At 34.7% G+C, this 57,671-nt stretch carries 51 protein-coding genes (2 of these 51 running past the window's edge); 27 read left to right on the top strand and 24 right to left on the bottom strand.

What is annotated here, in order from left to right:
• The 3 genes from IEV50_RS12445 to IEV50_RS12435 all read right to left on the bottom strand — a co-directional run.
• Positions 1-492 carry the 5' end (the start) of a bifunctional UDP-3-O-[3-hydroxymyristoyl] N-acetylglucosamine deacetylase/3-hydroxyacyl-ACP dehydratase gene (locus IEV50_RS12445; protein WP_188414763.1) on the bottom strand. The gene continues 918 nt to the left of window position 1, outside the view, so 492 of the gene's 1,410 nt are visible here — the first part of the coding sequence; the start codon lies at positions 490-492; its stop codon lies off the left edge, out of view.
• Positions 482-1,558, bottom strand: coding sequence for a UDP-3-O-(3-hydroxymyristoyl)glucosamine N-acyltransferase (lpxD, locus tag IEV50_RS12440; protein ID WP_188414761.1), 1,077 nt, complete (start codon positions 1,556-1,558; stop codon positions 482-484). Before lpxD ends, IEV50_RS12445 begins: the two co-directional genes overlap by 11 nt.
• 122 nt (positions 1,559-1,680) lie before the next feature.
• A complete protein-coding gene (locus IEV50_RS12435; RefSeq protein WP_188414759.1) occupies positions 1,681-2,904 on the bottom strand; it encodes an HD domain-containing protein in 1,224 nt (407 codons plus the stop codon).
• Positions 2,905-3,015: 111 nt separating this feature from the next.
• Here IEV50_RS12435 and porX point away from each other — a divergent pair, with 111 nt between their 5' ends.
• The 4 genes from porX to IEV50_RS12415 all read left to right on the top strand — a co-directional run bounded on the left by porX (position 3,016) and on the right by IEV50_RS12415 (position 7,271).
• Positions 3,016-4,569, top strand: a complete 1,554-nt coding sequence (porX, locus tag IEV50_RS12430; RefSeq protein WP_188414757.1) for a T9SS response regulator signal transducer PorX — start codon at positions 3,016-3,018, stop codon at positions 4,567-4,569.
• Between the two features lie 172 nt (positions 4,570-4,741).
• A complete protein-coding gene (gene tsaE, locus IEV50_RS12425) occupies positions 4,742-5,158 on the top strand; it encodes a tRNA (adenosine(37)-N6)-threonylcarbamoyltransferase complex ATPase subunit type 1 TsaE (RefSeq protein ID WP_188414755.1) in 417 nt (138 codons plus the stop codon).
• An 85-nt stretch (positions 5,159-5,243) separates the two neighbouring features.
• Entirely contained in the window at positions 5,244-6,473 is a 1,230-nt protein-coding gene (locus IEV50_RS12420) for an alanine dehydrogenase (RefSeq protein WP_188414749.1), read from the top strand.
• Positions 6,474-6,587: 114 nt separating this feature from the next.
• The gene (locus IEV50_RS12415) at positions 6,588-7,271 is read left to right on the top strand and encodes a M15 family metallopeptidase (RefSeq protein WP_188414747.1); all 684 of its coding nucleotides are present in this window, start codon (positions 6,588-6,590) and stop codon (positions 7,269-7,271) included.
• A gap of 78 nt (positions 7,272-7,349) precedes the next feature.
• Here IEV50_RS12415 and IEV50_RS12410 read toward each other — a convergent pair whose 3' ends face one another.
• The 4 genes from IEV50_RS12410 to IEV50_RS12395 form a co-directional block, all read right to left on the bottom strand.
• On the bottom strand, positions 7,350-7,850 hold the full coding sequence (locus IEV50_RS12410; RefSeq protein WP_188414745.1) for a phosphoglycerate mutase family protein: 501 nt from the start codon (positions 7,848-7,850) through the stop codon (positions 7,350-7,352).
• Between the two features lie 119 nt (positions 7,851-7,969).
• Positions 7,970-9,010 carry an aminotransferase class I/II-fold pyridoxal phosphate-dependent enzyme gene (locus IEV50_RS12405; protein WP_188414742.1) on the bottom strand — a complete coding sequence of 347 codons (1,041 nt, stop codon included), beginning with the start codon at positions 9,008-9,010 and terminating at the stop codon, positions 7,970-7,972.
• Positions 9,011-9,018: 8 nt separating this feature from the next.
• Positions 9,019-9,810: an alpha/beta hydrolase gene (locus IEV50_RS12400; protein ID WP_188414740.1), complete on the bottom strand. Its 792-nt coding sequence runs from the start codon at positions 9,808-9,810 to the stop codon at positions 9,019-9,021.
• Positions 9,811-9,836: 26 nt separating this feature from the next.
• Positions 9,837-11,165 (bottom strand): D-alanyl-D-alanine carboxypeptidase/D-alanyl-D-alanine-endopeptidase, encoded by a 1,329-nt coding sequence (locus IEV50_RS12395; RefSeq protein ID WP_188414738.1) that lies wholly within the window; start codon positions 11,163-11,165, stop codon positions 9,837-9,839.
• Between the two features lie 197 nt (positions 11,166-11,362).
• Between IEV50_RS12395 and IEV50_RS12390 the strand changes: the two genes are divergently transcribed.
• The 4 genes from IEV50_RS12390 (at position 11,363) to IEV50_RS12375 (ending at position 14,680) form a co-directional block, all read left to right on the top strand.
• Complete coding sequence (locus tag IEV50_RS12390; RefSeq protein WP_188414736.1) at positions 11,363-12,466, top strand: aspartyl protease family protein; 1,104 nt, start codon at positions 11,363-11,365, stop codon at positions 12,464-12,466.
• A gap of 83 nt (positions 12,467-12,549) precedes the next feature.
• Entirely contained in the window at positions 12,550-13,416 is an 867-nt protein-coding gene (locus IEV50_RS12385) for a phosphodiester glycosidase family protein (RefSeq protein ID WP_188414734.1), read from the top strand.
• Positions 13,417-13,457: 41 nt separating this feature from the next.
• Positions 13,458-14,384, top strand: a complete 927-nt coding sequence (locus tag IEV50_RS12380) for a hypothetical protein (RefSeq protein WP_188414733.1) — start codon at positions 13,458-13,460, stop codon at positions 14,382-14,384.
• A gap of 104 nt (positions 14,385-14,488) precedes the next feature.
• The gene (locus tag IEV50_RS12375) at positions 14,489-14,680 is read left to right on the top strand and encodes a cold-shock protein (RefSeq protein WP_025141747.1); all 192 of its coding nucleotides are present in this window, start codon (positions 14,489-14,491) and stop codon (positions 14,678-14,680) included.
• Positions 14,681-14,797: 117 nt separating this feature from the next.
• Here the strand turns inward: IEV50_RS12375 and IEV50_RS12370 are convergent, their stop codons facing one another.
• From IEV50_RS12370 to IEV50_RS12360, 3 genes are all read right to left on the bottom strand, one after another.
• Entirely contained in the window at positions 14,798-15,283 is a 486-nt protein-coding gene (locus tag IEV50_RS12370; protein ID WP_188414730.1) for an anti-sigma factor family protein, read from the bottom strand.
• Positions 15,280-15,861 (bottom strand): RNA polymerase sigma factor, encoded by a 582-nt coding sequence (locus IEV50_RS12365; protein WP_188414728.1) that lies wholly within the window; start codon positions 15,859-15,861, stop codon positions 15,280-15,282. Before IEV50_RS12365 ends, IEV50_RS12370 begins: the two co-directional genes overlap by 4 nt.
• Positions 15,862-16,385: 524 nt before the next feature.
• Positions 16,386-16,706, bottom strand: coding sequence for a DMT family transporter (locus tag IEV50_RS12360; protein ID WP_188414726.1), 321 nt, complete (start codon positions 16,704-16,706; stop codon positions 16,386-16,388).
• 217 nt (positions 16,707-16,923) lie between these two features.
• On the opposite strand from IEV50_RS12360, the gene IEV50_RS12355 reads away from it, so the two are divergent.
• Complete coding sequence (locus IEV50_RS12355) at positions 16,924-17,277, top strand: DUF6249 domain-containing protein (protein ID WP_188414724.1); 354 nt, start codon at positions 16,924-16,926, stop codon at positions 17,275-17,277.
• A gap of 70 nt (positions 17,278-17,347) precedes the next feature.
• Here the strand turns inward: IEV50_RS12355 and IEV50_RS12350 are convergent, their stop codons facing one another.
• The 3 genes from IEV50_RS12350 to IEV50_RS12340 are packed head-to-tail and all read right to left on the bottom strand — an operon-like array spanning position 17,348 to position 19,455.
• Entirely contained in the window at positions 17,348-17,770 is a 423-nt protein-coding gene (locus tag IEV50_RS12350) for a hotdog fold thioesterase (protein ID WP_188414722.1), read from the bottom strand.
• Positions 17,760-18,269, bottom strand: a complete 510-nt coding sequence (locus IEV50_RS12345; RefSeq protein WP_188414721.1) for a DinB family protein — start codon at positions 18,267-18,269, stop codon at positions 17,760-17,762. The genes IEV50_RS12350 and IEV50_RS12345 overlap by 11 nt, the downstream gene beginning before the upstream one ends.
• Positions 18,250-19,455 (bottom strand): sensor histidine kinase, encoded by a 1,206-nt coding sequence (locus IEV50_RS12340; protein WP_188414720.1) that lies wholly within the window; start codon positions 19,453-19,455, stop codon positions 18,250-18,252. The genes IEV50_RS12345 and IEV50_RS12340 overlap by 20 nt, the downstream gene beginning before the upstream one ends.
• A 216-nt stretch (positions 19,456-19,671) precedes the next feature.
• On the opposite strand from IEV50_RS12340, the gene gltX reads away from it, so the two are divergent.
• The 9 genes from gltX to IEV50_RS12295 all read left to right on the top strand — a co-directional run bounded on the left by gltX (position 19,672) and on the right by IEV50_RS12295 (position 29,396).
• A complete protein-coding gene (gene gltX, locus IEV50_RS12335) occupies positions 19,672-21,180 on the top strand; it encodes a glutamate--tRNA ligase (RefSeq protein ID WP_188414719.1) in 1,509 nt (502 codons plus the stop codon).
• Between the two features lie 72 nt (positions 21,181-21,252).
• Entirely contained in the window at positions 21,253-21,432 is a 180-nt protein-coding gene (locus tag IEV50_RS12330) for a hypothetical protein (RefSeq protein WP_188414718.1), read from the top strand.
• A 114-nt stretch (positions 21,433-21,546) separates the two neighbouring features.
• The gene (ypfJ, locus tag IEV50_RS12325; protein ID WP_188414717.1) at positions 21,547-22,383 is read left to right on the top strand and encodes a KPN_02809 family neutral zinc metallopeptidase; all 837 of its coding nucleotides are present in this window, start codon (positions 21,547-21,549) and stop codon (positions 22,381-22,383) included.
• 113 nt (positions 22,384-22,496) lie between these two features.
• Positions 22,497-23,624, top strand: a complete 1,128-nt coding sequence (locus IEV50_RS12320; protein ID WP_188414716.1) for a sensor histidine kinase — start codon at positions 22,497-22,499, stop codon at positions 23,622-23,624.
• 26 nt (positions 23,625-23,650) lie between these two features.
• On the top strand, positions 23,651-27,229 hold the full coding sequence (locus tag IEV50_RS12315) for a response regulator (RefSeq protein WP_188414715.1): 3,579 nt from the start codon (positions 23,651-23,653) through the stop codon (positions 27,227-27,229).
• Positions 27,230-27,243: 14 nt separating this feature from the next.
• A complete protein-coding gene (locus tag IEV50_RS12310; RefSeq protein WP_188414714.1) occupies positions 27,244-27,615 on the top strand; it encodes a response regulator in 372 nt (123 codons plus the stop codon).
• 1 nt (position 27,616) lies between these two features.
• The gene (locus IEV50_RS12305; RefSeq protein ID WP_188414713.1) at positions 27,617-28,435 is read left to right on the top strand and encodes a CheR family methyltransferase; all 819 of its coding nucleotides are present in this window, start codon (positions 27,617-27,619) and stop codon (positions 28,433-28,435) included.
• Complete coding sequence (locus IEV50_RS12300) at positions 28,420-29,007, top strand: chemotaxis protein CheB (RefSeq protein ID WP_188414712.1); 588 nt, start codon at positions 28,420-28,422, stop codon at positions 29,005-29,007. The genes IEV50_RS12305 and IEV50_RS12300 overlap by 16 nt, the downstream gene beginning before the upstream one ends.
• A 23-nt stretch (positions 29,008-29,030) precedes the next feature.
• The gene (locus IEV50_RS12295; protein WP_188414711.1) at positions 29,031-29,396 is read left to right on the top strand and encodes a response regulator; all 366 of its coding nucleotides are present in this window, start codon (positions 29,031-29,033) and stop codon (positions 29,394-29,396) included.
• A gap of 296 nt (positions 29,397-29,692) precedes the next feature.
• On the opposite strand, the gene IEV50_RS12290 is transcribed toward IEV50_RS12295, so the two are convergent.
• Complete coding sequence (locus IEV50_RS12290) at positions 29,693-31,507, bottom strand: hypothetical protein (protein WP_188414709.1); 1,815 nt, start codon at positions 31,505-31,507, stop codon at positions 29,693-29,695.
• 61 nt (positions 31,508-31,568) lie between these two features.
• Positions 31,569-33,287: a hypothetical protein gene (locus IEV50_RS12285; RefSeq protein WP_229746721.1), complete on the bottom strand. Its 1,719-nt coding sequence runs from the start codon at positions 33,285-33,287 to the stop codon at positions 31,569-31,571.
• A 219-nt stretch (positions 33,288-33,506) separates the two neighbouring features.
• Between IEV50_RS12285 and IEV50_RS12280 the strand changes: the two genes are divergently transcribed.
• Positions 33,507-34,229 carry a heavy-metal-associated domain-containing protein gene (locus tag IEV50_RS12280; RefSeq protein ID WP_229746720.1) on the top strand — a complete coding sequence of 241 codons (723 nt, stop codon included), beginning with the start codon at positions 33,507-33,509 and terminating at the stop codon, positions 34,227-34,229.
• A 55-nt stretch (positions 34,230-34,284) separates the two neighbouring features.
• Here IEV50_RS12280 and IEV50_RS12275 read toward each other — a convergent pair whose 3' ends face one another.
• Together IEV50_RS12275 and IEV50_RS12270 are read right to left on the bottom strand one after the other, a co-directional pair.
• Positions 34,285-34,812, bottom strand: a complete 528-nt coding sequence (locus IEV50_RS12275; protein ID WP_188414705.1) for a YfiT family bacillithiol transferase — start codon at positions 34,810-34,812, stop codon at positions 34,285-34,287.
• 111 nt (positions 34,813-34,923) lie between these two features.
• On the bottom strand, positions 34,924-36,321 hold the full coding sequence (locus tag IEV50_RS12270) for an aldehyde dehydrogenase family protein (protein ID WP_188414704.1): 1,398 nt from the start codon (positions 36,319-36,321) through the stop codon (positions 34,924-34,926).
• A gap of 205 nt (positions 36,322-36,526) precedes the next feature.
• Here IEV50_RS12270 and IEV50_RS12265 point away from each other — a divergent pair, with 205 nt between their 5' ends.
• The 5 genes from IEV50_RS12265 (at position 36,527) to IEV50_RS12245 (ending at position 42,138) form a co-directional block, all read left to right on the top strand.
• Positions 36,527-37,711 (top strand): hypothetical protein, encoded by a 1,185-nt coding sequence (locus IEV50_RS12265; protein WP_188414702.1) that lies wholly within the window; start codon positions 36,527-36,529, stop codon positions 37,709-37,711.
• 182 nt (positions 37,712-37,893) lie between these two features.
• Positions 37,894-40,281: a S9 family peptidase gene (locus tag IEV50_RS12260; RefSeq protein ID WP_229746719.1), complete on the top strand. Its 2,388-nt coding sequence runs from the start codon at positions 37,894-37,896 to the stop codon at positions 40,279-40,281.
• A gap of 653 nt (positions 40,282-40,934) precedes the next feature.
• A complete protein-coding gene (locus IEV50_RS12255; protein ID WP_188414700.1) occupies positions 40,935-41,567 on the top strand; it encodes a peroxiredoxin in 633 nt (210 codons plus the stop codon).
• 14 nt (positions 41,568-41,581) lie between these two features.
• Positions 41,582-41,890 (top strand): thioredoxin family protein, encoded by a 309-nt coding sequence (locus tag IEV50_RS12250; protein WP_123207128.1) that lies wholly within the window; start codon positions 41,582-41,584, stop codon positions 41,888-41,890.
• Positions 41,890-42,138, top strand: a complete 249-nt coding sequence (locus IEV50_RS12245; protein ID WP_188414698.1) for a DUF6952 family protein — start codon at positions 41,890-41,892, stop codon at positions 42,136-42,138. The genes IEV50_RS12250 and IEV50_RS12245 overlap by 1 nt, the downstream gene beginning before the upstream one ends.
• Before the next feature lie 402 nt (positions 42,139-42,540).
• Here the strand turns inward: IEV50_RS12245 and IEV50_RS12240 are convergent, their stop codons facing one another.
• The 5 genes from IEV50_RS12240 to IEV50_RS12220 form a co-directional block, all read right to left on the bottom strand.
• The gene (locus tag IEV50_RS12240; protein WP_188414695.1) at positions 42,541-45,126 is read right to left on the bottom strand and encodes a phosphoenolpyruvate carboxylase; all 2,586 of its coding nucleotides are present in this window, start codon (positions 45,124-45,126) and stop codon (positions 42,541-42,543) included.
• Between the two features lie 617 nt (positions 45,127-45,743).
• Complete coding sequence (locus IEV50_RS12235; RefSeq protein ID WP_188414693.1) at positions 45,744-47,291, bottom strand: DHA2 family efflux MFS transporter permease subunit; 1,548 nt, start codon at positions 47,289-47,291, stop codon at positions 45,744-45,746.
• A gap of 7 nt (positions 47,292-47,298) precedes the next feature.
• On the bottom strand, positions 47,299-48,336 hold the full coding sequence (locus IEV50_RS12230; RefSeq protein ID WP_188414691.1) for an HlyD family secretion protein: 1,038 nt from the start codon (positions 48,334-48,336) through the stop codon (positions 47,299-47,301).
• Positions 48,337-48,344: 8 nt separating this feature from the next.
• On the bottom strand, positions 48,345-49,664 hold the full coding sequence (locus IEV50_RS12225; protein WP_188414689.1) for a TolC family protein: 1,320 nt from the start codon (positions 49,662-49,664) through the stop codon (positions 48,345-48,347).
• On the bottom strand, positions 49,661-50,287 hold the full coding sequence (locus tag IEV50_RS12220; RefSeq protein ID WP_188414687.1) for a TetR/AcrR family transcriptional regulator: 627 nt from the start codon (positions 50,285-50,287) through the stop codon (positions 49,661-49,663). Before IEV50_RS12220 ends, IEV50_RS12225 begins: the two co-directional genes overlap by 4 nt.
• 116 nt (positions 50,288-50,403) lie before the next feature.
• On the opposite strand from IEV50_RS12220, the gene IEV50_RS12215 reads away from it, so the two are divergent.
• From IEV50_RS12215 to IEV50_RS12205, 3 genes are read left to right on the top strand one after another with little or no spacing between them, the layout of a single operon-like run.
• Positions 50,404-52,941, top strand: a complete 2,538-nt coding sequence (locus IEV50_RS12215; protein WP_188414685.1) for a bifunctional glycoside hydrolase family 9 protein/polysaccharide deacetylase — start codon at positions 50,404-50,406, stop codon at positions 52,939-52,941.
• Between the two features lie 59 nt (positions 52,942-53,000).
• The gene (locus IEV50_RS12210; RefSeq protein WP_188414683.1) at positions 53,001-53,186 is read left to right on the top strand and encodes a hypothetical protein; all 186 of its coding nucleotides are present in this window, start codon (positions 53,001-53,003) and stop codon (positions 53,184-53,186) included.
• Positions 53,187-53,241: 55 nt separating this feature from the next.
• The gene (locus tag IEV50_RS12205; protein WP_188414681.1) at positions 53,242-53,811 is read left to right on the top strand and encodes a DUF2911 domain-containing protein; all 570 of its coding nucleotides are present in this window, start codon (positions 53,242-53,244) and stop codon (positions 53,809-53,811) included.
• Between the two features lie 59 nt (positions 53,812-53,870).
• Here IEV50_RS12205 and IEV50_RS12200 read toward each other — a convergent pair whose 3' ends face one another.
• Positions 53,871-56,243: a phosphocholine-specific phospholipase C gene (locus IEV50_RS12200; RefSeq protein ID WP_188414679.1), complete on the bottom strand. Its 2,373-nt coding sequence runs from the start codon at positions 56,241-56,243 to the stop codon at positions 53,871-53,873.
• Positions 56,244-56,261: 18 nt separating this feature from the next.
• A protein-coding gene (locus IEV50_RS12195) for a glycerophosphodiester phosphodiesterase family protein (protein WP_188414671.1) crosses the window boundary here: on the bottom strand, positions 56,262-57,671 show its 3' portion. Its footprint extends 93 nt past the window's final position; only the last 1,410 of its 1,503 coding nucleotides appear in the window; the start codon falls outside the window, past its right edge — the gene reads right to left on this strand; its stop codon occupies positions 56,262-56,264.

Here is a 57,671-nt window from a genome sequence, read left to right as displayed (position 1 = left end):
ATTATAATCAATCATACATGTGAAACGATAGTCATCCAATGGCATGGCTACAATTTCTACTTTTCTATCTGCTTCTGTGTAGGTAATATTATGAGGAATTGTAAAATATTCTCTATCTGCATTTTGCTCTATGGTACCGGTTTCTTCCAATAAATCGATAAATTGGATAGAACTTCCATCCATTATTGGTGTTTCAGGGCCGTCAAGCTTAATCAAAATATTATCCAAGTCCATGCCAACTAAGGATGCCATAACATGCTCAATGGTACTTACGCTTGCTCCGTTTTGAGTAATTGTAGTTCCTCTTGAAGTATCAGTTACATTATCTGCATCTGCATCGATAATTGGCATACCATCTAAATCAATACGCTGAAATTTAAAACCATGATTTTCCGGAGCTGGGCAAAAAGTTAAGGTAACATTAGCCCCAGTGTGTAAACCAACTCCCGATGCTGATATTTCTTTGTTAATCGTTCTTTGTCTAACGTTCATTATTTATTGTATTCTTTTCCAATTCAGATGTAAGTCTTTTCAATTCTTCTTCGAGTAAATGAATTCTTTTCTCAACTTCAGGAAGGTGTTTAAAAATTACGGAAGCACGCATCCAATTGCGTAGCGGTTGAGCCGGGCTGCCATGCCATTGTTTATTTTCTTCGGTAATATTAAAGTTTAATCCTGCCTGGGCACCAATTTGTGTTCCTTTTGCCAGTGTTAAGTGGCCAGCAATGCCCACCTGTCCGCCAATAACACTGTTCGCGCCAACTTTAGTGCTGCCAGAAATGCCTGATTGTGCTGCTAATACAGTGTTCTCACCAATCTCGACATTATGAGCGATTTGAATCAAATTATCAATTTTTGCACCTTTTTTTATAATTGTAGAACCCATCGTTGCCCTATCTACAGTTGTATTTGCGCCAATTTCTACATCATCTTCAATAATTACATTACCTATTTGAGGTATTTTATTATAAGTGCCATCTTTTTGAGGAGCAAATCCAAAGCCATCACTACCAATTACAGTATTTGAATGTACGGTTACTCTATCGCCAATAATAGAATTATGGTAAATTTTAACACCAGGGAAAAAGAGACAATTTTCGCCTATTTTAGAGTTTGCCCCAACAAAAACCTGAGTGTTTATTTTAGTGGCGGCAGCTATCTCTACGTTTTCTGCAATGTATGCAAAAGCACCAATAAATACGCCTTTACCAATTTTTGCTGATGGATGCACAAAAGCAAGCTTATCAATACCTGATTTTTCTGCTTGTGCATTTACGGCTTCATTATATTTATCCAATAAAACGGTAAAGGAGGTGTATGGATTTTCAACACGAATTAATGTACTTGTAAATTCCTGCGTTGGTTTAAAATCTTTAGAAACAATAACTACCGATGCCTGAGTGGAATATAAAAAGTTTTCGTACTTAGGGTTAGAAAGGAAAGACAATGAGCCTTCCTTACCATCTTCTATCTTAGAGAGTTCAGTTACGGCTACATCTGGGTTACCATCAATGGAACCGTTTAAAAACTCGCTGATCTGCTTAGCAGTAAATTGCATTGTACAAAGGTAAATGTTAAATTGACATGAACAAAAAAACCTGTTAGGGTTAAATCGTGTATTTTGTACACAATAATAAGACTTAAAACGGCACTGAAAGTTAAATATTTTGTTAAAAAAGCTTAAATTCCACGAGGATAGCAAAGAATGTATTTTTCGACCGTTTTTTGTAAAGATTCTAAGTTAGATAAATCTGATGCTTTCGCAATATCTACAATATCGTTATTTTTCATCAGTATTTTAATATTTCCCACACCCGCATTGTAAGCTCTGTTTTGAATGGAGTCTGTAAAAACAAAATATTTCGCATCTTCATGTTTAATTTCCAAGAGATCCACTGCCGCACTTTGCAAAAACTGAATACGTTCTTTATCTGCCATTTGGTTGCTCATCTCAACTTTATATAAATTTCTTGAAGTAAGCATTTTGCATAAAGCTGATAATATTTTATCTGGATGATTAACCCAAACTTTTACTGCTGCATAAATATCTTGATCATCAAGATTTGTAAAATGTTCTAAATTTTCATGCTGACGAAAAAAATTCTCCTCATTAATATCGTTTTTGAGGAAATAACTTAAAGATGGTGCTGCAAATAATTCTTCGCCCACTGCAGATAATTCTTTTGCCCGTTCTAATAATTTAACCAAAATCATTTCACCAGAAATTACTGTTTTGTGCAAATAAACCTGCCAATACATTAATCTGCGGGCTATAAGAAACTTTTCGATTGAATAAATTCCTTTCTCTTCGATAACCAAATCATCATCGAAAACATTAAACATTTTTATAATCCTATCGAAACTAATTACACCTTCGCTTACGCCGGTAAAAAAACTATCACGGTTTAAATAATCCATTCTATCTAAATCCAGCTGACCTGAAATTAACTGGTGTAAGAATCTTTTTGGATAAGTACCATTAAAAATTTCTATAGCATGAGTCAATTTTCCATCAAAATGCTGGTTTAATTTCTGCATCAGCTTTGCTGAAATATCCTCGTGCTTAATTCCGGTAACCAAAGAATGTTCGAGGGCATGAGAGAATGGCCCGTGGCCAATATCGTGTAGTAAAATAGCCAGTATCGCCGATTCTTCTTCGCCTTCGGTAATTACGTGACCTTTACTTCTTAATAACCCGATTGCCAAGCTCATCAAATGCATTGCACCCAAAGCGTGGTGAAAGCGTGTGTGCAATGCTCCCGGATAAACAAGATGCGTCATACCAAGTTGCTTGATGTAACGCAACCGCTGAAAATATGGATGTGAGATTACATCGTAAACTAATTCTGTAGGGATGCTGATGAATCCATAAACCGGATCATTTATTATTTTCTTCTTGTTCAATCGTTAAAAATAGTTAAATAGACAGATGCGGTACAAAAATTGCTATTTTTATTTATAGTTTGATTTACATGCCGAAATATAACGGCATTCCTTACTTATTTTTACAAAAACATGCAAGAAACTAGAATATTGTGGGCCGATGATGAAATCGACTTGCTAAAACCTCATATATTATTACTGAATGATAAAGGGTACAACGTAACTACTTTTACTAACGGTAACGACGCTCTGGAAGCCTTTGGTAAATCTCATTTCGACCTCGTTTTCTTAGATGAAAACATGCCGGGAATGAGTGGCATAGAAACGCTCTCGGCTATTAAAAATTTAAATCCAGATGTTCCGGTAGTGTTGATTACTAAAAGTGAGGAGGAAAACCTCATGGAAGATGCAATTGGAAGTAAGATAGACGATTATCTGATTAAACCAGTTAATCCGAAACAAGTGCTGCTTACCATTAAGAAACTGATTGATAAAAAACTTTTGGTAAGCGAAAAAACTTCAATGGCTTATCAGCAAGATTTTAGAAGATTAGGGATGACTTTGGGCGATCGCCTTAATTATGAAGAATGGGTTGATGTTTACAAAAAAATTGTTTTCTGGGAACTTGAATTGGAAAAACTTGATGACCCTCAAATGCATGAAATTTTAACCATGCAAAAACAGGAAGCTAACACACAATTTTCTAAATTTATAGAAGAGCATTATTTAAATTGGATTAAAGATAAAGACAAGGCTCCTTTGCTATCTAACGAATTATTAAAAAAGAAAGCTTTTCCACATATTAACGATACTACACCAGTATTCTTCATTTTAATTGATAATCTGCGTTACGATCAATGGAAAATTATTAATCCGCTTATTTCTGAATTTTTTAGAATTGATGAGGAAGATATGTACACAAGTATTTTACCTACAGCAACTCAATATGCCCGTAACGCAATATTTTCTGGTTTAATGCCTTTAGATATGGAAAAACGTTTTCCAAGCTTGTGGCAAAATGATGATGACGAAGGTGGAAAAAACATGCACGAAGAAGCATTCCTTGCTGATAATATAAAACGTAGTTTACGTAAAGATTGCAAATTCAGCTATAATAAAATTTTAACTTTTGAGCAGGGAAAAGAATTGGTTGAGCAAACCAATAATCTTTTAAAAAATGATTTTAATGCAATTGTTTTCAACTTTGTTGATATGTTAAGCCACGCCCGTACCGATATGCAAATGATTCGGGAGCTGGCTAATGATGATGCAGCTTATCGATCATTAACGTTATCATGGTTTGAACATTCACCACTTTGGGATTTATTGAAAAAAATATCGCAAAAAAAGGTTAAAGTTATCATCACAACAGATCATGGAACCATCCGAGTTAAAAAACCAGTTAAAGTAATTGGCGATAGAAGCACAAACACAAACTTACGCTATAAACAGGGCAGAAACCTGAACTTTAATGCGAAAGAGGTTTTTGCAATTAAAAACCCGCATGATGCGATGTTGCCCAAAATTAATATTAGCAGCAGTTATATTTTTGCTAAAGAAGACAGTTATTTTGTATACCCTAATAATTACAATCAGTTTGTAAATTACTACAACGAAACTTTTCAGCATGGCGGAATCTCTTTAGAAGAAATGATTATTCCGGTGGTTACGTATTCACCGAGATAGATTCCTTTCTAATCGGCATTTCGAGTGGAGCGCAGCGAAATCAAGAAATCTTTTAAACTAGATTCAATAATTTTTCCACTTCGGTCGTAATTACGACTTTTTTATACGATTAAAATCAAAGGCAAAAGCAATATAATTATGTATTACTTTTGCCTTTTATGTTTTTAAAGCCATGGTGATTGAAATTAATAGTGTAGCCGATTTGCCCGAAGTTGCAAGTAAACTTTTTGAGTTTGCGGGCGAACAAAAAATTTTTCTGTTTAATGGAGAAATGGGTGCAGGCAAAACAACTTTTATTAAAATATTTTGTAAAGTTTTGGGGGTTAAAGATACAGTCTCCAGCCCAACCTATTCCATCGTTAATGAATATGAAGGGACGAAAAATACCATTTACCATTTTGATTTTTACCGTATAAAAAATATTCAGGAAGCTTACGATTTAGGTTATGAGGAGTATTTTTACGGAGGAGAAATTTGCCTTATCGAATGGCCCGAAAAAGTTGAAGAACTGTTGCCTGAAAATTTTATTAAGGTGGAGATATTAATTTTAGATGAAACAAGAAGAACCTTTAGATTTACAAAAATCTAAACTTTCAATGTAATTTGTTATCAGTATTTTAACAGATTTTACGTACCTTCATATACCTAAAAACGAAAAACATTTTTAATAAATTATGGCTACAGTATTACGCGAAGGAATGGCCGATATCGCTCGTCAAGGTTTGCTGCAAACACAAGAGGCGACGCTCGAAACCAGGAATAGAAAGAATAATTTAAACATAGGAATTCCTAAAGAAATCTCTTTTCAGGAAAATAGAATTGCCTTAACGCCGCTTTCAGTTGCGTTGTTGGTTAACAACGGGCACCACGTAATATTAGAAAGTGGTGCAGGTATTGCGGCCAATTTTTCAGATTCTGAATATGCAGAACAAGGTGCTAAAATTGCATACGATAAAAGGGAAGTCTTTGATTGCGACATTCTGGTAAAGATTGCACCGCCGATGCTCGAAGAAATCGCAATGATGCATAAAGGACAAACATTGATCTCATCATTACAAACAGGTACCTTAAAACAAGAATACCTTAAAGCATTAATGCAAAAAAAAATAAATGCCTTGTGTTTTGAAAACCTTCGAGATGAAGGAAATGTTTTAAGTGTTGTGAGGGCAATGAGCGAAATTGTTGGGTCAACATCAATATTAATTGCTGCAGAATATCTTAGCAATGTTACTGGCGGGAAAGGGTTAATGTTAGGTGGCTTTACTGGTGTACCACCAACAGAAATTGTAATTTTAGGTGCAGGAACAGTAGGTGAGTATGCAGCAAGAACAGCTTTAGCATTAGGAGCCGAAGTAAAGGTTTTTGATAGTTCTATTTACCGTTTACGGAGACTTCAAAATAATTTAGGTAATAGCCGGGTTTTTACATCTGTTATGCAGCCAATCGTTTTAAATAAAGCAATTGTAACATGTGATGTAGTAATTGGAGCAATTCGTGCAAGCCATGGCCGTAGCCCTTGTATAGTAATGGAAGAAACCGTTGCACGCATGAAACCCCATTCCGTTGTGATTGATGTAAGTATTGACCAAGGCGGATGTTTTGAAACCTCAGAGGTTACAAATCATACAAATCCAGTTTTTAGAAAATATGATGTGATTCATTATTGCGTTCCTAATATTGCATCCCGTGTTCCCCGAACAGCATCGTATGCTTTAACTAATATTTTTGCACCAATTTTATTAGATATTGGTGAGTTTGGTGGATTGATGAATATGGTTTGGAATAATCCAGGAATCCGCGAAGCATTGTATATTTATCAGGGAAATGTAACCAATAAAGATTTGGCAGATATGTTTAATTTGCCTTTTAAAGATTTGGAACTGCTCGTTGTGTCTAATCAGTAAACCCCTTTTTCGTTATTGCGAGGAGGAACGATGAAGCAACTTATTTTGAGTAAAACATTGCTTTTTCAGCTGAAAAAGCTTTATCGCAATAACGATCTTATTAAAAAATGCGATATGAAATTAAGCTTCCTTATCCTTTTTCTGTTCACTTCTGCTTCTGCATTCACCCAGATTAAACCTGAAGCGACTAAAAAACTTGTTATCATAAATTCTTATAATCAATATTTATCTTCAGTAAAAAAGAATCCGAATAACCAGTTGATTGAAATAAAAAAGGCAATTCCAAATGTTAAGCTCGATATTCGCTATGCGACAAAAAATAACTTTATGAAACAGATTATGTACATACAGGCAAGGGCGTTTGCAAGAAAACCTGTAGTAGAATCGTTAAAAAAAGTGCAGGCAGAATTAAATAAAAAGGGATTGGGATTAAAGATTTTTGATGGTTATCGCCCTTACGCTATAACAGTTGCATTCTATAAAAAGGCGAGTGATAAAAACTTTGTAGCAAATCCTAATCAAGGCTCTAAGCATAACAGAGGTTGTGCAGTCGATTTAACCATAATTAATTTAAAAACAGGTAAAGAAATTGCAATGCCTACACCTTATGATAGCTTTTCGGCTGCAGCTGCGGCAAATTATTCAAACGTTTCGGCAGAGGTAAAAAAGAACCGTGATTTTTTTATTGTTTTGATGAGGAAATATAAACTAAATGTACTCGAAAATGAATGGTGGCATTACGATTTTCAAGGGTGGCAAAATTATGCTTTAATGGATATTCCTTTCGAGAAACTCTAAAGACGCTCGCCAGATCATTTTTACTTTTTCATTAATTTGGGAATATTAAATGTCAAGCTTTATTCATTCTTATTACAACTATAAATGATGCGGAACACCATATTGATCCATTTTAACTTTTGCTTTATCACCTTTAACGGATAGGCGAAAAATAAAATCGTAATCATCGTCAGTTAGTTCCTCCCGCGGACGCTTGCCGCCAAAAGCTTCAATAATTTCTAAAACTGTGTTTGAATGGCCTGCTATAATAATCTTCTTTCCGAGATAATTTGTTTTAATACTATCAACTAAAGATTTGATATCATTGTAAGTAATTACCTTTGAGATAATCAATGAATCTAATGTTTGATGGGTTCTTTTATAAGGAGTAGAAAAGGCAACATCAATTTTTTCTTTCTTCAAATAAGCAGCTAAATCTCTTGCCCTAACCTTTCCTTCTTCTGATAAATCGGGATTCTTTTCTTCTGGGTTTGATTTGTCTTTTTCAGCATGACGAACAACCCAAATTTCGGTTGTTTGAGCTTTAACGGAATGTAGAAACAGAAAAAATATGGAAAAGAATATCAAGAATTTTTTCATTGAAATTGGCTTTTATATTTTATAAATATTGAAAGAATTATCGGATTATAGAAATCTGTTTTAAAACAAAAACCTCAGCAACATGATAAAACATTTGTTGAAAAAATAAACAAACACTGTTATTCAATAGCAACGAGCAGTTTTAGAATAACACTATCCATATGCCAACTGCTCAGAACAATCCTATTTATTGGCGCATCGTTCACATTAGGATATGGGAATGATGAAATTAAAATTCTATGCTTCAAAAGCTTCTCTGCTAAGGAAATGTTGTTAATGTAAAAGGCAGGAAAACCGGGTACAAATTTGCTATTTATGTTAAGTTTGGAGGAGAATAATTTTATGTTTTCTTGCAACTTATACCATTCATTTGCATAAATTTTTTCAGCATTTATAAAAGCATAAAGGCCTGCTGCTGCGGGTGGAGATGCGCCTATGAAAGTTGATGTATTTTTGAGTTTTTTAATCATTTCTTTCGAGCCTAAAACCAGGCCTGCATCTAAACCTAGTGCTTTTGCCATTGAAGCCACAACAACACATTCGATGTTTTCTTTTTTGGGGAGATTGTTAAATGCACCCATGCCGTTGTTATTTATGCCAATTCCATGAGAATCATCAACGATAAGCGTTATTTTTTTACTGGGGTATATATTTTCCAGAAAACCGAAGTCATAGATTTCAGGGAAAAGATTATTCATTGAATTGCTTATCAAAACCCAGGATTGATCGGTAGAATTATTGATTAATTCAATCGTTTTAATTTCCCATTCAGTAAATGATTTTGCATTAAATGGTTGATTTTCTAACCAAAGTGCAGGGTGAGTTGCGGGTGCATAAATTACATTTTCAAAGCCAGATAACGCTTTAACCGTAAGCTGCGCAGCTAAATAGCCGCTCGAAGTAATTAGCGCGTCTTCAGCATTAAACCTTTTTGCAGCCACTTTTTCTGCATCATCATAAATGCCTAACTGAATATTGTTTGTTCTGCTTGTGCCGTTATTTAGTCCGAATTTTTTAATCCCTTCGATATATAAATCAATAAATTCTGCATTTCTAGGAATTCCTAAATAAGCAGTTCCGCCAAAATATAAATATTCAGTTTCACCAATTTCAATAGTGCTTGAAAATGGATGTGATATCGATTTAAATTCTGAATCCATCAATAAATTTATTTGGATACCTGCTTGCTAAAAAATTCAAATTGCTGTTTAATTGATTTTTTCCAGTAATCAGAGTTGTGATTTCCAGGCTGAGAAATGTAAGTAGCATTTATTTTTAAACTATCGCATTTCTTTTTCATTTGATTATTCGATTGGTAAAAGAAATCACTTGATCCACAATCGAAAATGATTTCCTTCTTACTCCCTACAAGCTTATCAATATTTTGAATAACAGAGTATTTCAACCAGATATCGCTGTCTTTGTCCGGATTTCCTAAAAGTTCCGGGACACCAAATTTTCCAATTGCATCTCGCAGATTTATACCTCCACTCGTGCTTCCAGCACTTTTAAACTCTTCCGGATGTTTTAAAAATAGCCACATTGCTCCATGGCCGCCCATGCTCAATCCTGTAATAAATAAATTTGCGGTATCAACAGGATAGTCGTTTTTTATTTTGGGTAAAAGGTCATTAAAAAAGAAATTTTCATACTGCCAGTCTGCTTTTGCTGGACTATTTAAGTACCACGATTTATATAGTCCATCCGGACAAACTAAAATATATCCATAATCATCGGCATATTTTTGAGCATCCATAATGCTATTCCATTGCTTATAATTTCCGCTCCAGCCATGAAGTAAGATTACCGTTGGCGCTTTATCCTTTTTACTTAGGTTTTTTGGTATGAAAACCCAAGTAGTATCTGCCTGCGGTAAATTTTTAGAAGTAAAAATTATTTGCTTTTGTGCATTGGCCGAAAAGAAATATAATGTTATTAGTGCAGTAAATAATACTTTCATGGTTTGTTTTCTATTGGAAAATTAAACTAAAAATTATCATGAATATAAGTTACAATTCTTACCATTTCATTTCTTACCGCTGCTGTAGGGTTTACAAAATTATTATTCATATAAGAGAAAATATACGTTTTGCCTTTTTTAGTTACTAAATAACCACTTTGATTATGAACACCAGTTAAAGAGCCTGTTTTGCCAAATACAAAAGGGCTATCGGTTTTTGGGTAAGCATTTTTCAAAGTTCCGTTTTTGCCGCCTGCTGGCAACATATCGAATAATTTTTCACGATTATTTAGCTCTTTGTAGATTAAATTCAGCACATCAATCATATCCTTTGGAGAAAATAAATTCATTCTTGATAAACCCGATCCATCAATCCATCGTGGTTTTTGCGGCAGTTCGGATAGATAATTCTTTAGCACATATTGAATTGTCTTTTCTGTACTTAAACTGTCACTAAGCTTATTTCCGCAAACAAGTAGCAACTGTTCGGCTATAAAATTATCACTAGGTAAAAGCATGGCTTTTAGAACGGAATCTCGCTTTGCGCCATACAAAGTTTTTGCGTCAGCGGGCATTTTCATGTCAATCAGCTCAACTATTTTATGTAGTGTATCAGCAAGTAGGCTTAAAGTAGTTCCGTTACTTACTTTGAAAGGAATTTGTTGATTATAATTTACTTTAGCTGCAACAGCATTATAATCAAATTCATTTATATTTAATTTACGCTTAACAAAAAAATCACCAGCAGTTCTCGTACTATCTTTTACAAAACAAGAAGTAAAGCTTTTTGGTGTGATTGAAAAATCACCATTTTGTTTTCCTTTTACCCAAACTGAATTATCTAACAAAGGTAGTTCATTAATTTCTGCCTGGTAATAATCATTGTAATCATCCCAGGCCCAGCCTGCACCAAAAAAATTGCCGGTATATCTGCCTGGGGCGAAAAATAATTTTTTATTGCTTGAGGATAAAAAATTATATGCTGATTTATCTTTTAGTTCAGATTGAAGAAATGAAGGGTCTCCTGTTCCCCAGAAAATTAAGGAATCGTTTTTTTCTACATAACGCAATGCAGGCATAGAATCAGGAATCATTTTTAATGCCGCATAAAAAGTATATAATTTAGTGTTTGATGCCGGCGTAAATTGTTTATTTGCATCCTGCTCAAAAATCATCTTCTTTCCTTCTAAATTATAGAGCGCAAAACCAACCTGATACTGTTTAATTACCTCAGAATTTTTGAACACTTTAGCGACTTTATTGGCTAACATTTTATCAGCAGAACAACCTAGAAATAGGCTGATTAATGCTAAAAAGGCAAGTAAAAAGTATTTTGGTTGTCGGGAATAAAACATGTTTTAAAGTTATGGTAATAATTACCAACTAAATTATTAAATTTAATTAAATGTTAACCAAATATAAGTTTGCAATGCGTTCTATGTTTCGCAAATTAATTATTTGTGTATGCATTTTATTGCTCTTAAGTAGGCTATCGCAAGGTCAGGATTTTCGATTTATTGACAATCAGAAGAGACAATCCTTACATTTCAAGTTGATAAAAAATTTAATTATTATTCCAGTTTATATTAATGAGAAAGGACCCTACGACTTCGTGTTAGATACAGGTGTTGGTCCAATGATAATTACAGAACCCTCTGTCATCGATTCTATTAATTTTAGTAAAATGCGTAAAATTAAAGTATCGGGTTTGGGACTCGAAGCTGTAGAAGCCTTTGTTTCTCAAAACATTACCGCAAGGGTAAGCAGAGCAGAAATGCAGCATATTCCAACCGCAATTTTAAAAGAAGACCTTTTTAATTTATCTGGCCATTTGGGAACAAAAATATATGGCTTAATTGGTTATAGCTTTTTCAGCAGTTTTATTGTGGATATCCGTTATGTTGAAAAGAGGATGATTTTTAGTAATACCAATGAAAAGGTAAAATGGAAAGGAAATAAAATTCCGATTATCATAGAAAATCTGAAGCCATACATTTATGCAAATGTAGAAGTGCCCGATAGCGGAATAATCAAGGCAAAATTGCTAATGGATACAGGCGCAAGTCATGCATTATCTATGGAAATGTTTAAGGGCGATATGTTCCCTTTACCTTATTCGAAAATAAAGGCCAGTTTAGGAATGAGTTTAAGCGGTCAGATTAAAGGATATTTAGGGCGAATAAAAAATTTCTCTTTTGGTGAATTTGACTTTAAGGATGTTATTTCTAGTTTTCCTGACTATAATGTTATTTCTCAAAAAATAGATTTGAAAAGCAGAAATGGTAACCTTGGTGCAGATTTACTACGGAAATTTAACATTCAATTTAATTATCGCGATGGCTTTATGTTTGTAAAGCCAAATAGCAATTTTAAAATGCCTTTCGAGCACGACATGATAGGTATGGTTATTTATTTAGACCAAAAAGACTATAAACGGTTTTTAATTGGTGAAATAGATGAAAATTCACCGGCAGAAAAATCAGGCTTATGCCCGGATGATGAAATTATAGGTGTTAATTTTAAACCTGTAGAAACCTATTCGCTAAGTGATTTGACCGATCTATTTAAATCAGGAGCAAATAAAAGTGTTATCCTCGAAATTCATCGTGAAAAAAAAACCTTCTTCAAGGTAATTCATCTTGAGCGAAGAATCTAAACTGTAAACGCGTAATTTTAAGGTTACAACCCTGAGAACAATATAATTGCTTTTAAATTAGCTAAAGCGATAAATTAAATTCTATGTTAAAAAAAGCGAAATTTCTGTTCTTTTTTATGTGCCTTACAACTTCTGCAATGGCACAAAATCAGGATTCATTAACATTGGTAAGAACTAAATGGCATAAAAACCGTGTGGCAAAAAAAGTGCGACTTTTTCGATACCATTTCAATGAGAATAATCTTTTTGCGGCGAATGAAAACATTTCTTTTTTAGAAATTAAAAATACGGGTAGGCGAGCAGTATTCGCTATTGGTGCAGAAGACAAGGAATTAATAGCTACCAGCGATTTCGGAAGAAGAGATACTGCATTAGCGGCGATAAATGGTAATTTTTTTGATGTAAAAAACGTTGGATCGGTTGACTTTGTTAAGGTAAATGGAAATACAATTAATACGAATAGGCTTGATAAAAATGGTAATCGTGCTTTTCATCAGCGGGCAGCAGCTGTAATTAATAATGGAAAAATTGGTATTAAAAAATGGGATGGAACTGCGAACTGGGAAACCAATTTGCTTGAAAAAAATGTTTTACTGAACGGGCCATTGTTGGCTTTTGATGGAATTAAAGAAAATATTGATACCGCAGCATTTAACAGGTTAAGGCATCCAAGAACCTGCTTGGGTTTAAAGCCGAATGGAAGAGTAATTATGCTTACCGTAGATGGACGAAATGATAATTCTGCAGGAATGAGTTTGTTTGAACTTACAAATATTATGACCTGGCTAGGTTGTACAACAATAATAAATTTCGATGGTGGTGGTTCTACAACTTTGTGGGTAAGTGGCTTTCCTGATAATGGTATTATTAATTACCCAACAGATAATAAAAAATGGGACCATGCTGGGCAACGAAAAGTGGCCAATGTAATTCTGATTAAGAAAAAATAAATTATTTTAGTTCAAAATTGTGCTTGTTGCGTTATATAAATATGATTAAGAATTTTTGCTGCTTTTTATTTGTTTTCACTTTATGGTCATCCTGCGAATCTGGAACGAAATCTATTAACACCAGCTCGCGTGAATTTGTATTTGAGTCTGTAAAGGGTATTCGCTATGAGGAAGTTAAACGCAGGTTTAAAAATAGGCTGTCTTTTAATGAGGAAGGTTTTATGCAGAAACCTTCTTGGATAATTGAAGTTGCAGCAGAAGATACCATGATGGCTTGGAGCCCTCAAAAACATAGAATGCAAAAATTTTATTTACAGTATGATCATGGCAATCTGTATAATTTTGCAGCTGAATTTTTTAAGGTAAAACACATTAGTAATGATAGTCTGGTTTTTCAACGCGTTCAGGTCGATGGACGGCTTGTTGCTTCTGATGTTCGTTCGGATGTTAACATGACTTTTTATGCTCAAAATTACATCAAAAACAAGCTTAAAACCACGGCAAAACAATTGCAAAAACCAACAAAGGCAGATACGAATTTTATATATAAACGAGCCGCAGCAGTTAACCAAAAAGTAGATGATGGCTTTGCCGCTACTGAACCCGTTCAGTTTATACCAAAAAGTAAAATTGTAGCCATAAAAAAAATCAGTACGATAGATAAAGTTGCCAACAGAACCGAATCATACGATTACATGTTTCCACAATATAAAATAACCATAAATAGAGCATATAAAGATTTTGCATATCAGGCTACGGCAATTGTAGATTTTCAGGGCGGAATTCATATTCAGCGTGTAGATGGTGTTTTGCCCGAAGATGCGGCAAACAAGAAAAAAACAGTGCAGGCCATAGCCGATATTTACATCAGAAACTTGTTTAATATATTGCCCGGAACAACCTTAGGCATTCCGCATAATAGTCAAATTACTTTAATGATATTAGGTAAGGCTATTAAAAGGCCTTAGTAATCTGATATTTACAAAATTTTAACGTTAAAAAAATGTTAAAATTTATTTTGATTTTAAAAATTAAAACTTACCTTGCAGACTTAATTTTAATATTTAATACAATGCAAGAAGGCACAGTAAAATTCTTCAATGTAACTAAAGGTTTTGGCTTTATCGTCCCTGCAAACGGAGACAGCGAAATTTTTGTTCATTCAACAGGTCTTATCGACGAAATCCGTGAAAACGACAAAGTACAGTACGAAGTTGCTAACGGTAAAAAAGGCTTAAATGCCGTTAATGTGAAAGTAATTTAATTAACTATCATATTTACAACAAAGCCCCGGTCGAACATCGGGGCTTTTTTATGTCTAAAATTTTTAAAACTATCCACATCGAACAGATAGTATAGTCTTAAAATGCCAAACCTTTTGTTATTTATTATGATTGAGTTTTTTTCGCAGGAAATAATCTATATAAATCAATCCCAAAACCAAATCTATTCCTAAAAAGATATACAAACTGGTTGGTGTTATAACCTTATCAATCTCAAAGCTAACCGACATATATCTGCTAAAATCTGGCATAATAAAAGTAGAATTATAAAACACATAGCTCAAAAGTGCCAGTAAAGAAGCTACGAAAAAACCACCAATACCATAAATAATTCGGTTATCAACTTTGGTTTTTAACGAAACTGGTGCCGGCTCTAATGTAACGCTATCCATTACATTTCTGGTGAAAGACATTGAAGGTTCATCAATTTCCATCTCGCTAAACACAGAATTTAAATTTAACAATTCTTCATATTGCAATTTAACTTCAGCATCTTTTTCAATTTTTTCTTCGATGTTTTTTCTTTGGGTTTCATTTAAATTTCCATCAATATAATCCCAAAGTTGTTGCTCTATTGTATTCATAGTAAATCCTTTACTTCATCTTTTAACAAATATTGTAATTTTTCTTTAAGCCTTTGTCGGGCACGATGCAATTTTACTTTTATCGTATTCGGCTCCATATTTAATGCAACACCAATTTCTTCTAAACTTTGCTCGCCTTTATAAAACATGGTTATAATAGCAGCATCGTCAGGCATTAAATGGGTAATGGCTTCATTTAAAAAAGAATGACCATTTTGTTGCTCATAAATATTTGCATTGAAAGCCGATGTATGATTTTCCAATTGTAAAAATGTTTCTTCATCACTAATTGATGAAGTATCTAAACGCTTTTTACGCAAGAAAGTCATTGCCGTTGTATAAGTAATCGTGTATAACCAAGTGCTAAATTTTGCAGTTTGTTTAAAAGTTCCTAGTGCCTTATATGCTTTAACAAAACAATCTTGTGCAATTTCTTCTGCGTCTTCCCGGTTTTTGGCAAACCTTAAAGCAAGTGTAAAAACAAAGCGCTGATGGCGTTTTACCAGCAAAGCATATTGCCCGGTATCGCCGGTTAATACATTTTGGATCAGCTCTAAATCTGGTAATTCTTGCTTCATACTTAATGCTAAGACTACCTTAAAGAGATATAGGTTACAATCAATTTTAAATTAAGCGAATTTACCTAAACGGCAATATAAAAATTGATAGTCATTTTAGGCGTAGCCGAAAATCTTTGTCGCTAGTTGAGAAGATTTAATTTTAATCTATATAATTTATAATTGTTTGAATTATTTGGAAATTAATGGGCAGTGCTTTTAGCGGTCTGCAGCCCTGCTTTTCGTTTCAAGCCCAATGAAAAATTGGGGCTTTCCACTTCAATCAGGTTTACAAATAAAGGATTGTGCACCATGCAAACCGTTAAAATGGAACACGACACTTGCAAATTAGCCCCGGTTGAAGCGAACACGGAGCAGCAGCCTTTTCGGCTGCTAGCGGAGTAAAGGGCAAAACGGGAACAAAATTCATTTTCTTGCACAAGCCTTGCGCTGCTGAAAAAAAATTTATAAACCTCTTAGCGTATTTTAAGCCAATTTGAAATTATTTTTTACGCTTCAAAATAAATTTGCTTAAAACTTTAATGCTAATGCGATGCGAAAAATTTTAACCCAGCAATAGAACCAATCAGGGTGCAAATAAAAAATATGCGCCAAAATGTGGCAGGTTCGTTGAAATATACAATACCTATAATTACGGTTCCAACGGCACCAATGCCGGTCCACACGGCATAAGCTGTACCCATTGGCAAGATTTGCGTAGCTTTATTTAGTAACGAAAAGCTTAAAGTAATGCAAATAAAGAAAGCCACGCTCCATTTTAAGTTGCTAAAGTTATTAGAAAGTTTCAGGCAAGTGGTAAAGCCAACCTCAAAAAGCCCTGCTATAATTAATATAATCCAACTCATGCGGTAAAGTTAAAAAAGGTTCGCCTATAAAATTCACCACAGCCATTTATAAAATTATCGAAATTGCTTTAAAAGCCTCAGATTTCTTAAATCTACATAAAGCCCGATTTAAAATTATTTCTACATGTGCTGTAACCTGATTTAAAATCAGGTAGTCATAATACACAGAACACGGTTCAACACAATTAAAAAATTTAAATATTAAAAAATTATAATCATGGAAGCAATATTAGTCCCAATCTCTATCTTCTTGGGCACATTCGCAATGGTATTTGGAATACGCTATTTATCAAATAAAGAAAAAATGGCAATGATAGAACGCGGTATAGATCCGGGTATCGGTAAATCGGCACCAAGGCCATATTTAAGTTTAAAATTCGGCTTACTATTGGTAGGTTTAGGTATTGGTTTGCTGGTTGCTTTGTTTACCGTTAGAGGTGTTTTCGGACAAAATATGACACACTCAGAAGAAGGCCAGGCAGCTGCGGTTTATTTTGGTTGTCTTGGCATTTTTGGCGGATTGGGTTTAATCACCTCATTCATAATCGAAAAGAAAGCAATTGATAAGTAGAGATTTAACAACTTGCGAAATCTTTAAATGATTATCTATTTAAAGATTTCGCAAGCTTTTACCTATAATATTATTGTGGTTTGTTGATAACAGCAACCGTTAGCCGACTAATACAACTCATTTTGCCACGTTCATCGTAAATTTTTATATCCCAAATATGGGTTTTGGCACCACGATGAATTACTTGGCAAATGCCTTTAACCAAACCGCTTTTTACCGGGCGAAGGTGATTTGCATTTACCTCTAAACCAACGGCAACGTATTTTTCAGGGTCGATGCACATATATGAAGCTATACTACCCAATGTCTCGGCTAGTACAACCGAAGCACCGCCATGTAGTATGCCTGCAGGCTGGTGCGTTCGTTCATCAACTGGCATGGTGCCGATAATAAAATCTTCACCAATTTCCGTAAATTTTATGTCCAGCAATGCACCAATATGGTTTTTAGGGCGATTGTTTAACTCCTCTACAGTAAAATTTTTAAACCACATAATAACGCTCTTTAAGTACCCCAACATGGTGGGCAATGTGTCCTGCTGCAATAAATAAAATAGATTTAACGGTTATCGCTCTACCAGAAGCAACACCTTTTCTGTTTAATTCTATTTCATTTAAACTTTTAAAAAAATAAAGATTAGACTTTCGTAGTGCTGCAAACTCTTCAATCATATCGTCGTAATTTCGCTCACTAAAATGCGCATTTGTAACATAATCATCTTCTTCAAAACCAGGTAAATGTTGTTGTTCATTTCTGGCAAAACAGGTCATTCGATAAACAAAAATACGCTCGCAATCTATAATATGGCCAAGCATTTCTTTCAATGTCCATTTTCCAGCTGCATATGCAAAGTTTTCTTTATCAGCATTCGATTGAAATAAAATGGGGATGGAAAAAACCTGTTCTTCCAAAACCTGAAAAATATCTTTATCAACCTTGCTGATATAGGTTTCTCCCCATTCAGGATAATCGTTAGGCTGTGGTGGGTTCATAAGTTAAACTACTTTTTAATATAATTCTAAATGTTGTTCCTTTTCCTAATTCTGAATCTTTTACAAAAATTTCGCCGCTGTGGTAATTTTCTACGATTCGTTTGGTTAACGATAAACCAAGCCCCCAGCCACGTTTTCTGGTTGTATACCCTGGCTGAAAAACAGCATCGAACTTTGATCTTGGAATGCCTTTTCCGCTATCGGTAACATCTATAAAAACCTGTTCTTTGGCCAAGTTTTCGATAATATTAATCGAAATTGAGCCTTCATTTTCGATTGCATTTGCAGCATTTTTAAGTAAGTTTTCAGTAACCCAATCAAACAATGGCACATTAAGCATTGCCCTTACTTGTTCATCGCCAGTAATTGTAAATTTAACTTTATCTGATGTTCTTACTTTAAAGTAATCGATAAAATTGCTGATAACCATATACACCACATGATCTTCTAATATCGGTTTTGAACCAATTTTAGAAAACCGATCGGTTATAATTTCCAGGCGTTTAATATCATTTTCCATTTCGGCAATTAATGGGTCGTCTTCAGCGTCGAACTTAGATTTCATGAGTTCTACCCAAGCCATTAAAGAAGATATTGGTGTACCAAGCTGATGAGCTGTTTCTTTAGCCAAGCCTACCCAAACATGATCTTGTTCATCTCGCCTTGCCGAACTAAATGCCGCATAAGCAGTTAGAAGGAATAGAAAAATAACACCCATTTGAATGTAAGGAAAATAACGAAGTTGGGTAAGGATAAATGAATCTTTATAGTAGGCTATTTTTTTGTCGCCAAAAATATTCATTGCTATAGGTTTATGCTGTGCTTTCATTTTTGAAAGCTCTTTAACAAAATAGAGGCTATCATAAACAAGTTTTTCATTATCCGGATACCAGGTTTTGGTGCTATCCAAGCCAATGGAAGAGAGAATTGTTCCATCAGAATTGGTAACAATAACAGGCATCTTAGTATTTTCCCTAACATCATCTACGATGCTATTAAGATTTTCATTATCCATTAAAAGCATTGATCGCTCTGTAATTTTTACCCACAATTGAAACTGATTTGCCTCTTCACGCTGCATTTTTTTTACAAAGGAATCTGTGTAAAACACTGAAGCAATGCCAATTAGGATGGCAAAAATGAGAAGGAAAAATTTCCAGCGGCGTTTCTTTTCGTATGGATTCATGCTTTGGGAAGGCAAATTACAATAACAAAACGGAAAAAACATAAAACCATTATGCTTTTTCAAAACCGTAAGGCAATAATTTATGAAAGGATAATAGCTTCATCACTGATGAAACAAATATAAATGAATGAAAAATATATCTTTGTGGCGTTTTGCGCATGGCAATAGGTATTCAATGTGCCTTGAGCCAAACGCTTGCCGCTTAACAAACCAACCATGGATAAAAAAGTTAGAGTAAGATTTGCACCAAGCCCAACAGGCGGCTTGCATTTAGGTGGTGTTCGCACGGCTTTATTTAATTATTTGTTTGCTAAAAAAAACAATGGAACCTTTGTTTTACGTGTTGAGGATACAGACCAAAATCGATTTGTAGAAGGAGCAGAGGCATATATTGCCGAATGTTTAGATTGGTGCGGTATAACACCCGATGAAAGTCCGAGTAAACCGGGTTCTTACGGTCCGTACCGCCAAAGCGAACGTAAACCGAGTTACAGAAAATTTGCTGAACAACTAGTTAGCGATGGCTATGCTTATTATGCTTTTGATACCCCTGAAGATCTAGATGCAAAGCGGAAAGAAATTCCAAACTTCCAATATGGCCAGGCAACACGTATGCAAATGCGTAATTCCCTTACTTTAACTTTAAGCGAAGTTGAGGATTTGTTAAATGCAAAAATACCTCATGTAATTCGTATTAAAGTGCCAGAAAATGAAAACGTTCATTTTAACGATTTAATTCGTGGCGATGTAAGTTTTGAAACTGCTATTGTTGATGATAAGGTTTTATTAAAAGCTGATGGCATGCCAACCTATCATTTAGCCGTTGTGGTTGATGATAAAGCAATGGAAATTACTCATGCTTTTCGTGGTGAAGAGTGGTTGCCATCTGCGCCAGTTCATATTTTACTTTGGAAATATTTAGGCTGGGAAGCTGACATGCCTGCCTGGGCACACTTGCCTTTAATTTTGAAACCAGATGGACATGGAAAGTTAAGCAAACGCGATGGCGACCGTTTAGGTTTCCCGGTTTATGCAATGAACTGGACTGACCCTAAAACGGGAGACATAACAAATGGGTTTAAGGAAATGGGTTTTATGCCCGAAGCTTTTGTTAACATGCTTGCGCTTTTAGGTTGGAACGATGGAACTGAGCAGGAAATTTTTACACTTGCAGAATTGGAAGAAAAATTTTCGATTGAAAGAATAAGCAAAGCCGGAGCAAAATTCGATTTTGAAAAAGCAAAATGGTACAACCACGAATGGATAAAACAATCATCAGTTGATAGTTTGCAATTACAAGTAAAAAATGAACTGGAAAAGGCAGGTTTTGTAATTAGCGACGAAGCATTGTTAAACACAGTTATCGATTTAATAAAAGATAGATGCACACTATTGCCAGATTTTGTAATGCAAAGCAGTTACTTTTTTGCATCACCATCGGTATATGATTCTGCTTCTGTAAAACCAAAATGGACAGCAGAAAAGGCTACATTTTTTCATGATTATGCAAACAACCTAAGCTTGGATAACCCAATTGATGCTGAAGTCGCATTTAAAGCATTAGCAGAAGAAAAAGGTTTTAAGCCTGGCGAACTTATGCTTCCTTTCCGTATTATGCTTGTTGGTGGCAAATTTGGACCTGGTGTTTTTGATATTGCTGTGCTATTAGGTAAGGAAGAAACAAAATTGCGCATTGAAAATGCGATACTCGTTTTTAATAGCTAAGAATAATTTTAAATGTTTTTCATTTGCAAAAAGCTTAGTATATTGTAATATTAATCACTAAATAATTTAATTATGAAAACATTTGAAAATTTAAATGAGATTACAGAGTTATCTAAAGAAGAACAATCTAAAATTATGGGTGGAATGAGGTGGAATGGATTTGGATCTGACAATGTTGAAGACAATAGGTCAGGGCATGAATTCAACAATACACTATTTACTTGGATAAATAGAGACGGAAGTCATAAGTAGATACTTATTTTCATTGGATAAATAAAAAAGTGTTTCCCCATAACAAAATAGGCAACGTTTATGTTGTTTAGTTTGTTGAAGGATATCTCAATATGTTTTAATTAATTGACTAAAATGCAAATATTCGGTAAAGGAAGTGAAAATGTTGAAGACAGCAGAGGAAGTAAGGGTGGAAAGGCTGTTTTAGGTGGAGGAGTGGGTTTAATAATCGTAGTGTTAGGTCTGTTCTTTGGAAAAGATTTAACCGGGTTGGTTGGTCAAATGCCAACTAATGAAGATACTGAAGTTAACAGGGGAATTCCAACAGATTCTGCAGGCATTCAAATGTCGAAGATTTTAAATTCTACGGATGAAGTTTGGGAAGAAGAATTTCAAAGCATGAGCAAAGAGTATGAAAAACCAACGCTTCGATTATTTAGAGAAGGTGTGCAAACGGCTTGTGGCAGTGCCAGCGCTGATGTTGGGCCGTTTTATTGTCCAGGTGACCGTAAAGTTTATATCGATTTGTCATTTTACGATGAATTAGCAAATCGTTTTGGCGCAGCTGGAGATTTCGCTCAGGCTTATGTTTTGGCCCATGAAGTAGGTCATCATGTTCAAAATCTTTTAGGTATTTCTGATAAATTACAGCAAGCACGCGGAAAGGTCAGTGAAACTGAACACAATCGTTTATCAGTTAAATTAGAACTACAGGCAGATTTTTATGCTGGCTTATGGGCACATAATGCTCAGAAAGTAGGAACAATAAAATTGGATGAAGGTGATTTACAAGAAGCTTTAACCGCAGCAAACGCCATTGGCGATGATAAATTACAAAAGCAGGCAACAGGAGAGGTAACACCAGACTCTTTTACTCACGGCACATCTCAACAGCGAATGTATTGGTTCAAAAAAGGATTTGAAACAGGGGATATCAAGCAAGGCGATACATTTAATTCAAGCGAATTATAAAAAAATAATTTTTTTCCAAACATTTTAAAAGCAGCGTTGTTTGTATACACTTAAAGGTAACTTAGTCTTTGAACCAAACAAAATTATCCCGGCTTCATAATGTTTTATAAAAGATGATCCTTATTGTTGATGATAGGCCTGAAAACCTGATTTCTTTACAGAAAGTACTGCAAGCACATAATTTCGAAGTTGACACGGCATCTTCAGGGGAGGAAGCACTTAAAAAGGTTTTAAAAAACAATTATGTATTAATCATTCTGGATGTTCAAATGCCAGATATGGATGGTTTTGAGGTTGCAGAAGCCATATCAGGTTTCAGCAAAGCAAAAGATACAGCTATCATATTTCTTTCAGCAGTAAATACCGAATTAAAATTTATTACAAAAGGCTACCTCAGCGGCGGTTTGGATTACATTACCAAGCCTGTTGATATCAACGTACTTTTGCTTAAAATAAAAACATTTTACCGTATTTATGAGCAGAACAGAAAGCTCAATGAAGTGCAGGAAAAGTTACTCGAAGAAATTGAATTTCGTAAGGAAGCCGAACATAAAAAAGATGAGTTTATTAGTATTGCAAGTCATGAGTTAAAAACGCCATTAACTAGTGTAAAAGGCTATATTCAACTTTTGCAACGAAGCCTGAACAAAGATGATAAAGTCATGGCTCAAAATCATCTCGCTAAAGCAAGTATTCAATTAGAAAAATTAAACGAACTGATAGTAGATTTACTCGATATTTCAAAAATTGAGAGCGGTAAACTGAAGTTCAATATGAAAAGTTTCTGCGCTGATAATATGGTGAATAATGCCATTGAAATGTTGCAGCAATCTAACCCCGATTTTAAAATTAATAAGCTTGGTAAAACAGATGAATTGGTTTTTGGAGATGAAACCCGATTGGAACAGGTTGTTATAAATTTTATTACAAACGCAATAAAATATGCACCGGGAACTAATCAGGTTAATGTTACGCTAAATATAAAAGATAGCAAACTTTATGTTGCAGTAAAAGATTTTGGTATTGGCATCCCTAAATCGCAGCATCAAAAAATATTTGACAAATTTTATCGCGTTGAAGAAAGTAGCAATCGTTTCAATGGCCTTGGAATTGGTTTATATATCTGCTCAGAAATTATAAATAGGCACAAAGGAACTATCGGAGTAAATAGCGTGCCTGATGAAGGCTCCGAATTTTACTTCATCATCCCGATAACCGAAGAAGAAATTTTAGCCTATTAATTCCTTAATACTCTATCAATAAAATAATGAAAACAACGCTTAAAAATAATTTACGTTTAGGCCTTGGCCTGTCACTAATTATTCTTTTTATCAGTTCGCTCGCTTCTTATGTAAGTATTAGGAACTTGATTAAAAGTACAGACCTTGTAAAGCATAGTGATGAAATTATTCTAAATGTAGAAGGCGTAATATCTACGCTTAAAGATGCAGAAACCGGCCAAAGAGGATATCTTTTAACAGGGAATAGAATTTTTTTAGTGCCTTATAATGGCGCATCTGATAAGTCGCTCGTTGCCCTAAACAAAATTGCTGAAAGTACTAAAGATAATCAGCAACAGCAAAGAAGTATTGCAGAATTAAAGGACATAATGATTCGTAGGTTGGCCATAATAAAATCTACAATTGAGATAAAATCTTTGGGTGGAAAAGTAGACCCAACAGTTCTTTTTCAAGGAAAGGTTTACATGGATCAGGCTCGTGCAGTTGTAAATCGTATGGTTAAAGAGGAGCAAAGGTTGCTCGAAAAAAGAAGCATTGAATTAAATAAACTAACCTCATATACACCCATTCTTATTGTTTTTGCAGCTATTTTGGCCATTGTAATAACTTTATTCTTTTACAGAAAAGTATCTGTTGATTTTGATGAGCGGATTAAGCTGCAAAAAGAAATTGAAGATAAAAAATACGAAATGGAGAAACGTATTCTCGCCATCAAAGAAATCGCACAGCAGATTTCAAATGGTAATTATGGCGTTACTTTGGATAGTCAATCTCGGGATGATATTGGTGAACTTTCAGAATCGTTAAATACAATGTCTTCATCACTTAAAAAATCTTTTGATACACTGGCTGAAAATGAATGGTTACAAACAGGCGTTGCAAACCTTAATGTTAAAATGGTTGGCGAAAAAGATGTTTTTCATTTGGCTGATGACATCATCGAATTCTTGGCAGCTTATACGAATAGTCAAATAGGTGCAATTTATTTGCTTAAGGAGGATAGTTATCTTTATCTGGAGGGACAGTATGCCCTGCAAGGGGGAAATTTGGCAGAATCTTTAGCTTTAGGAGAAGGATTAATTGGGCAGGCAGTTAAATCCGGGAAACAAATTCTGCTAAACGAAATTCCGCAAGGCGAATTAACAATTACTTATGCAACTGGAAACATTAAACCAACTCAGTTATTGGTTTTGCCTATTGTTAGAAATGGCATTTCCATTGGCGGATTAGAGTTGGGAACAATCGGCACCTTTTCCGATTTACAATTACACTTTCTGAATTTGATTTTATCTGATGTAGGTACCGCTCTGTTAGGTGCTCAGAATAGATTAAAACTTCAACAGTTATTAGAAGAAACACAAGCGCAATCAGAAGAGCTTCAGGTTCAACATACCGAGTTAGAAGGGATGAATGCTGAGTTGGAGGCACAAGCACAAAAACTTCAGGCATCAGAAGAAGAATTAAGAGTGCAGCAAGAAGAACTGTTGCAAAGCAATCAGGAACTTGAAGAAAGAAGCAGTTTGCTTGAGGAAAAAAATGAACTTATTGAAGAGCGGAATGTAGAAATACAGCAAAAAGCCGAGGCGCTTGAATTAAGTACCAGATATAAATCAGAATTTCTGGCAAATATGTCGCACGAGTTGCGCACACCTTTAAATTCAATTTTGCTTTTATCAAGACTAATGGCCGAAAATGAGGCAATGGATCGAGAGCATCAGGAATATGCAGAAGTGATACAGAGCTCAGGTCAGGGTTTGTTAAATTTAATTGATGAAATTCTAGATTTATCGAAAATTGAAGCAGGTAAGATGGAATTAGATCGGGCCAATATTAAAGTTGATGAGATAATGCTGAATATGCGTTCTTTATTCAATCCTGTGGCAAGAGATAAAAAATTAAAATTGGTTATTGATAAATCAGACGGTACCCCTGAATATTTCCATACAGATAAAATGCGATTGGAGCAGATTTTGAAAAACCTCCTATCAAATGCAATTAAATTTACAAATCAAGGCTCGGTTACTTTAAATATAGAAAAGAATGAGAACTTAAATGCTATTATTTTTAAAGTAACAGATACAGGTTTAGGTATTGCCCCAGATAAACAGGCAATGGTATTTGAGGCTTTCCAACAGGCCGACGGTTCTACAAGGCGAAAATTCGGTGGAACAGGCTTGGGTCTTTCCATAAGTAGAGAACTGGCTAAATTATTAGGTGGATATATCGATTTAAAAAGTAAAGAAAACCAGGGAAGTACTTTTACTTTAACACTTCCGATAGATAAGAATAAAGGCTTTGAAGACATTGAACACCCTTTAGAAAAGGTTGTTAATGTGGAACTTATTCAAAAAGCTACTCGTTTAACGGTACCTAATATTCCGCAAGAAATTGAGGATGATCGTGATAATATTGAGCCAGATGATAAGGTGATTTTAATTGTTGAAGATGATACTCCCTTTGCTAAAACGTTATTAGATTTTACTAGAAAAAAGAATTATAAAGGCTTGGTAGCTGTTAGAGGAGATGTAGGTATTGAAATGGCGAAAGCTTATAAACCTTTGGCCATTCTGCTGGATATTCAACTACCAGTTAAAGATGGATGGCAAGTGATGGAAGAACTAAAAGCAGACCCTGATACTCGCCCCATCCCTGTTCATATTATGTCGTCTTTACAAGTTAAAAAAGAAAGTTTATTAAAAGGTGCTGTGGATTTTATAAACAAACCTTTTGCTTTTGAGCACATGCAAGAAATTTTCCAAAAATTGGAGCATGCTTTAAGCCGACATCCAAAAAAAGTATTAATCGTTGAAGAAAATGAGCAACATGCAAAGGCATTAAGCTATTTCTTAGGTAATTTTGATATTCAAACTGAAATTGTTAATCAGGTTGGTGATAGTGTTTCAGCACTCCATAAATCTGATGTTAATTGTGTGATTTTAGATATGGGTATCCCTGATAAACATGCGTACGAAACTTTGGAAGTGGTAAAGAAAACCCCAGGTCTTGAGAATTTACCAATAATTATTTTTACCGGAAAAAGTTTATCTAAAGGTGAAGAAAGCAGAATAAAACAATATGCAGATTCAATTGTGGTAAAAACTGCTCACTCTTATCAGCGTATTTTAGATGAAGCAGGATTATTTCTTCACCTCGTTGAGGAGAAAAATAAAGATCAGGCTAAAGCACCTAAAAAGTTTTCTGAACTTCAGGATGTATTGAAAGGGAAAACGGTTTTGGTAGCTGATGATGATGTTAGGAATATTTTTTCGTTAACAAAAGTTTTAGAACAACATCAAATGCATGTTTTAACTGCTACAGATGGAAAAGAAGCACTTAAATTGTTGAACGAAAACCAATCTGTAGATGTTGTTTTAATGGATATGATGATGCCCGAGCTTGATGGTTACGAAACCACAAGTGCAATAAGAGAGGATATTAAATACAGAAATTTGCCAATTTTGGCTGTTACAGCAAAAGCAATGATGGGAGATAGAGAAAAATGCATTGCTGCAGGTGCGTCCGACTATATAAGTAAACCTGTAGATATGGATCAGTTGGTTTCCTTGCTTCGTGTTTGGTTATATGAAAATCATTATAATTCTTAATCCTATTTTTTTGTATGTCAAAAAAGTTAATTCTCATCATTGATGATGATAACAGAAATATTTTTGCGTTAAAAGCGGTTCTTAAAGCTAAAGGTTTTGAATGCTTATCTGCTTTAAGCGCACAAGAAGGCTTCTCCATTATGGAAGAAAACAAAAATGTTACCATTGTGTTAATGGATATGATGATGCCTGATATGGATGGTTATCAAGCTATGGCGGCGATGAAAAAATCAGAAAAGATGCGAGATATTCCGGTTTTGGCAGTTACCGCGCAGGCAATGGTTGGAGATAGGGAACAGTGCTTAATTGCCGGGGCTGCCGGTTACGTATCAAAACCGATTAATGTAGATGAATTATTAACGCAAATAGAAAAACTTACTAAATAAAGTGATTGGTGATGTTATAGATAACGAACAAGTTGAAACACTGCTTAATGATGTACTGGAAGCACATGGCTACGATTTTCTAGAATACTCGCACGCATCAATTAAAAGAAGAATTTCACGGCTATATGCTTTAGATAATTTTGTAAGTTTCGCTGAGTTTAGATATACAGTTAAAACAGATAAGCAATATTTCAAAAGATTTTTGGAAGAGATTACGGTCAATGTTACAGAAATGTTTCGCGACCCAAGTTTTTATAAAGCATTACGTAATGAAATTTTGCCAACGCTGGGTACATATCCATTCATTAGAATATGGGTTGCAGGTTGTTCTACCGGAGAGGAAGCTTATTCATTAGCAATCGTTTTAAAGGAGCTGAGCTTACTTAATAAATCGCTTATTTACGCTACCGATATAAATCCTTCTGTTTTGGAAAAGGCAAAAAAAGGAATTTTCCCTTTAAATTATTTAAAAAGTTATTCAGAAAACTATTTGCAATCGGGAGGGTTAAAAGATTTTTCAACATATTATTCGGCTAATTATTCATTAGCGAAATTTGATGAAACCTTGAGCGGGAAAATGATTTTTTCTACGCATAATTTAGTTTCCGACCATTCATTTAATGAGTTTCAATTGATTTTATGCAGAAATGTTTTAATCTACTTCGATAAGGACTTACAGCATAAGGTTTTTCAATTGTTTGATAATAGTTTGGAACAGCTTGGTTATTTAGCATTAGGTAGTAAAGAAAGTTTAGATTTTTGGCCGAAAGCAAAGCAATATAAAAGGATAAGGACAGAAAAAATATGGAGGAAACTTTAATTCCGAAAAAGTGTAGTGCTTTAGTTATCGGTGGCTCTGCTGGTAGTCTTGATGTGTTGCTCGAAATATTTCCGGCATTAGATAAAGAAATTAATTTTCCGATTATTATTGTTACTCATCGTAAACCTGGTAACGACTCCTTACTTACAGATTTACTTCAAAACAGAACACAATTAAAAGTAAAAGAAGTAGAAGAAAAGGAAAAAATATTGCCAGGTACTGTTTATATAGCACCTGCAGACTATCATTTATTATTAGAACACAACAAAACATTCTCTTTAGATTATTCAGAAAAGGTTAATTACTCAAGGCCCTCTATAGATGTTACTTTTCAATCTGCTGCGGAGATTTTCGCAAGCGAATTAATATGCATTTTATTGTCGGGCTCAAATAACGACGGCGTTGAAGGATTGAAAGCAGTAAACAATTTTGGGGGCTTAGTGGTTATACAGAATCCAAATACAGCAATAATGCCATACATGCCACAGCAAGCAGTAATAAACATAAAAAAAAATGTTATTTTAGATGCCTTTTACATGGCAGATTTTATAAATAAATTAGCAAAAAGGTAGAAACTGTTCTATAAAGTAAATTAATGGCTGAAGCAAAAAAAATATTCGTTTTTGATGATAATAGAGATATTTTAGACTTATGTACCTTTATTTTTGAAGATGCTGGTTATGAAATTAAAACATCAGAAAGTGCAAATGATATCGAGAATCAAGTTGCAGCTTATATGCCCGATATTATTTTTATGGATAATTGGTTACCAGATTTAGGTGGAATACAGGCCACCAAGGCAATTAAGAACAACCCGGATTTAAAGCACATTCCTGTTATATATTTTTCTGCAAATAATGATATTTCGGCATTAGCAGATGAAGCTGGTGCAGATAGTTACTTATCAAAACCTTTTGATATTGAAGCTTTAGAAGAAATTGTTAAAAAGCATTTAATCTAATTTTCTCTCAAAATTCTTGTATTCAAATCCAATTCCTGTAAATATTATGTATAAAATAATTATAGCAATATCTTGATAAAGCAAATCAAGCAGGTTGTTTAGTATTTAACTGCTTAAATGAGATTTGGGAATTAAATTGAAAAGCCTTTTTAAGCACAATTGTAGAAAAGTGTTGTTAAACCTAATTTTTTACCAATTAGTAAATTATAAAATAGAATTCTGAAAGGAAAAGAAAACTGACAGTAACAAGAGCAATAATCATATTTTAAATTTACGGTTAAGAGCATAAAATCCTATCACCTTTCATTTTTAGGTTGATTTTCTTTTTGTTGGCGCCGCTCTAATCTGCGTTTTTTGCGTAATTGGTGACTTGTTTTCATTGCTTTAAACTTTGCAATATGTTCACGCATTTCGTTCTGCTTTTCTTCTGTAATGCCAACACTATGTTTAATGCCGATAAATAGGCTTTTCCAAATCATACTAAAAAAAGATGTGTTTTGTGGCCGCTCATAATTTACGGTTGCAGAAACAAATTTGCCATCGGGACCAGGGTTTTCGGAATTTATAATTAATGCATTCGCTAAAAAGGAAATTAAACCTCTTTTTACTAAATGATCTTTTTCAGGGTCGTTTTTCATTAATGCAACAGATAAATCAAAGTATGAAAAATCAACTGTTCCTTTAGCTCCAAAATCATCAGCTTTGAAGTTAAATTTAAGATTATCTACATTACCTCTGTTAATTCTAACTAAGCCCAAAGGTTTTGTTATTTGGTTTAAAACCCGAGCATTAAAATTTTGTAAAACGCCTTTGTATGAAAAATCGCCGCTATTAGCAGCCAAATTAAATTTAAAGTCAATATCTAATTTTCCTTGTCCCAATAAATAAGTGCTTAAATTTGCCTCCATTATCGGGCTAATAACTTTTACTTTATCAATATTTGTTGCGTTGCTTATAATGCCTGAAGTGTGTTCAAAAGAAATTTTGCCTCTTTGCTGACTTTCCTTATTATAAATTGCATAACTAATATCAACATCTTTAAGCTGTATCTTATCAACCAAAATTGGCGCACCTAGTTTCTGCAACAGCTGATGAGGAAATTTTCCTATTCTACTTTCTTTCTCGCGTTTCGGTAAACTATTATTATTAAAAACAGCAACAAAACCATTGGCAATTGCCATTTCCTTTGCTCTTAATTCTTGCTTGGATATGTAAAGTGGTAAGTTGATTCCATTTAAGGAGATATCGTTCATTAAAATATCAAAACGGTCTCTCGCATATCTTGCAACTTGCCCAAATTTCATCTCATCATATAAAGGTTCTAGCGCAAATTTATTTATTCTCAATCGTCCTGTCGATGCTCTGAAATCGAGTTTATTTAGTTTAATATTATACATTTTATCAGGCGTTGCGTAATTATAATCCTTCAGGTTAATTACTACATCTTTCAAAAGGTATATTCTGGTAGGATCATCAAAAGAAGTTGAATCAACAAGTAAATCTACTAAGGTGATGTTTAAATCATCAATAGAAAAAACAGTTGGTTTTGCTACGTTTTTATTAATATATTTAAAGCTGGCATCTTTAAATAAAATGGAATTAATACTAAATTCTTTTAAACTTTTCGAAATAAACGCATAAGGAGATTTGATGAGCTTTGGGGCTCTGTTTTCATTAAAATCTAACTGTCGATTAACCATTAAAACTTCAGGCTTATCAAATAAAACTTCTTCAATTTGCAATTTATGTTCGCGATACATGGTTAACGGATGAAAATGCTTTACAACTAATTTTTTCAACGAAACTGTGTAAAGATTGTTCGGTGCTCTTTTTAAAGCAATAAGTGCTTTATACCGATTAGTATCAGGAGTAATTTTTACATTCTGTAAAGTTGCGCTTCCAGTTAAGATATTTGTGCTCACTTTAGTAAAACTGATGGTATATAAGCTATCAGTAGATTTGTAAAGCAGTGTTTTTATTTGTGTTGTTAGTAATGGGCGAGATTTTATATTTAAATACCATGCTATTGATGCCAGTATTGTAGCTAAAATTAAAAATATACCTACTGACCACTTAATAAATTTATAACGATATTTCTTTTTATCAGGCATTTAACGAAGGGCTTTTTTATTAGCAATATACATTTAAAACGCATTTGTTAAAAATGTGTTGCTAATTTTTCTCTTGTTTTGCTTGGCGGGTTGCCTTTCTGTCAATCCTTTTTTGTTCTCTTACTTTCTTCGCTATAACTTTTTGTTGTTTTACAGGGTTTTTTTCTGGAATAATCCCAACACCTACAATATCTTTTATTCCTACAAAAACTGTCTTCCACATTAAGTTAAAAAAGGATGCAGAATTAATCCTGTTATTTGTCATGATGGCTGTTCTCGCAATCTCACCCTTTTTAGGATTATCATTTTTTACTAAAATTGTATTGGCTAAAAATGATAATAGTCCTTTTTTATTCGTTCCTTCTCCGTCAATATTATCAGATAGTAACTTCACTTTTAAATTTGTGTAAAGCATATTCATTGAGCCACTTGCCATTCTTAAGTTTCCATTTGCCTTAAAGTCTATATGCTGTATATTGCCAGTTTCAATTTCAATCAATCCAAGGTTTTTAGATAAAGAATTTAATTGCTTCATGTCGAACTTCCCTAAGCTTCCGCTGTAGGCAAACGCACCGTTTTTATCTGTAAGGTTGAAATCTATTTTAACATTAAATTTACCCGAACCCATTAAAAGTGTGTTTAAGTTTGCAACGGCATGATTGTTTGTTGCTAATCTCAAACTATCATTGGTAACGTTAAGGATATTTCCGGTTAACGATTTAAAATTGACAGAACCAATTTTCTTACTTGAAGGATTATATTCTGAATATTTTAAATCAATGTTTTTTAGTTTTAAGGTATCAATAATTGTTTGAATATTTAACCTTTTTAAAGCCATGTGCGGATAGTTTTTACCTTTATCAAATCCTGGAGGAGGAGGCGATTCGCGGCTCATAAAAACCTCAACCTTTGCCGAGCCAATTTTTAAAGATCTTGCATAAAGTTTTTGCTCGGTATTTAAACCGATAAAATCTACACCATTAAATTCAACTTCATCAAAAGCTAAATTATACCTGTCTTTTTGAGTTTTATATTTTCTGGTAAATGTTAACTCAGGATACAATGGAATAAGTTTGAAGCCTTTAATCATAATTTTTTTTTCTGCGGCAGAACCGCTAATCGTATCAATCCTCATCGAATACATTTTATCCTTGGTGATGGATTTATATCCTGCGAGTTGAAAAGAAATATTTTTTGTGTAATAAAATCTTGATGTATCTTTTCCTGATAATGAATCCAATAAAAAATCTTTGACCGTTATATCAAGGTGTTTAATAGCATTTTTAGTTTTCTTAAGTCCACTATTATTTATGTAATCAAAATCAGCATCAACAATTTTTATAGTGTTAATATGTATTGATTTAAAGGTTTTGGAGATTTGTTCATAAAGAGATTTTTTAACTTCGGCAGTATCCAGTTTTTTAGGCACTTTATTAAAAACCATATTTATTGATGGCTTATCTAATTTAATTTGGCTTATGACTACCTTTTTTTTAAAATATGCCGTTAATATTCCAACTCTCGTAATTTGTAGTTTCTTAAGTTTTACTTTAAAAGTGTGCGCAGGAGCTAGACTCTGCTTTTTTAAACTATCGAAAACTAAAGTATCTGGTGTAAGCGTAACATCGCGAAGCGCTAAACTTCCAGTAATTACATTTATATTAATACTTTTGAAGTCGATATTATAAAGATGATTTGAGCCATTATAAACGCCTTGTTTAATTTTTTCGGTTAGTAAAGGTTTCCAGTGAGCATTTAAAAACATTGCTCCAAACGCCAATATTAAAATTATTGATCCGAAAACGCATCCTATCCAAATCCAAAACCGGTTTATTTTTTGAGCTGTCATTCATCTAAATTATAGTTTATTAACAGATATATGGTGTAAAGGTTTTTATCGTCTTTGCCGAGGCGAGAAAGGCAAAAATTTTATAACATTTTATGATTATTCTGTAACGGTTCTCGCTTGCCCTTTGGGTAAGTTTGTATAAATATTTTAATGATGACACATACCTATCAACTTACTGGCATGACCTGCGGTGGTTGCGAAAATAAAGTTAAAAATAACCTTTTGGTTTTGGACAATGTAACATCGGTTGAAGTTTCGAAAGATAATAATTCTGCAACGATTAGTATGGATAAACAAGTTGGTTTAAACAGACTTCAGCAGGCTTTGGGCGGTATTGATAGTAAATATCAAATCTCTACTACAAAGCAAAATGAGATGCTTGAAGAAACAAAATCGTGGGTAGCAATTTATAAACCAATCTTATTAATTTTCGGTTATGTAACAGCGGTTTCATTGGTTGTTTCCTGGCAAGATGGCGGTGTAGATTTCATGGTTTTCATGAGAATTTTCATGGCTGGTTTTTTCCTTACTTTTTCATTTTTTAAGATGTTAAATTTAAAGAGTTTTGCCGAAAGTTATGCGATGTACGATATCGTGGCGAAGAAATTTGATGCCTGGGGATATATTTATGTCTTTATTGAACTCGGTTTGGGATTAAGTTTTGCGCTTAACTTATTACCATTGGTAGTTAATTGGGTTACATTAATTGTGATGACAGTGAGTATTATCGGCGTTTTAGAAAGTGTTTTGAACAAGAAAAAAATTCAATGCGCTTGTTTGGGGGCTGTTTTTAACTTGCCCATGAGTACAGTCACAATTGTGGAAGACGCTATTATGATTGCAATGAGTGCCGCGATGTTGGTGATGATGTAGAACTAAATCCTACATTCCTTATTTTACCATGTTAGGAACTTAAGAAAATATTAGCTTAGCCATTCAAAATCGTATTTGTAATATGGGCCAAATGATGTTTCCCATGCCAGGCATACATCCCTAGCATATTCGCCAAAGTAAATTCTTTATTTTGTGCAGGGTGAATATATTTTCTTTGATAATCTTCAATTTTTATGGTATTAAGAAAAGCAACCCATCGCTGATGTAAACTTGTCAAAAGTAAAATAGACATCTTAATATTACCATTTTTGGCCTCTTCAGTTTCTGCCCAACGCTCTTCATAATATGGCCTTACAATAGGAATATCTTCTGTGATGGCTTGCTTAAAGCGGATATACGCATTCAGATGACTATCGGGAATGTGGTGAACAACTTGTCTTAAAGTCCAGCCATCAGGACGATAAGTTTTATTTAGGTCGTCTTCAGTTAGGTTTTGACACGTCATTTTAACTTGATTAGGCAAATCTTCAATTTCTGAAATCCAGATTTTGGCTTGTTGCTCATCAAATATTGCTGGCATAATAAATTGCCCGATTGGGTATTTAAGTTGTTCTAACTCCATAACACCAAAATAGAATTTTTTAGAAGAATTATAACGAAGTATTTTCACCACATAAAAACGGAATTGTAATTTCCATTATCTTAAAAATGCTAAAATCCTTTAATTCTGGTCTTACAGTATTTTCTTCAACCATTTTAGCAAACCCGTTTTTTCGTTGTAAGGTGGATAAATCATTTTGGTTAAGCCAAATTTTGATTGAAAAACCACTGCTCTTTCGTGTGAGAAGTTTTTAAACCCAAAAATCCCATGGCAGCTTCCAATACCGCTATTATTTACGCCACCAAAAGGTAAGTTTGGATTGCTGATATGAACCAGGACATCATTAACACAAGTTCCGCCAGCACTGGTTTCACTAATAATTTTTTCTTGGTTTTTAGCACTGTCCGAAAAAACGTAAAGTGCCAAAGGTTTTTCTTTTATATTTACAAAATCGATGGCTTCTTGTAGGCTAGTGTAAGTGACTATTGGTAAAATCGGGCCGAAAATTTCTTCTTGCATTATAGTATTTTCAGCAGAAACTGAAGTTAAAATAGTGGGTTCGATTGTCAAATCCTCTGCGCTAGTTTTGCCTCCCCAATTAAGCTTGGCTCCATTTTGAACCGCGTTTTCAATTAAGCTGCTTAATCGCCGAAACTGCGTTTTGTTGATAATCTTTCCATAAACGCTTTTGTCGATTCCTGCTTGATTAAAAAACATTTTTTCCACCGCAGCTTTATAATACTCAACAAATTTATCTTGAAGGCTTTCATCAATTAAAACATAATCTGGCGCAATGCAGGTTTGCCCGGCATTGACCAATTTTCCCCAGGCAATTTTCTCCGCGGTCTTTTTTAAATCACAAGTTTTATCTACAATAACTGGCGATTTCCCCCCCAATTCCAATGTAACCGAAGTAAGATTTTTGGCCGCTGCAGCCATTACTACTTTACCAATAGCAGTGCTGCCCGTAAAAAATATATGATCGAAAGGAAGTTTTAATAAGGCTGTTGAAACTTCTGCATCGCCCTCAAAACAAGCGATTTCTTCTTTGGTAAAAGTTTTGGAAATAATTTTATTTATAATTCCAGCTGTTGCACTGCTTAATTCTGATGGCTTTAAAATCACACAATTCCCGGCAGCAATCGCCGAAATTAGCGGACTCATAATTAATTGAAAAGGATAATTCCATGGTGCAATAATTAAAGAAATACCTTTTGGTTCATAGTAGATTTTATTTATAGCGAAAAGATTGCTCATTGTTTTACCAACCGATTTTGGTTTCATCCAGCTTCTCAAATTTTTAACAGCATGATCTATTTCGGCATAAGTAAAAAATAATTCGGTTACAGCGGTTTCGAATCGGCTTTTGCGCAAATCCATTTCCAAAGCTTTGTAGATTTCCTCTTCAGCATTTTCTAAAGCTCGTTTAAGAATTTTAAGTTTCGTAATCCTGGTTTTAGCATCCGTTTTACGTAAATTAAACTTGTGTTTCTGTTGTAAATCGAAAACTGATTTTATTTTTTCTTCCATAATTACTAACACTTGTCTTTCATTTAAGGAGTGCTTGCGGTGCGGCAGGCAAGAAAATATATGGCTTATAAGGTTGTAGAAGTTATATATATCTTTAATGATTAACTGATATCATATCATTCTGTTTAAATTTAGTTAAAATAAACTCATTTCATTAAAAATTCATTCATTTAAAGCATATTGCATTAATTTTTAAATATCATTAATGAAGAAATTTTTTTTCGGTTTCGCACTTTTAATTCCCCTAATTATCCATGCCCAAACCATTAAAACGGATGTGCTGGTTATTGGAAATGGAGATGCTGCTTTGGCCGCCGGAATCCAATCTTACAAATCAGGAGTTAAAACGCTAATTCTAACGCAATCTCACGGTTTTAGCAGTCAAAATAATTTTTCTACGCAATCAATTGTAGTCCAAAATTTATTTAAAACCTTAGCAGACTGGAAGGTTAAAAAGCTTAAAAAACCAATCGAGCCAATTTCAAAATCAAAGGCTAAAGACACCAAAAAACCAATTGATAGTGCAGCGCTTTTAAATATTATTGATACCTTAAAATACACAGAAATTAAGCGTTCTGGTAATGGATGGACATTAAATTTGAGCAATGGTCAGGATTTAAAAGCTAAAATTTTGGTATTTGCCGATGAATCTGGAATGCTTTTAGCTAATTTAAAGGTTAAGACTTTAGCCACTGCCGAAACTACAGTTTTAAGTTACGATAGAAATCTGTACAGAACTACAATTGCTGGTCTAAATGCTACAGAATCCCATTATCTATCTTTATACAACTTACTCATTCCGAATCAAGAAAACTTATTGTTTATCCCACCAGAGAATGTAGAAATTGGTTGGGCTGCAGGAGCCACGGGAGCATATTCCGCTTTCTTCGATACTAAAACAAGTTTATCAAATTTAAAAAGAATTCAAGGCGAACTGCTCAGCTACAAACTTGCTTTAATGCCTTTTGAAGATGTTAAAGCTGCCGATTCTAATTGGTTGGCTCTACAAAAAATAGGCATTACGGGCATTTTAAAAGCAGAAATTAGAGCTGGAAAAGCCTATTTCAATCCAGAGCAAGAAGTTAAGTATAATGAAATAAAGCAGCCTATTAAAGATTATTATTACAAGGCACAAATCTGGTTTGATGACAATAAAAATATTCCCATTAATTTAGAAAATACCATTTCTTTGGTTTGTTATGTAGGCAATAAAGCTATCGATGCAACAAAAGCAGAAATTGAAAAAAAATGGAATAAGAATTATAAATTCTCATCTAAATTCGATTTGAAAAAGGTTTTGACCCGTAGAGAATTTTCTGTTATCACCAACGAATATTTAAAGCCTTTCGATGAAGTGAATGTAGATAAAACCGGGAGGGTGATTCGATAGTTATAACTGTAATAGTTGTTTGCCAAGTAAGCACAGAATAGGCGTAAACTATAATTTTTAATTCTTTGCTTTCCATGTCTCCGTGGCAACACATTTATGGTTATTAAATGGTTGTAACATTTCCATTTCCTTACTGATTTAATTATTGCATTATCTAAATTGCAGCATCTCAAAAAAAATTCATGAAGAAATATTTACTTTTCCTTTTGCTTTGTACAAGCGAGTACACTTTTGCACAACAAATTGCTCCATTAACAGTCGAAAAGATTATGCGAGACCCAAAATGGATGGGAATTGCACCAACAAATTTCCGTTGGACAGCTGATAGCAAAACTCTATATTTCAATTGGAATCCAGAAAATAAGACGAAAGAAGAATCGTATAAAATTTCCGTTTCCTCAACAAAGCCTGTAAAAGCAATAGATAAGGAAGATGATAAATTATTGAGTTTAAACTACGTTTACAATAAAGATAAATCGCTTGGTTTAGTCGAAAAAAGTGGCGATATCTACCTTCAGAATTTCAAAAAAAAGAAAGAAACTCGCCTAACCAATACAATGGAAAGAGAAAGCAGTTCTGTTTTCTTGACCAATGGAAATGTTGTATATCAACTAGGCGACAACCTTTACCAACTGGATTTAAAAACAGCTGAGACCAAACAAATAACAAATTTTACTAAAGGAAAACCTGCAGGGAGAACTGCTTCAAAACCTGTAACCGAACAAGATAGTTGGCTAAAAACGCAGCAAACCGAACTTTTCGATATCATTAAAAAAAGAAACGCTGAAACCCGTATTGGTAGCGCTCGTGGAGTAAGAGGTCGTTTTGGTACTTCTTCTGCTGATATGAAATCACTAAAACCACTTTATACGGAAGATAAATTTTTAAATGGTGTGGTAATTAGTCCAGATGGGCATTTTATTACTTATAAACTAACCACTCCAGCAACAAACAACCACAACACAATCGTTCCGAATTATGTAACCTCTTCTGGCTATACTGAAGATATTCCGGGTAGAACAAAGGTTGGCGAAAGTGAAAATATATCTCAAGGTTTTATTTACGATACGCAGAAAGATTCTGTTTATTCCATCCAAACGGCAACAATTCCTGGCATAAAAGATATTCCGGATTTTTATAAAGAATATCCTAAACAATTAGATACTTTAAAAAAGAAAAATGCCGATAGGTTGGTTAATTTTTTTGGCCCCCTATGGAATGAAACTGGTAGTACTGGTATTATGGTTGCTGCCTCTACTGATAATAAAGACCGTTGGATTTTAAAATTAGATGCTTCAACAGGAAAATTTAGTTTAATAGACCGCCAACATGATGAAGCTTGGATTGGTGGTCCTGGCGTAAGCGGGTTTTTTCAGGGAAGTACCGGTTGGATTGATAATAATCGTTTTTACTATCAAAGTGAGGCAACTGGATATTCACACCTTTACGTAGCAAACATTGCAACTGGCGATAAAAAACAATTGACTTCGGGTAAATGGGAGGTTCAGTCTGTTCAACTTTCAAAAGATAAAAGCAAGTTTTATTTTGAAGCAAATAAGGAACACCCTGGTATTACAAATTTCTTTAAAATTGGGGTAAATGGTGGCGAACCTGTTCAAATTACAACTATGAAAGGTTTGAATGATATCACACTTTCTCCTGATGAAAAGTATATCGCCATTAATTATTCTTACATGAATAAACCGGGTGAACTATACCTTCAGCAAAATAAAGTTGGTGCAAAAGCTATAAAAATTACAGAATCTACTTCAGTAGAATTTAAATCCTACAAATGGCGTGAACCTGATATGGTATCTTTCAAAAACCGTTATGGTGCCGATGTTTATGCAAGAGTTTATAAGTCTGATAAACCTCACCCAAATCATCCAGCAGTAGTTTTTGTTCATGGAGCAGGTTATCTGCAAAATGTTCATTTTGGTTGGAGCACTTATTTCCGTGAGTTTATGTTTAATAACTTACTGGCTGATAATGGTTATACCGTAATTGATATAGATTATACCGGAAGTTCTGGCTATGGCCGCGATCACAGAACAGGAATTTATCGCCACATGGGTGGAAAAGACTTAACCGACCAGGTTGATGGCGTAAAATTTTTGGTAGAGAAATATGGCGTTAATCCTAAACACGTTGGCTTATATGGTGGTTCTTATGGCGGCTTTATTACTTTGATGGCGATGTTTAATGAATCGGATATTTTTGCAAGTGGTGCGGCATTACGCTCAGTTACTGATTGGGCACATTATAATCATGGTTATACTTCGAATATTTTAAACGAACCATTTAACGACCCAATTGCTTACAAACAAAGTTCGCCTATTTATTTTGCTGATAAGCTTAAAGGTAATTTGTTAATGGCGCATGGAATGGTTGATGTAAATGTCCATTTTCAAGATATAGTTCGCATCTCTCAACGCTTTATTGAGCTTGGAAAAAATAACTGGGAATTGGCCGTTTATCCTGTTGAGGACCATGGTTTTATAGAGCCAAGTAGCTGGACAGATGAATACAAAAGAATATTTAAATTGTATGAAAATACATTGAAGAAATAGGTTTTGTAAAAAAACATCCTTTGCCGCTCCTTGAAAATAAGGAGGGGAACTGGTCATTGTGTGTTGAAAATTTTACCTTACTATTTATACCAGTGGGTTTAACATACCGAACAAAATTTAAATTGAAATTACCTCTGAAGGAATAACTCCGCTACTGTTCTAGCAGGGGCGAGTGGTTATAATTTTAGAAGGCAATTTGCATTTTAAACCCCCAATGTTTATTAGCAACGCATAGGGGGGTGTTAAGTTAAGTTCCTCCCCATGCCTCCTCCAAAGGGATAGCGCCATTACACTCTGTGATGTGTTTTAAGATTTAACAGAATTTTGCGCTCCATGCTGTATGCATCCTTTCTCCCTCGCGGGGGAATTAAAGAAGGGTGCTTTTATCCCAAGAACACCAAACCTTACTTAATTGAGCCTGACAATAGTGATTCCGATTCTTCATCGGATTAACGAATGGCGGAGCCGCAAATTGCCAAAAGCATCGTATATTTATTTAAAATAATTAATATAGCGAAATCTTATATATGAATTAATAATTATAGTTTTTAACTATATCTATATCGATAAATACAATTAACTCTTAGCAAATTCGGGTTGATTGGGAAGTGATTTCTCCGTACCTTTGCAGCATAGAATTAAAGACAAAAATTATGGCAATAGTAGGCAAAAAATTCCCGAGTGTAAGTGTTGATGCAATGTCAGACATGGGCGATGACTTGAAAATCAATGTATTTGAAGAGGCTGTAAATAAGAATAGCAAAGTATTGTTATTCTGGTATCCAAAAGATTTTACTTTCGTTTGCCCTACAGAATTACATGCCTTTCAAGCCGCTTTACCAGAGTTCGAACAAAGAAATACAATCGTAATCGGCGCATCTTGTGATACTAACGAAGTTCATTTTGCATGGTTAAACACACCAAAAGATAATGGGGGTATTGAAGGAGTTACTTATCCAATTTTAGCTGATACGCACAGACAATTATCAGGTATTTTAGATATTTTAGACCAGGAAGTTAACTACGATGAAGAAGGAAACGAATCTTTTTCAGGTTCGAATGTTTCTTTCAGAGCTACTTATTTAATTGATGAAACCGGGAAAGTTTTCCACGAAAGTGTAAACGATATGCCATTAGGTAGAAACGTTAAAGAATATTTGCGTTTAATTGATGCTTATGCTCACGTTCAAAAACATGGTGAAGTTTGTCCTGCAAACTGGGAAGAGGGAAAAGAAGCAATGAGCGCAAACAGAACTGGTGTTGCTGAATATTTAGCTGCTAACTAATTAAATAAAACGGTATGTTTTTAGAATTAACAGAAGATAATCTTCAACAATATTTAGCCGATAACTCTAAGGTTATGGTTCAGTACGCTGCATCTTGGTGCGGTAACTGCCGAATCATGAAACCAAAGTTTAAAAAATTGGCTGCTGAAAATGAAGATGTAGCTTTCTTAATTGTTGATGCCGAGAAACTTCCGAACTCACGCAAATTTGCAAATGTTGATAATTTGCCAACTTTTGCAGCTTTTGAAGGTGGTGCTTTGGTAGACCAGGTGCAAACCAACAAAGCGGAAGGTTTAATCGAACTATTTAACAAGATAAAGTAATGAAGATTCCGGTTATAAGACAGTTATTTCAAAATACGACTCCTGAGCAGTTGGAAACAACGCTAGAAGTTTTAGAGGCTTTTTGCGAGTTTAGAGGTATTAGCGAACACGAGGTTGATGTTGCAGGCGAAATGATTACCAATATTTGCGGTGCACTTGAAGTGCATCAAATGGTAAGCGATGGCGCTGCCGAAAAGGATGCGCTTAATGCATTTGGCCAAAAAGTGATGGGATCGATTGATAGATAACTGTTTGAAGCTTTAATTTGGCTTTATTAAAATATAAATCCCTTTTAGAAATTTAGACTGCTCCCAAAAAGTATCTAACTTTTTGGGAGCAGTCTAAACCGCAAGGGATTTTTTTATGGGTTTTCGTCATTGCTTAAGCCGATTTCTCAGCTGCTGAAACAATCTATTTAGAGAGATTGATTCTTACCTCGCAATGATGTATATCAGTTTTAACCATATAAGAAATTGAAGATTAAGCGTTGGACTTATTTTTCTTAAATGCTTTATATGGTAGATTTTTTTAAGGTATTCCTCTCATTCAAAATAACAAATCTGCAAACAAAAAAGGCTTGTGTTTCCACAAGCCTTGAATATAAATTAAACCTTGTATGTTTTCAAAACCTACGAGGTTTGTTGTAAAAATTACGCCAAATTTCTACCAGCGTTCACAATACCAAACACCGTTCTCACGGCAAGTTTCTCTAAAGCATATTGAACTTTTTCATCCTGATCGTGCTGCAGTTTTTCTAAAGCGAAATGCTGAATTAACACCAGTGGCAAAATAATTCGTTCGCGTGTGGCGATTGATTTCTTATCTACCGGATAGTTTGCCATTAAAGTTGGCTGGCCGGATAATTTTAAGAGCATCTCTTTAGTCAATTCGAATTCGTTATGTAATTGAGTCCAGAAAACACCAAATTCAGGGTCACTGGCCAAATGCGCCGTAATAACAAAGTCTGATTTGCTCATACTCATCATACAGTTATCAACAATTGTTCTTAAATAATCAGAGTCTTCGTAAACCTTAACAACTTTATCCCAGTTGCCAGCTTTTTCCTGACTTTTTAAAGCTTTCCCCATTCCGTAAAAACCCGGAACATTTTGTTTTAACATACTCCATGCTGTAACAAAGCTAATGGCTCTTAAATCTTCTAACTTCATTTCTCCCCCGCCATTTCTTTTTACCGGTCTACTGCTAATGTTTGCTTGAGACAATAATTTCAAGGGAGAAAGCTTCTCTAGATAACTTACAAATAGCGGATGCTCACGTAAATCTACAAAAGCTTTATAACTTTCTTCTGCCATTTCATCGAGTAAAGCTTTATTATCCGCATCTAAAAGGATATTGTGTTTCTCTTTTAATCCAGATGAAATTCCAGCGTTGATAAGCTGCTCGATATTAAATTCTGCACTTTCTACCGAACCATATTGAGAACTGATGGTTTGGCCTTGAACGGTTAATTGCATGTTTTTATTTGCAATTTCTTTCCCCATTGATGCATAAAAACGATGCGTTTTACCTCCTCCGCGAGCTGGCGGACCACCGCGGCCATCGAAGAACGCCAATTGTATGTTGTGTTTCTTAGCTACTGCCGAAAGCGAAGTTTTGCCATTAAAAATAGACCAGTTTGCCATTAAATAACCGCCATCTTTTGTGCTATCAGAATAGCCAAGCATAATGTCTTGTTTGTTTCCACGACTTGCTAAGTGTGCTTTGTAAAAAGGATTGCTGTATAGTATATCCATAATTGCTGCAGCGCCTTTTAAATCGTTAACGGTTTCGAAAAGTGGCACAAAATCTACGGTAAGCGAATCTTTGCTCCAACCATTCCAAAGGAAAAGCTCGATTAATTGTAAAATATCGCTTGCCTGCTGGCAATTACTGATAATAAATCTGTGGCAGGCTTTTTCTCCATTACGTTTTTGAATACCTCTAATTTCTTTAATTGTTTGTATTGTATCATCAATTAAATCATCCGCTTCGGTTGCATAAATAGGTGTTGCCTCTTTGAATGAAATCAATTTTATTTTTTCGATTTCAGAAAGCTTATCATAATCTGTAGGATATAAAGAAGAAATTGGCTTATTCTGGCGGCAGTAAGCATGAACACTTCTCAACACGCGGCTATCCTGACGGATATCCAATGAAGCAAAATAATTGCCATATAAATCAACCTTACGAATTAAATCGTTCACTAAATCCACAAATAAACCATCATGCTCTGTTAGCAAGGTTTCTTTTATTTTGTTCAGGTTTTCCCTTAGTTCATTAGAAATATCATGTAGTTCGCAGGTTTGGTCGAAAGCATTTTTGTACAATACATCGTGTAAAATGGCGATATTTTCTTCCACACCTCTAAACGTAATGCGGCGTTTAATTATTCTAAAATCGCGATAGTAGCAACGGAAAAGAATTTGGCGCAACATTTTAGAAACTTCTAAGGTTGTGTCTGCATGGATATTTGGATTACCATCTCTATCACCACCTGGCCAGAAACCCAATTCTAAAATCTTTTTAGTTTCCAGGTTATATTCATCTAAATTTTGGTCTATTTCTTCCTGAATATTTGCCGCAGCAAAGTAAAAAGTATTTTCTAAAAACCATGCTAAATTTAAAGCTTCATCAACAGGTGTTGGCGATTTTTTGTTAAAAAATGGTGTTTTACCTAGTTGTTGTAATAGCGAATTCATCGAAGTAATGTCATTCGCTCTGATGGCTTTTGTTAAATCGGTTATAATGGCTAAAACACTTCCAGGGTAAAACTGGGTTGGATGCGCTGTTAAAACCAAACGAAGGGAAAGTTCATCAATTAGCTTTTCAATTTTAGCTAGCATTGGTTTATTTTCCGCATTCTTTTTTAAAATAAAAGCCAGCGTACTCTGCTCATCTGTAGTATTTAACTTATTAAAAGAGGCATCTTCTACAGCATCAAAAAGCACAACCTGACGCTCTATGTATTGAATGAATCGAAATAGCAAGTCTATTATATCCTTACGATCGGTATAGCTTGTAAATTTGGCGAAAAACTCCTCTATAATTTGAGCAGGCTTTTGTCCGTTTGCGATGCCATCTTCGCAGCTTTTAAAAAATAATGGCAATAAAGTTCCGGTATCTTTAATTTTATAAAAAGGAAGTGTTAAAAACAAACTGTTAAAGAGTTCGAACTTTGAGATAACCTCATTATTGAAAATGGATTCACGTTGTGTAGTTAAACGAAGTTTAGGCATAGCTTAAGCAATGGTTTTGTATAGCGTAATACTACAAAAAATGCATAAGGTATTAAAATTCTAGAGCTTACAATTTGGATAATTGCAGAATAAAATTTAATTTTAGAATCTTATTTGGCTATTTGATAGTTAAGTAAGAACATTTGCAATGTTTAAGGGCTTTGCATTGATTGTTAATTTTTTGGGTTAAAACAGCCGATGTAATAAAATACACCGGCTGTTTTTGTTTAGCCCTACTTAGCCCCACCTAAATCCTCCCCAGAAGGGAGGACTTTAAGGCAGAAGGATATCGAATTTTGTGATCAATCGCTTTGATTTGGTAATTTTAACCCATTGGGTTAAAACCACTATCTGCTAAATTCCTCTCTTCAGGAGAGGGAGCGCTTAAAATAAGCCAAACTGAAAACTTTCACAGGTTGAGGCTCTTTTTAAGCCCCACCTAAATCCTCCCCAGAAGGGAGGACTTTGAGGCAGAAGGATATCGAATTTTGTGATCAATCGCTTTGATTTGGTTATTTTAAGCCAATGGGTTAAAAACACTATCTGCTAAATCTCTCTCTTCAGGAGAGGGAGCGCTTAAAATAAGCCAAACTGAAAACTTTCACAGGTTGAGGCTCCTAATGTGCATCGGTAACAATATTTGCATTTTTCTTAAACTTTTGCAGATATAGTAACGGAATTGAAAACAGCATAATCAATCCGGCAACCCAATAAGCATCATTGTAAGTTAATAGCATGGTTTGTTTAATTAATGACCCCTCGATCGCCTTCATGGCCATTAATTTCGCATCTACAAATGATGAACCCCGGGACATAAAATTCTGAATCAGGCCGCTTAATTTTTGAGTAAACGCAGGATTATATTCGTTGATGTTGGTTAATAAATTACTTCTATGGAAACCTGCACGAAGGTGAATTAATGTTGTTAAAGCAGCTATACCAAAAGAACCGCCCAACTGCCTGCTCATGTTATTCAATCCCGAACCTTGCCCAATTTCTGGCCCTGTTAAATCCTGCATGGCAAGTGTTGTTAGTGGTACGAAAAGCAAAGCCATTCCAAACCCTCTGATTACTAATGGCCAAAAGAAATCGCCCGTTCCAGAAGCTAGTGTTGATTTACTCAGCATCCAACAAAAAACAAAGAATAAAAACATTCCTCCTGTAGCCATAAATTGCGCAGGCACCCCTTTTTTTAGCATAATACCAATAAATGGCATCATGGAAATGGTACAAATACCGCCTGCAATAAATAGCTTTCCAGTTTGCAGAGGCGTAAAACCTAAAAGATTTTGCGCAAAAACCGGGAAAACAAATACAGAACCATATAATCCAAATCCTAAAATAAAGGAAGTAAACATCCCGATAGAGAAACTTCGTTTTTTCATAATCCGAAGATTAACAATTGGGAATTCGGTGCTTGTTTCTCGCCAAATAAATAACAATAAACCAAAAACAGATGCTACAGCTAATGCTACAATATATGGTGTAGAGAACCAGTCTTCACTTTCTCCCTTTTCTAATAAGGTTTGTAAACTTCCAACCGCCACAGCCAGTAAACCAATTCCCCACCAGTCAACAGGTTTTCCTTTCCCATCTTTTGGTGTCTCTCGAATAAAAGTTATGGTACAGTATGCGGCGAGTATTCCGACGGGAATATTTACATAGAAAATCCAAGGCCAATCTGCTATTTCTAAAATATAACCACCAATGGTTGGTCCAACTGTTGGTCCTACAACCGCACCCAAACCAAATAGTGCTGTTGCAATACCCACATCTTCACGAGGCCAGGTTTCTATTAAAATAGCCTGTGCTGTTGATATTAAACCGCCACCGGCTAAACCTTGTATAATCCTAAATAAAATTAACTCATTTAAAGAGGTTGCGTTTCCACACAAAAATGAGACAAGGGTAAAAACGATAATGGAGGTTAAGAAATAATTTTTACGCCCGAAACGACTACCTAACCAACCCGACATTGGCAGGATGATAACATTCGCAACCGCATAACCAGTAGATAACCAAGCCACATCCTCAAGGGTTGCGCCCAGATTTCCTTGTATTTGCGGAATAGCTACGTTTACGATGGTTGTATCAATCAGCTCTAAAAGAGAGGCTGTGATTACCGTAAAAGTAATAATCCATTTTTTTAAACCTACTTCGGCCATTTTAATATTATTTAGTAGAAACTGATGCTTTTACACTCATTCCAGGGCGCAGTTTAGCAAGCATTTCTTTTGATGGATGGATTTTGATTTTTACTGGAATACGTTGAACAACTTTTACAAAGTTACCTGTAGCATTATCTGGTGGCAATAAAGAACCTTTTGCACCTGTAATCGGAGAAAAATTATAAACTTCACCTTGAATTTTTTCATCAGGATAAGCATCAACTTCGATTTCTACTTTAGAGCCAGTTTTTATTTTCTCCAATTGAGTTTCTTTAAAATTTGCTGTTACATATATACTTCCATCATTAACAATAGAGAATAAGGATTGCCCAGCCTGAACCAATTGTCCTTTTTGAATATTCTTTTTAGATACAATTCCATTTGCTGGTGCTTTTATATCTGTGTATGATAATTGAAGTTTAGCAAAATCGATATCGCTTTGGCGTTGACTAATTACGTTACTGCTTACTGCTAATTGAGATTGAGTTGTACCAACCTGTTTAACTGCAGCTGTGTATTGATCCTGAGCAGCCTGATATGCAGCTTGAGCCGACTCTTGTGTTGCTTTAGCCTGATCAAATGATTGTTGCGTAATTGAACCGTCTTTTACCAAGTTAGCATAACGAGCATAATCTTTATTGGCTAAGTTTAATTTAACTCTGGCTGCTGCAACATTTGCTTTTGCAGTACTTGTATTTGCTTGTGTTGCAATTATTTGGGATTCAGCAACGCCAACTCCCGCACTTGCTCCTTTTTGTCCGGATTGCGCTTGTTCTAATTTTACCTTAAAGTCGCTATCATCTAGCTTCACTAAAACCTGACCTTCGCTTACATGCGTATTTTCTTCGAAACTAATATCTTTTACATAACCACCAACACGAGCAACAACCGGGCTGATATCTCCATCAATCTGTGCATCATCTGTATCTACGTGCTTGCTAAAATAATTCCACTCTGTGATACCAAAAACGATACCTATTATTAGTAAAATACCTAAAATGATGGGTACTACCTTGCTCTTTTTTTTATTTTCAGTTGTCATTGCTGTATTTATTGCGTTATTTTTCCTGTTGATTTTAGTAATGTGTAATAAGCTAAACCTGCATCTGCCTTAGCTATTTCTAAATTTATTTTTGCCTGGTATAATAAAGTTTCGGCATCAATTCTATCCGTTACTGAGGCTACGTTGTTTTTATATTTTGATGCTAATAATTTGTCATTCTCAATTGCCTGAGCAATTGAAGTTTCCAAAACCTGAATCTTATTCATCGCCACCTGATAATTCTGAAAGTTTTTATTAATATCCGTTTTTACATTATCTGATAAGATATCTTTCTGAATGGTTATTTCGCTTTGCTGAATCTTCGCCTCACTCACTTTGTTTCTGTTGGTCCATAAGCTTGCAATGTTCCAGCTAACAGTTGCGCCTAAAGTAACAGGCATTAAATATTGATTTGCTGGTGGAATGAAATTACCACTTGGGTTGATGTAATATAAATTTGCGCCAACACCTACAGTAGGCAAAGTATTTGCTTTGATTGTTTTTATGTTATAATCGGCAACTTTATTTTGCACATCAAGTTGTTTTAATTCCTGGCGATTTACCATTGCTTCGGTGATATATTCTCCTAACGAACCTGCTGTTTTTAAACCTGCATTGGGATCAGCAATTTTAACTTCGGTATCTTCTGGGAGACCCAATAAAATATCTAAATTATAGTTAATAATTTTACGATTGCTTTCTATATCTAATTGAGTAAGTGTAACATTTGCCTGTTGTAACTGAAAACGTAATACATCATTTTTGGTAACAATGCCTTGCTCAAAAAAGCGTTGTGCTTGTTTAATTTGGGCAGCTATTGATTCTAAATTTTGATCAATTACTTTCCTGCTTTGCTCAACTTTGTATAAATTATAGTAGGTATTAATTATTGCATAAGTAATTTCCTCTTTACTTTTATCGGCATCCAAGCGGGCCACATCAGCTAATAATTTGGTTGATTCTTTTGCGTACTTTAATTTACCGCCTCCATAAACCAATTCCTGTACTGCTGCTGTTCCAATGAATGCATCAGCCCTTCTTGGTAACTGTATTGAAGAACCTCCTCCAGGTAGCGTAAAAGTTGTAGTCGGAATTTCAGCATGATTATACATGAAATTTGCATTTGCAGAAGGAAGTGCATTGTCTTTTACAACTTCCAGCTGTGCAACTGCTTGATCTATTTTGTTTTGAGATAATTTTAAGTTTTTACTATTGGCTATGCCAAGTTCAATTGCTTGGTTAATATTTAATTCCTTTATACTCTGCGCAAATAAGGCTGATGGAATTAATGATGCCGCAAGCATTAATCTAATCGATTTGGGTATCATTTTTTTGCTGTTAAATAAACTGTTGTTAAATTTTGCAGGTGTGCAATAACACGCTCTTTTATTATTTTTTTATCTTTCGGATTGTTCAAATCAAAGTTTGAGCAAGGCATTACTTTATTTGGCGCAATTATGATGTTGGTTATGGTACCCATTATTGTTGCGATTACCATTCTTACATCAACCTTGTTAAAGCTGCCATCTTCAATTCCGTCGCTAATAATTCTGTCGATAAGTTGCATGTTAAAACTCATCGCGTCCTTAATTTTATCATACATTTCAGGACGTTGAGTTAAAGACAATTCTCTGTGCATCATTTTATGAAAAGCCGTATTCGCTAGTATTCTGTTTGCATAGCCCTCTATAACTTTGTGCAGTTTTTCTAATGATGAGATTTTATCTTCGTTGATGATTTTTAGTTGAGAAGCAAAACCCGCAATACGCCCATTCATTATCTCTACAAAAACACCTTCTTTCGAACCGAAATAATAATTAATCATTGCCATGTTCGCTCCAGATTCTTTTGCAATCTGGCGGGTAGAAGTGCCTTCATATCCTGTTTCGCAAAACAGCTTTTCAGCAGCCTCAAGAATGGCTTGTTTTTTATCTATTTTTTCTGTCTTCATTTTTTTTTGATCGCACAAAATTAATCAAACGATTGATTAGTATCCAAATGTTTTCTTATAGTTTTTACATTTCCTTGATAAAACCTTAATTTTAAGGAGAATAATCTCTAATAAAAATGAAATTTAACATCCTATTTTCCATTTCCTTCGTGTTATTAGTCTTACTTTTATCTTTTAAAAGCATAAAAAATGAAAATCAGCAAAGCTGGATTAGAATAAATTTGCTTGGTTATCCTTCTGTTTCAATTAAGGTTGCGGTTTGGGCCAGCAAAGCAGCTGAAACCCCAACTTATTTTGAAATTATTGAAAAGGAAAGTAATATGGTAGTTTATCGCTCATCAAACATCAAGTCATTTGGTGCATACGGTCCATTCAAAAAAACTGCCCGCTTAAATTTTTCTGATTTTAAACTAACCGGAAGTTTTTTTATTAAAGCTAATGGTATACTTTCTCCCTTAGTTTTGATTAATAATGATGTTTATAAAGGTGCTGCAGATTTTTGCCTGCGATATATGCGCCAGCAAAGAAGTGGTTTCAACCCTTATTTAAAAGATAGTTGTCATACCAATGATGGTTATGTTTTGTATGGCTCAGAAGCAGGAGTAAAAGACAGTACACATTTCAATGCTTCAGGTGGTTGGCACGATGCAAGCGATTACCTTCAATATTCAGCCACATCGGCAAATGCTACTTATCACCTTTTAATGGCTTATCGAGATTTTCCATTAGTTTTTGGTGATGAGAAGCAGGCAAACGGAATGGATGGAAAAAATGGAAGATCGGATATTTTGGATGAAGCAAAATGGGGATTAGACTGGCTCCTAAAAATGCATCCGAAGAAAAACATAATGTTTAATCAGCTGGCAGATGACAGAGATCACATGTCCATGCGGATTCCCAAGGAAGATAGTCAGTATGGAAGAGGATTTGAAAGGCCTTTATATTTTATAACAGGCGAACCGCAGCAACGCGGAAAGTTTCTTAACGCAACAACAGGAACAAGTTCTACAGCAGCAAAATTTAGTAGTGCTTTTAATTTAGGTGCTGCCATTTTTAAATATCAGGACGATGAATACTCATGCATACTATCAAAAAAAGCTAAGACTGCTTATCAATTTGCTTTAAAAAAACCTGGCGTTACGCAAACCGCATCGGTAAGGTCGCCATATATTTATGCAGAAGACAATTGGGTTGATGATATGGAACTTGCTTCAGCAGCGCTTAACTTCGGGCAAAAGAAATTAAATCAAAAAGCTATTTTAAATGCCCTTTCTTATGCTGAAGAGGAAAAAACTACACCCTGGATGCAGAAGGATACAGCAGCACATTATCAATATTATCCTTTTATAAATTTGGGACATAATGAATTAGCAAAACAAATGGTAGGTACAGATAAAACTAAAATCACAAATTATTACAGGCAAGGGATTGAGCAGGTTTGGAACAGAGCAAAAGAAAATGCTTTTTATCGTGGCATTCCTTTTATTTGGTGCAGCAATAATTTAACGGTTTCTTTTGCTATTCAATGCGGCTGGTACACGAACCTAACCGGCGATAAAACATTTTTAGAATTAGAGCAAGCAAATTTTGATTGGATTTTTGGCTGTAATCCATGGGGAACAAGTATGGTTTATGGTTTGCCAAATTGGGCAGATACACCCACAGATCCACATTCTGCTTTTACACACTTAAAAAATTATCCCATTGATGGTGGTTTGGTTGATGGTCCGGTTTACACAAACATTTACAAAGGCTTAATCGGAATAACTTTGGCTAACACTGATGAATATGCTGAGTTTCAAAGTGATTTGGCAGTTTACCATGATGATTATGGCGATTACAGTACCAATGAGCCAACCATGGATGGAACCGCATCTTTAATTTATTTATTGGCTGCAAAGGAGGCAAAATCAACGCCAAAAAAAGTCCTTGTCTCCATTGAAGGAGGCGAAACAAAATTTTTAAGGGCAATTGTTCGAGGCGATTCTACAAAAAAGAAAATAGCCTTGGTTTTTACAGGCGACGAATTTGCTGATGGAGGTGAAGTTATTCGAAAAACACTAAAAGATAAGCATGTAAAAGCATCATTCTTTCTTACAGGAAATTTTTACCGTAATACAAACTTTAAATCGTTAATAAATAAGTTAAAAAAGGATGGAAACTATCTCGGTCCGCATTCTGATAAACATTTACTTTATTGCGATTGGAATAAAAGAGATAGCCTTTTGGTTACTAAAGCTGAATTTGAAAAAGATTTAAAATCAAACTACAAAGAAATGGCTGCATTTGGCATAAGTAAAACAAATGCAGAATATTTTCTTCCTCCATATGAATGGTATAATAGAAAAATATCAGAGTGGACAGGACAACTAGGTTTAACGCTAGTAAATTTTACATCAGGAACGCATTCCAATGCAGATTATACCTATCCTGAATTGGGAAAAAGTTATAAAAGTTCTAACGAAATTTTTCAATCTATAATTAGTTTCGATAAATCAAATCCCAATGGCTTGAATGGTTTTATATTACTACTACACGTTGGTACAGATACTCGAAGAGTAGATAAATTTTATTTGCAACTGCCTAAATTAATCGATTATCTAAACCTGAAAAATTACGAATTAGTAAAAATTGACAAATTATTAGTCCATTAAGTCTTTATCACAAAACAAAATTTAAAATAAATACTAACTTTGCCTCAAATAATAAAAAAATGAGTGTACAACAAAACAGCAACAATAACTTCAACTGGCTTTATTATGCTTTAGGTTTATTTTTCGGTTTATTTACAGGAGCCATTATTACGCAGAGTTATATTTTTGCCCTTTTAGGTGGGGTATTAGGTTTGTTAACCGCGGGCTTATTTCTGAACGCCCTTGTTAAAGGCAGAAAGTACTAACGCAGACCAGTATTTAAGGACTTGTTTCCTTAAATATTTAATAATCATACAGCGAATGAGAAATATATTCATTGTTGTTTTCGTTTTTCTTTGTTTTGGAGTTAAAGCCCAGGAAGCATCGAATATCGAAGCTAAATTTGCTGCTGCAGACCCAAGCCCTGCAGATATTGTTTACTATCCACTAAATGCTGCTAAGCTAAAAGCTGGCGATTTAACGAAGCCTCAAATCAAGGTTGTTTATTCACGACCGCAGAAAAAAGGAAGGGATATTTTTGGTGTATTAGAGCAATATGGTAAAGTATGGCGCTTTGGTGCTAATGAAAGTACCGAAATTCGTTTTTATCAGAAGGTTATTATTGGTGGTAAAAAGATTAAGGCTGGTACATATAGCATATTCGCTATTCCTAACAAAGAGAACTGGACGTTCATTTTAAATTCGCAAGCAGATAGATGGGGCGCTTTTACCTATGATGCGTCAAAAGATATTATTCGTATAAATGTTCCGGTTAAAACATTAGATAAACCGATCGAATATTTTTCGATAACTTTTACTCCGCTTACTAAGGGTGCAACCTTAATCGCCGCCTGGGATAAAATCCAAGTTGAATTACCAATTGCTTTTTAAGCAAATTTAAAAAACTGTCGTTATTCCAAGGCACTATACATATTGTCGATTTGGTTGTATTACAGCGCATTTCCCATATAAGGATCTGTTGTGGTAATTTCTCCGGTTTCAATTTTACCCGCATAACGATGCCTAAAGAGAGTGTTGTTGGTTTGGATGATACTGAAATCATACCAATGTGCACTTTTAGATAATTTCAAAATTATATCTGTTACTGAATTTGGTTTCAAATTAAAACTTTGCATAGCCGCCTTATATTTATTATCTGCAATTTGGATAGAAATAGGCGATGTCCCTTTATTTTCTATAGAAAAAATCAAATTACCTGTTAGCTTTTTGTTCACCAAACCATTTTGCTCGGGCTTTGCTTTTATTGTGAGTAGAGGATTCTTTTTGCTGCCAGAAAAGTGTCTGTAAAAACCATTTGGCCCCGTTATTCTGAAATCATAAACTTCGTTATCAAAATCTTCGATATTGATTTTTTCCGTCAAAGTATCTCCGTTCTTAACGGCATAAGCCCAAAATTTTCCTTTTACACCTTTGAAATTTGCAATGGTATTCATTGTAAATGGTGCTCCGACATTTTCAGTCTGACTTCCAAAAAGTGCTTTTCCGGATTGAAAAGTAAATTCTATTTCATTATTAATCAAATTTGCATCGGCTATTAGTTGATATGGCAAGGCACAAGATTGCTTAGTTCCCTGTTCTTGTTTTGCTGCATGAATAGAATTCTGACTTGAAAAAGATTCGAACTTATTAATTTTGGCAACTTCATTTTTATTTAAAGCTGTTGGGCCAATTTGAGCTGGTTTATTTTTTGCGTTGCCAATATTGGTAACAACGGTTTCTCTATTTAAAGGTTCGGGAGATTTAATCTCCGTTCCTTTGTATGGTCGAAATACAGAGGTTAAATCGCCGCATATATTTCTTCTCCATTCACTTATATTATTACTTTTAATGTTTTTGCCGCTCTTTTTGCTCAGCCATTTTTCCATAAACATTAACGATGAAGTATGATCGAAAACCTGAGAATTAACAAAACCACCTTTACTCCAAGGAGAGGCAATAACCATTGGCACACGATAGCCTAAGCCAATCGGGCTTCCTTTTCTGGCTTCAAAATCAGTTGCAAAATTTATGCCTGCAGACACTTTTCCGCTTGATGCATCATCAGGATTTGGAACTACAAAAGGTGGGTGATGGTCGAAATAGCCATCATTTTCATCATAAGTTAAAACGAAAATGGTTTTCTTCCAAACCTCGGGGTTTTTAGTTAAGATATCTAATGCCTCACTAACATACCAGGTTCCATAAAGTGGCGAACTGGTATGGTCTGAAAATCTTTGCGGTGCAACCAGCCAGGAAACTGTTGGAAGCTTCCCGCTATCAACATCTTTTCTAAATTGATGAAAAATATCTCCTTTCGGGATATTGATGGTTTCAGATTTTCCCACATCATTGGTAAAAGTAAATGGCGCTAAATCCAGATAATCCTTTTCACTGATGTTTGTTTGGAAAGCCTTATCAATTAAATTTTTCTCCCGCTGTGACAACTTATCATATTTAGCCTGAACTTCTTTTGCAGTTAAAGCTGGTTTAACGGTATTGTCTCCATTTTTTCTGAAATATGCAGAAAGCTTAACATTATGCCTGCTAATATATTCTACCGGATTATCGCCATAATTACCCAACCAATCATCAATTTCGCCCTCCGGAAGTTTTGATGTCCAAAGTTCGTTTTGATAAATTCGCCAGTCGATACCATTATCTTCAAGCGTTTCTTGGAATGTTGGCCAATCTACAAAAATATTATTTTGAGATTCTGCCTGGTCATTATTTACAACAGCAACTTTATTAGCACTTTTTTCTCCTCTAACCGTTCCTGTAAAAAAGAATAATCTATTTGGCGTGGTGCCTGTTAATGATGAACAGAAATGCTGGTCGCAAACGGTAAAGGCATCTGCTAAATCGTAATAAAAAGGTATGTCATTTCTATCGTAGTAAGATAAGGTCATTGGCGCTTTTGCAGGCAACCATTTGTCATATCTTCCGCCATTTCTGGCGGCAACCTGGTCGTTCCATGAGTGTGGTAAACCACCTTGCCAGGTAATTTTTGTTTTGTTGATATCAACATGAAATGGAATGTAAGTATAACCCTGACCGTCTTTCTGCAGCCAAACTTTATTTCCATCGGGTTGGATATGTGTGTGCGGGTCATTAAAACCACGAACACCTTTCATTTTACCAAACATGTGGTCGAATGAGCGGTTTTCCTGCATTAAAAATACAATATGCTCTGCATCATAAAAAGTGCTGCCGGGTTCAGCGTTAATTGCCATGGCTTTTAATACCGAACTTGGTAGGGTACTTGCAATACCCGTAGCGCCAGCAAGCATGGCTGCCTTTTTTAAAAATTCTCTACGTGAATCCATTGGTTGATATTGACTTGCTTATTTCTGGTAAAGCCTAACATAATCCACTTTCATTGTAGCAGGAAATATTGAGTCATCTACACCCATTTTTCCACCCCACCCACCACCAACGGCAACGTTTAAAATAAGATGGAAATTTTGGTCGAAAGGCCATTCTGAAGCACCTTTTCCTGTATTTTTAAAACTCAAATATTTTTGGTCATCTACAAAGAAATCTATTCGGTCTTCATACCATTCAATTGCATAAATGTGATAAGCGTTATAAGGGTTTATCCTTACGCTTTTACCAACCTGAGTATGAATTTTATGATTGAATTTTTCTGTATGAACGGTTCCGTAAACACTATCAGGTTCGTAACCAACATGCTCCATAATATCTATTTCGCCACTTTTTGGCCATCCACCATATTTTTGAACCGTTGGAAGTGCCCAAATTGCTGGCCACAATCCTCTACCTTTTGGTAACATCGCCCTTACTTCTACTCTTCCATATTTGAAATCGAACTTATCTTTACTCAAAAGCCTTGCAGAAGTATAATGATTGCTTTCTTTGTCTGCTTTAATAACTGTAATGTTTAGGTTTCCTTTTTTTACATTTGTATTTGCAGAATCTGCATTAGTGTAGTATTGTAGTTCGTTATTTCCCCAGCCTTTTCCGCCAACATCGTAACTCCAGTTTTTGCTTAATGGCAAACCTGCATCATCAAATTCATCAGCCCATTTTAATTTCCATCCTATAGTTAAGGGCGTTTTCTTTAATTCTTCGAAAGTTAATTCTGGTTCATTTGTTGTAATGTAATCAACTTTATGGGCTAACAACCATTGAATTTCAGGAACTGTATTAACCGTCCAGGCATTTACCGTTAAACCCAATTTTTGAGCGTTTTCAATCCAGCCATCTTTTTGATAAACACTGTAATGATAATCTACACCAGTTAATTTATCTGCTTTCATTTGTTCTGCACTAATTTCGCCTTTTAAATAGGCAACCTTAGCTTTTGGTAATACTTCTAAAATACGTTTACAGTAATCATAATCAAAGCTGATGTATTCTGTCCATTCCAAAACACCAACTTTTTTAACCATATCAATGCACTTGTTGGTTACATCAATTCCGCGTTCTTTGCTAATTAATGATGGTTTAATCTCTAAAATCAGTTTCGTTGTTTTTTGCTTTTTACCTTCTTTTAAATAGGCTTCGAGTGTTGGAATTTTTTCGCCATTGCTCATCGTTTTTGTTAAAAGCGTTTCGTATTTAACCTTTTCTATGCTTAAACCTTGAAATTCGGGGTCGTGGTTAATAACTAAAATATTATCGGCAGTCATCCAAACATCGAACTCAGAACCATAACAACCTAATTTTACTGCCTCATTTAAAGATGCGATTGAATTTTGAGGAAAATTATTTTTCTTCCATGCACCGCGGTG

The organism is Pedobacter mendelii, assembly GCF_014635725.1.
Taxonomy (GTDB): Bacteria; Bacteroidota; Bacteroidia; order Sphingobacteriales; family Sphingobacteriaceae; genus Pedobacter; species Pedobacter mendelii.
This window is presented reverse-complemented; position numbering and strand designations above follow the sequence as displayed.

Coding starts and splice junctions, on each gene's coding strand:
- IEV50_RS12255 (WP_188414700.1), top strand. CDS start 40,935: ATGGCAATAGTAGGCAAAAAATTCCCGAGTGTAAGTGTTGATGCAATG.
- IEV50_RS12210 (WP_188414683.1), top strand. CDS start 53,001: ATGAGTGTACAACAAAACAGCAACAATAACTTCAACTGGCTTTATTAT.
- IEV50_RS12300 (WP_188414712.1), top strand. CDS start 28,420: ATGGAGGAAACTTTAATTCCGAAAAAGTGTAGTGCTTTAGTTATCGGT.
- IEV50_RS12250 (WP_123207128.1), top strand. CDS start 41,582: ATGTTTTTAGAATTAACAGAAGATAATCTTCAACAATATTTAGCCGAT.
- IEV50_RS12320 (WP_188414716.1), top strand. CDS start 22,497: ATGATCCTTATTGTTGATGATAGGCCTGAAAACCTGATTTCTTTACAG.
- IEV50_RS12270 (WP_188414704.1), bottom strand. CDS start 36,321: ATGGAAGAAAAAATAAAATCAGTTTTCGATTTACAACAGAAACACAAG.
- IEV50_RS12405 (WP_188414742.1), bottom strand. CDS start 9,010: ATGGATTCAGAATTTAAATCGATATCACATCCATTTTCAAGCACTATT.
- IEV50_RS12355 (WP_188414724.1), top strand. CDS start 16,924: ATGGAAGCAATATTAGTCCCAATCTCTATCTTCTTGGGCACATTCGCA.
- IEV50_RS12375 (WP_025141747.1), top strand. CDS start 14,489: ATGCAAGAAGGCACAGTAAAATTCTTCAATGTAACTAAAGGTTTTGGC.
- IEV50_RS12360 (WP_188414726.1), bottom strand. CDS start 16,706: ATGAGTTGGATTATATTAATTATAGCAGGGCTTTTTGAGGTTGGCTTT.
- porX (WP_188414757.1), top strand. CDS start 3,016: ATGCAAGAAACTAGAATATTGTGGGCCGATGATGAAATCGACTTGCTA.
- IEV50_RS12395 (WP_188414738.1), bottom strand. CDS start 11,165: ATGTTTTATTCCCGACAACCAAAATACTTTTTACTTGCCTTTTTAGCA.
- IEV50_RS12280 (WP_229746720.1), top strand. CDS start 33,507: ATGATGACACATACCTATCAACTTACTGGCATGACCTGCGGTGGTTGC.
- IEV50_RS12340 (WP_188414720.1), bottom strand. CDS start 19,455: ATGAATCCATACGAAAAGAAACGCCGCTGGAAATTTTTCCTTCTCATT.
- IEV50_RS12310 (WP_188414714.1), top strand. CDS start 27,244: ATGTCAAAAAAGTTAATTCTCATCATTGATGATGATAACAGAAATATT.
- IEV50_RS12345 (WP_188414721.1), bottom strand. CDS start 18,269: ATGAACCCACCACAGCCTAACGATTATCCTGAATGGGGAGAAACCTAT.
- ypfJ (WP_188414717.1), top strand. CDS start 21,547: ATGCAAATATTCGGTAAAGGAAGTGAAAATGTTGAAGACAGCAGAGGA.
- IEV50_RS12240 (WP_188414695.1), bottom strand. CDS start 45,126: ATGCCTAAACTTCGTTTAACTACACAACGTGAATCCATTTTCAATAAT.
- gltX (WP_188414719.1), top strand. CDS start 19,672: ATGGATAAAAAAGTTAGAGTAAGATTTGCACCAAGCCCAACAGGCGGC.
- IEV50_RS12260 (WP_229746719.1), top strand. CDS start 37,894: ATGAAGAAATATTTACTTTTCCTTTTGCTTTGTACAAGCGAGTACACT.
- IEV50_RS12205 (WP_188414681.1), top strand. CDS start 53,242: ATGAGAAATATATTCATTGTTGTTTTCGTTTTTCTTTGTTTTGGAGTT.
- IEV50_RS12350 (WP_188414722.1), bottom strand. CDS start 17,770: ATGTGGTTTAAAAATTTTACTGTAGAGGAGTTAAACAATCGCCCTAAA.
- IEV50_RS12220 (WP_188414687.1), bottom strand. CDS start 50,287: ATGAAGACAGAAAAAATAGATAAAAAACAAGCCATTCTTGAGGCTGCT.
- IEV50_RS12245 (WP_188414698.1), top strand. CDS start 41,890: ATGAAGATTCCGGTTATAAGACAGTTATTTCAAAATACGACTCCTGAG.
- IEV50_RS12420 (WP_188414749.1), top strand. CDS start 5,244: ATGGCTACAGTATTACGCGAAGGAATGGCCGATATCGCTCGTCAAGGT.
- tsaE (WP_188414755.1), top strand. CDS start 4,742: ATGGTGATTGAAATTAATAGTGTAGCCGATTTGCCCGAAGTTGCAAGT.
- IEV50_RS12370 (WP_188414730.1), bottom strand. CDS start 15,283: ATGAATACAATAGAGCAACAACTTTGGGATTATATTGATGGAAATTTA.
- IEV50_RS12265 (WP_188414702.1), top strand. CDS start 36,527: ATGAAGAAATTTTTTTTCGGTTTCGCACTTTTAATTCCCCTAATTATC.
- IEV50_RS12315 (WP_188414715.1), top strand. CDS start 23,651: ATGAAAACAACGCTTAAAAATAATTTACGTTTAGGCCTTGGCCTGTCA.
- IEV50_RS12400 (WP_188414740.1), bottom strand. CDS start 9,810: ATGAAAGTATTATTTACTGCACTAATAACATTATATTTCTTTTCGGCC.
- IEV50_RS12215 (WP_188414685.1), top strand. CDS start 50,404: ATGAAATTTAACATCCTATTTTCCATTTCCTTCGTGTTATTAGTCTTA.
- IEV50_RS12365 (WP_188414728.1), bottom strand. CDS start 15,861: ATGAAGCAAGAATTACCAGATTTAGAGCTGATCCAAAATGTATTAACC.
- IEV50_RS12410 (WP_188414745.1), bottom strand. CDS start 7,850: ATGAAAAAATTCTTGATATTCTTTTCCATATTTTTTCTGTTTCTACAT.
- IEV50_RS12295 (WP_188414711.1), top strand. CDS start 29,031: ATGGCTGAAGCAAAAAAAATATTCGTTTTTGATGATAATAGAGATATT.
- lpxD (WP_188414761.1), bottom strand. CDS start 1,558: ATGCAATTTACTGCTAAGCAGATCAGCGAGTTTTTAAACGGTTCCATT.
- IEV50_RS12230 (WP_188414691.1), bottom strand. CDS start 48,336: ATGACAACTGAAAATAAAAAAAAGAGCAAGGTAGTACCCATCATTTTA.
- IEV50_RS12235 (WP_188414693.1), bottom strand. CDS start 47,291: ATGGCCGAAGTAGGTTTAAAAAAATGGATTATTACTTTTACGGTAATC.
- IEV50_RS12330 (WP_188414718.1), top strand. CDS start 21,253: ATGAAAACATTTGAAAATTTAAATGAGATTACAGAGTTATCTAAAGAA.
- IEV50_RS12380 (WP_188414733.1), top strand. CDS start 13,458: ATGATTAAGAATTTTTGCTGCTTTTTATTTGTTTTCACTTTATGGTCA.
- IEV50_RS12275 (WP_188414705.1), bottom strand. CDS start 34,812: ATGGAGTTAGAACAACTTAAATACCCAATCGGGCAATTTATTATGCCA.
- IEV50_RS12200 (WP_188414679.1), bottom strand. CDS start 56,243: ATGGATTCACGTAGAGAATTTTTAAAAAAGGCAGCCATGCTTGCTGGC.
- IEV50_RS12290 (WP_188414709.1), bottom strand. CDS start 31,507: ATGCCTGATAAAAAGAAATATCGTTATAAATTTATTAAGTGGTCAGTA.
- IEV50_RS12225 (WP_188414689.1), bottom strand. CDS start 49,664: ATGATACCCAAATCGATTAGATTAATGCTTGCGGCATCATTAATTCCA.
- IEV50_RS12415 (WP_188414747.1), top strand. CDS start 6,588: ATGAAATTAAGCTTCCTTATCCTTTTTCTGTTCACTTCTGCTTCTGCA.
- IEV50_RS12385 (WP_188414734.1), top strand. CDS start 12,550: ATGTTAAAAAAAGCGAAATTTCTGTTCTTTTTTATGTGCCTTACAACT.